The sequence below is a fragment of the Aeromonas rivipollensis genome (genome assembly GCF_037811135.1).
Classification (GTDB): Bacteria; Pseudomonadota; Gammaproteobacteria; order Enterobacterales; family Aeromonadaceae; genus Aeromonas; species Aeromonas rivipollensis.
Map to the genome: position 1 here is coordinate 1,603,405 of NZ_CP149130.1, position 56,587 is coordinate 1,659,991.

The window sequence follows — 56,587 nt, forward strand, 5'->3', positions numbered from 1 at the left end:
CGAGAAGAACAACGCCTTCACCGAGCAGACCTTCAGGACCATGCTCAACAACTTCGGCATCAAGGTGCCGGACAACATCAAGCCCAAGATCAAGGACGTAGCGCCGGTCGCCATCCACGCCGATCTGCCCCCCTTCTCCAAGCCGGGCCAGACCATAGACGTCACCGTCTCCGCCATCGGCGAGGCGAAGAGCCTGCGGGGCGGCACCCTGCTCCAGACCTTCCTCAAGGGATTGGACGGCCGCGTCTATGCGGTGGCCCAGGGCAGTCTGGTGGTCGGTGGTCTCGGGGCCGAGGGGGCGGATGGCTCCAAGGTGGTGGTCAATACCCCGACAGTGGGGCGCATCGCCAACGGGGCGACAGTGGAGCGTGAAGTGCCGAATTCCTTCTCCCAGGGGGACACCATCACCTTCAACCTGAACCGGCCCGACTTCACCACAGCCCGCCGGGTAGCCGACGTGGTCAACGATCTGGTGGGCCCCAACACCGCCCAGGCGCTGGACGCCACCTCCATCAAGGTGTTTGCCCCGCGGGATCCGAGCCAGCGGGTCGCCTACCTCGCGACCATCGAAAACCTGGAAGTGGATCCGGCCACCGAGTCCGCCAAGATCATCGTCAACTCGCGCACCGGCACCATCGTCATCGGCAGCGAGGTCAAGTTGCGGCCCGCCGCCATCAGCCATGGGGGCCTGACGGTCACCATCGCCGAGAACCAGCAGGTCTCCCAGCCCAATCCGCTGGCGGGGGGGCAGACCGCGGTCACCAACAACTCCACCATCAACGTGCAGCAGGATCCGGGGCGCATGTTCAAGCTCGACACGGGGGCGACCCTGGACGACCTGGTGCGGGCGGTGAATCAGGTGGGGATAGCCCCGGGGGATCTGATGGCGATCCTGGAGGCCCTGCAGCAGGCGGGCGCCATTCAGGGACAGCTGGTCATCTTGTAACAGGCTGTCCTGGCGCGTTCTGGGCTGGCGCAGCAGCCAGCCCAGAGAGCCAATAGGTAATACAGTCATTTCTTGAGCGGCAAGAGGTTGCCACGGGCGGCAAAGAGGAAGGTTATGGCAGAGTTCGACACCCAGAGTGGTATCAATCTTGGCATGGTGCAGGACGTTCAGAACCTGGACAAGCTGCGCCAGATGAGCCACAGCAAGGAAGGGAAGCAAGAGGCATTGATGGCGGCGGCCCGCCAGTTCGAGTCCATCTTCACCCAGACCCTGTTCAAGGGGATGCGCCAGGCCAACTCGGTGCTGACCCAGGACAACCCTATGAACAGCAGCTACACCCAGTTCTACGAGGGGATGCTGGATGAGCAGCGGGTCTCCGATATGTCGAGCAAGGGGGGGCTTGGCATCGCCGAGATGGTGGCCAAGCAGTTCTCTCCCGAGAAGACCTTCACCCATAACGACGGCCGGGTTCTCAAGCTGCCCCAGCGCACCGAGCGGGTCTACAAACCCTATGAAGCCCCCAGTGCCTCCAACGATCTGATCGCGGCCTCCAAAGTTGGCAAAGATTTTGCTGATAACGAAATGAAGAGCGAGATGAAGGGTGAGCTGGCTGGGGCCGAGTCTCCGTTGCACCTGCCCAGGCGCCCCCATCGCACCGTGCCTCCCATGGGCAGCAGCCCGCGGGCCTCGGCCCTGGATGAGAGCGCCAAGGTGTTCGACAGTCCGGAGGAGTTCGTCGAGCGCCTGATGCCGCTGGCCAAGAAGGCGGCGGACAAGCTGGGACTGAGTCCGGCGGTGCTGGTGGCCCAGGCCGCCCTTGAGAGCGGCTGGGGCAAGCGGGTGATCAAGGATGGGGAAGGGCAGATGAGCCACAACCTGTTCGGCATCAAGGCCGATCCCCGCTGGGAAGGGCCCAAGGCCGTGGTGAGCACCCTGGAGTACGAGCAAGGGGTGGCGTCGCGCCAGAAGGCCGCGTTCCGCTCCTACGAGTCGTTTGAAGAGAGCTTCAACGACTATGTGGACTTCCTGACCTCGGGGACCCGCTACAAGGGGGCGCTGGCCAAGGTGGACAGCCCGGATGGCTACTTCGAGGCGCTGCAGCAGGCCGGTTATGCCACCGATCCTCAATACGCCAGGAAACTTAAACAAGTGTTGCGCAGTGATGCCATCGCCGGCTACTCGATGCCCGGCAACGCTGCGACCAGGAACACAGAGATGGAGCTGTAAGCTATGGCAAGCGATCTGCTTGGAATCGGGACTTCGGGTGTATTGGCCCAGCAGCGACTGCTGCAGACCACCAGTAACAACATAGTGAACGTCAACAGCCAGGGCTATGTACGTGAACGCACCCTGATCTACACCAATTCCGTCGGATTGGGCACGGGCGACATGGTGAGCGAACGGGTCATCAACGCCTATGCCCAGGCTGAGGTGCGCCGCGATACCTCCGCCTACCATGCCGCAGGCTCGCGCTACGATCAGCTGTTCCAGCTCGACAGCCTGCTGGGGGACGCCAGCAACAGCGTCGGCACCACCATCACCTCCTATTTCAAGGCCTTCCACACCGCCAACGAATCGCCGGCGGAAGTGGGGGGGCGCAAGACCACCCTGAGCGAGCTCAGCGGCATGGTTGATCGCTTCCACACCCTCTCCGCCCAGCTCGACAAGCAGAGCGACACCATCAACTCCACCATAGGGGACGAGACGGACAGGGTGAACAGCCTGCTCAACAGCATCAACGATCTGAACCAGGCCATAGTCCGGACCCAAGGCTCGCCGGAGGAGAACCTGATGCTGTTCGACCAGCGTGACGAGGCGATCCGCCAGCTCTCCGAGAAGATGGAAGTCCGCACCGTGACCCAGCCCAACGGCAGCATGCTGGTCAACATGAGCACGGGGCACTCCCTGGTGCTGGACGGCGGCGTGGCCCAGTTCAAGGTGGTGCCGGGCAGCCCGGACTCCCGGGATGCGAGGCTGCAACTCACCCTGGGGGCCAACCAGGCCAACATCAATGACAAGGATCTGGGGGGCGCCATCGGCGGCCTCTTCACGGCGCGCAACGATCTGGAGCCCGCCAAGCGGGAGCTGGGCCAGCTGGCGGTCGCCATGGCCGATGCCATGAACCAGCAAAACCGCCTCGGCATGGATCTGGACAACGAGCTGGGGGGGGATCTCTTCTCCCTCAAGGGGAGCAAGGGGCTCCCCTATGCCGGCAACCAGGGCAGCGGGGCGGCCAGCGTCAACTTCGTGCCCGGCAAGGGGTCAGAGGTGACCACCTTCGATTACGAAGTGCAGTTCAACAGCGCCACCGGTTATGAGGTCTTCTCCATCGACGGCTCTGGCCAGCGGACCTCGGTGGCGACCGGCACCACCCCCCCCGCCAAGTTCGAGGTGGCGGGGCACGGCATCGAGATCGACCTGTCCGGCACCCCGGTCGGGGGCGACAAGATAGTGCTGCAACCCACCAAGCACGCCGCCGCCGGCATGGATCAGGCCGCCACCAGGCCGGAAGACATTGCCCTGGCATCCCCCATCAAGGCGGACAAGAATTCCCAGAACCTGGGCTCGGGCGAGATCAAGGTGAACAGTGTCTACAACACAGGGACGGGGTCGGGCTTTGGCACCAACACCCTGGATCCGAGCGCTCCCCAGGTCATCAAGATCGACGGCAGCGGCAACTACGAGGTCTATGACAAGAACAACAACCTGCTCGGGGTGGCTCCAGCCTCCAGCAAGGGGCAGAACCTGATGTCCGCCCTCGAGCTGCCGCTGGGGACGCCCATAGTGCCGGCCCTGACCCCGGGCTACGACTTCAGCATCACCGGCAAGGTGGAGGCAAACGACAGCTTCACCCTGAGCTACAACAAGGATGGCTTTGCCGACAACGGCAACGGGCTGGCGCTGGCGGAGCTGCAGAACAAGGAGCTGGTGCGCAAGAACAACAACGCCGCCACCAGCAACGACAAGATGACCTTCAACGACGCCTACAGCGCCCTGGTGACCGGGGTGGGTAACAAGGCCAGCCAGGCCAAGACGCTGCTGCAGGCCAATGAGGCCAAGCTGACCCAGAGCACCGGCATCTTCGAGAGCGTCTCCGGGGTCAACCTGGAGGAGGAAGCGGCCAACCTCATCCGCTTCCAGCAGTCCTATGCCGCCTCGGCCCAGATAGTCAATACCGCCAAGACCATCTTCGATACCCTGTTGTCTTCCGTGAGGTAAGTCATGCGCATCACCACCAACATGATCTATGACCGCAACCTTGCCTCCATGGGCAAGGTCAGCGAGCGCCAGAATACCGCCTATGAGCAGCTGATCTCGGGGGACAAGTTCTCCCGGGCGGGGGAGGATCCCTCCGGCATGAGCCAGAAGTTGGCGCTGACCAAGGAGATCGATCTCTTCAAGCAATACGGCGTCAACGGCAGCCTGCTGGAGAACAGCCTGGGCCACGAGGAGACGGTGCTCACCTCCCTCAACAACGCCATGCTGAGCGCCCAGACCCTGATCCAGAAGGCGAACAGCTCGGCCATGGGCTCGGAGGAGCGCAACGCCATCGCGAGCGAACTGGAGGGGCTGCAGAAGCAGATGTTCGATCTGATGAACAGCAAGAACTCCCAGGGGGAGTTCATCTTCGGCGGCAATCAGAGCAAGACCCAGCCCTTCGTGAAAGATGCCAGCGGCAACTATGTGTTCCAGGGGGACACCGGGCAGCGCAGCATCCAGGTCTCCTCCACGGTGCAGATCCCGGCCAATGACTCCGGCTTCGATCTGTTCGAGATGGTGGCGACCCGGCGCACCGCCAGTGGCACCAGCGCCAACATCAAGGTAGGGGTGGGGGATCAGGGGAATTTCGAGAGCTTCTATCGCAACAATTACGACGCCTCCCTTGCCAGCAACCAGTTCACGGTGAGCACTCAGGTGGGCCCGCCGGACAGGTACGAGATCCGGGACAGCGGCGGTGGCCTGATCCAGGACGGGGACTACAGCGCGGGCAACAAGATCACCTTCAACGGGCTGGAGCTGACCCTGGACCTGCCGGCTGGGGGGGCGGATCAGACCTTCGTGCTGGACAAGCCGAAGAACGACAGCGTGCTCAACGGCATGTCCGATTTCCTCACTGCCCTGCGCGACCCCAGCCTCTCGGCTGACGGCTTCCAGCTGGCGGTGGCGGACGCCACCACCCACATGAACAACGCCAGGACCAAGATAGACAGGGGGCTCGGCGAGCTGGGTGGCCGGATGAACAGCCTGGAGCAGGTGATGGGGTCGAACGATGGCCTCAGCACCCTGAACCAGCAGGCTCGGGCCAAGGTCTCCGAGGCGGACATGTACGAGGTGATTGCGGCGCTCTCCAAGGAGGATGCGGCCATGAGCGCCTCCCAGCTCGCCTTCGGCAAGATAAGCAAGCTGACCCTGTTCGATTACATCCGCTGATGGCTGGCTCCCCCGGACAGGGGGAGTCCGCTCTCCTCCTGCCCCTTTCCCCCTCCAATTTGTAACAACCCGTTGCCAGCAGCCCAATGGCCTTGACTCGGGGAGGCCCCGGACAGATGATGCCGCCCGCACCACCCAGGTGGCGCGCATTTTTCGCAGCATCTCGTTAGGCGAGGCTCCTGCATAAACACAGGCCACTGATCTCACGACGTCCAGAGACGCCCAAGATCAGGACAGTTTTCATCGGATTAAGGTGTCAACCCAAGTGGCTTCCGGCGTGCCGGATACGTTATGCAGTGCTAAAGCTGGTACGTGGGGATGAAGACACGCCGGACGGCGTCATTTCCTGCCTGTTACTCGTCAATCAAATTGCTGTTTTCTTGTCGACAGCGACCGGTGCGTGCCGGTTGCCTTCAGGCCCTGCCTGAAATCACATGAGGATATCTGTGATGAAGAAAACACACACCCTGCTCAACCGTCATCAACTGCTCGATCTCGCCGCCCTGCAGGGCTGGCTCGACCACAACCTGGACCCGGTGCAGCGGGCCGATCAACTGCTGACCCTGCGCCCGGAAGAGCTCAACTGCGTCTTCGATACCCTGCCTGCGCCGCGAGGGGCCGCCCTGCTCGGCGCCCTGTCGGCGGAGAGCGCAGGCCAGCTGCTGCTGCGCCTGCATGGCAGCATAGTGGGCGTGCTGCAGGAGGCCATCCCCCGGCGCGAGATGGTGGCCATCCTGCGCAAGCTGGGTTCTCAGGATCGCACCAGGCTGCTGGCCCGCTTCCCGACCCAGGCGCAGGCCATCTACGATGCCCTGCTCGATTGGCCGAGCGAGTCGGTCGGTGCCAACATGCGCCACGAGTACCTGGCCGTCGACCAGGGGACCACGGTGGAGAGCGCCAAGCGGCGGATCCACGATGCCTGGGACAAGGCCCAGCTGTTTCAGCACCTCTATGTGGTCGACGGCGAGCGGCGCCTGCTTGGCAGCGTCTCCCTCAAGTCCCTGCTGATCGCCGATCCCCTGCGGCCGGTGAGCGAGCTGATGGAGCGGGAGGCGGTGCGGATCAACGCCCGGGCGGATCAGGAGCTGGCCGCCCGCCTGCTGATCGATCGCGACATCTCGACCCTGCCGGTGGAGGATCAGGGGCGCCTGGTGGGGGTCTTCCACGTGGATGACGCCGCCGACATCCTGGAGCTCGAATCCACTGAGGATGCGGAGTTGCAGGGGGGCTCATCTCCCCTGGATACGCCCTATCTGCAGGCCACTCCCTGGCAGCTGTGGCGCAAGCGGGTGGGCTGGCTGCTCATCCTGTTCGTGGCGGAGGCCTACACGGGCACAGTGCTGCGGGCCTTCGAGGAGCAGCTGGAGGCGGCCATCGCCCTGGCTTTCTTCATCCCGCTGCTCATCGGCACCGGCGGCAACAGCGGCACTCAGATCACCACCACGATAGTGCGGGCCATGGCGGTGGGGGAGGTGAGCCTGAAAAACCTCGGCATAGTGCTCAGAAAAGAGCTCTCCACCGGTCTGCTTATCTCGGCCGCCATTGCGGTTGCGGCATGGATCCGGGCCTGGAGCCTGGGGGTCGGCCCCCAGATCGGCATGGTGGTCACCCTGACCATCATCGCCATCGTACTCTGGAGCGCCGCGGTCGCCTCCATCATCCCCATGGTGCTGCGTCGTCTGCGCATCGATCCGGCCGTGGTGTCGGCCCCCTTCATCTCCACCCTGGTGGATGGCACCGGCCTCATCATCTATTTCGAAATCGCCAAGTGGCTGCTGCCCGAGCTGCAGTGACAACGGCAGAAAGCGAAAAGGCAGCCATCGGCTGCCTTTTTTCGTTTGAGGTGAACGATCACCCAAGCTGGAACAGCAGGGGCCAGCCCTGCTCCTGGCAATAGCGGTGCTCCTTCTCCAGGTTCTGGATCAGCAGGCGGTTCTCCTCGCACCAGTCGGTTGGCAGGGTGACCACCAGCTGATCCCCGGCGGCCTGCACCCGCCACTCTGGCAGCAGGTTGTCCTGGCGTCTGTGGTGGGCCGCCACCGCGAGACGCAGGATGCGGATGCAGCGCAGCACCGTCTGCTCGTCGTGGTTGGGCAGGGCGGGCAGCTCGGAGAGCTTGAGCCCCTTGCGCTGGAAGCGCACCAGGGCGGCCAGCAGGGCCTGATCGTCCTGGTTGAAACCGGGCAGATCGGTGTTCTGCAGAATGTAGGCGGAGTGGCGATGGATGCCGCTGTAGTTGATGGCCAGACCGATCTCGTGCAGCCTCGCCGCCCAGCCGAGGATGGCGCGATAGGGCTCGATGGGCATCTCCCAGGGATCGCTCAGGGCATCAAACAGGGCCAGCACGCTCTGCTCCACCCGGGTGGCCTGGCGCTTGTCGATGTGATAGTGGGAGCTGAGGGCCAGCGCAGTGCGCTCGCGAATGTCGTGGTGCTGCAGCCGCTCCTCGAACTCATAGAGCAGCCCCTCGCGCAGTGCGCCGTCGGAGTACTCCATCCGATCGATGGGCAATGAGGTGAAGAGCCCGAGCAGTATGGCCACGGCGGCGGCAAAGACTCCCTGGCGCTCCTCGGTGAGGCCGGCGAGTTTGAGCTGGTCGACCCGCTTGTGCCTGAGCATCTCTTCTTTCAGCCGCTCCAGTCCCGCCAGGGTGATGGCGCCATCCGTCCACTCTTCCCCCTGTAAGACGTCGCGCACTGTGCGAATGGAGCCCGAGCTGCCGAGGCAGCTCTGCCAGCCCAGCTTGCGGTACTGGTTGATGATGGGGGCGAGCTGATGCTGTGCCTCCAGCACGGCGCTGTTGAAGGCCTTCTCGCTCAGCTTGCCATTGGCAAAGAAACTCTGGGTGAAGCTGACGCAGCCCATCTTGCGGCTGGTGAGGGCCTTGTGTTCGAAGCCCTCGCCGATGATGAGTTCGGTGCTGCCGCCGCCGATATCCACCACCAGCACCTGGCCTTCGATGTGCTGGGTATGGGCGACCCCCTGATAGATGAGGCGCGCCTCTTCCTGGCCGCTGATGATTTCGATGGGGTGGTTGAGCACCTCGGCCGCCTCGCGCACGAAGTCGCGGGCGTTGCTGGCGCGGCGCAGGGTGTAGGTGCCGGCGATGCGGATCTGATCCGGCTTGATGTTGGTCAGCCGCTCGGCGAACAGGGCGAGGCAGTCGAGCCCCCGGCTCATGGCCTCCGCCGACATGCGGCGCTGCTCATCCATCCCCTCGGCGAGGCGAACCCGCTCCTTGATGCGATCGACGATCTGCATCCGCCCCTCGTTGAGGCGGGCGATGACCATGTGGAAGCTGTTCGACCCCAGATCGACAGCGGCGTACAGACTATTGTCCATTGTTTGACTCGATACGTTTGAGATAGTCGTAAATCGCAACCTGGGAGCGAACCTTGCGGCGGTTGCCCCGCTTCACGTACTCGTTCTTCTGGTCGGCATCGATGACGCGCGCCTTGCAGGTGTCGCTCAACTGCAGCTCGAGGATGTCCAGGATGCGTTGTTTCAGCCGATCGTCGTAGATGGGGGTGCCCACCTCGATGCGGCCGTCGATGTTGCGGCTCATCCAGTCGGCGCTGGAGATGAACAGCTGGGGGTTGCCCTTGTTGTGGAACACCATCACCCGCGGGTGCTCGAGGAAGCGGTCTATGATGCTGATGACCTGGATGTTGTCACTGAGGCCCGGTACCCCGGGACGCAGGGCGCACATGCCGCGGATGATCATCTGGATGGGCACCCCGGCCTGACCGGCGGCATAGAGGCGGTTGATGAGGTCTCTGTCCACCAGGTTGTTGATCTTGAGCGTGATGCCGCTCGGCTGGCCCGCCTTGGCGTTGGCCAGCTCGTTGTCGATGAGACGATAGAGCTGGCGGCGGCTGTTGATGGGGGAGACCAGCAGGTGGTTGAATTTGTAGCGTTTATAGGGGTATTCGATGTATTCGAACACCCCTTCCACCTCGGCGGTGATGTCCGGGTGGCGGGTCAGCAGGGAGAAGTCGGTGTAGATCTTGGCGGTCTTCTCGTTGAAGTTGCCGGTGCCGATATGGGCGTAGCGCACCGCTTCCCCATGCTCATGCCGGGTGATGAGGCAGAGCTTGGAGTGGATCTTGAGGCTGGGTACCCCAAACACCACCTTGACCCCGGCATCGGTCAGTATGTTGGCCCAGTCGATGTTGGCCGCCTCGTCGAAGCGGGCGCGCAGCTCCACCACCACTGTCACCTTCTTGCCGTTGTTGGCGGCGTCGATGAGGGAGTGGATGATCCGTGACTTCTTGGCGACCCGGTAGATATTGATGCGAATGGCGCTGACCGCCGGATCGAACGCCGCCTGGCGCACCAGCTCGGTGAAGTGGTGGAACTTGTGATAGGGGTAGTAGAGCAGTATGTCCTGCTTGGTGATGGCGTCGAAGGCGTTGACGAAGCCGTCGAAGTCGCGGCAGTCGAGGGCCGGCAGCTTGGGGTTTTCCAGATAGTCCCGGCCCACGTTGGGGAAGCCGATGAAATCCTTGAAGTTGTGATAGCGCCCGCCCGGCATGATGGCGTCGTAGGAGCTGATCTGCAGCTTGAGCTTCAGGAAGCTTATCATGGCCGCGGGCATCTCCCGCTCGTAGACGAAGCGCACCGGCATGGCGGTGAGGCGCTGCTTGAGGCCATCACTCATCTTGTCCACCAGGCTGAGGTCCAACTGGTCGGAGAGATCGTATTCGGCATCCCGGGTCAGCTTCACCGCGTAGGCGGCAATCTCGTCGTAGTCGAAGAAGCCCTTGAAGATCTCGTCGAGGCAGAAGCGGATGACGTTGTCCAGGATGATGATCTGCTTCTTGCGGCGGGTCCCCTCCGGCGGCAGCTGGAAGAAGCGGGGCAGATCGTCGGTCGGCACCTCCACCAGGGCGTACTGGATCACCTGGCCGTTCTTCTTCATCTCGATGGCGAGATAGGTGTGCTCGTCTTTGAGGAACTTGACCGGGTTGACCTCCTTGTTGAGGAGGATGGGGATGATGTGACGCAGCACCTTCTCCTTGAAGAAGACCCGCAGCCACTGCTGGATCGCCTCGGAGAGCTGGCTCTCGTTGACCAGGAAGATGTTGTGGCGGGCCAGGGCGATCAGCAACTCCTTGTAGGTGTTGTCAAACGCCTCGCCGAGCGCCATCACCTTCTGCTGGATGGCGCGCAGCAACACCTTGGCCTCGTCGTCGCCGCCGTGCACCTCGTTGATGAGGATGCGGCGCTTGACGTCCGAGACCCGTACCTTGAAGAACTCATCCTGGTTGGAGGAGAAGATCCCCAGAAAACGGACCCGCTCGATGAGGGGGACCGTCTTGTCCATTGCCTCTTGCAACACCCGTTCATTGAATGAGAGCCAGCTAAGCTCTTTCTCTTCATACTGCTTGTCGGTGCTCATCTGGTGCCTCTGTACTCAGGTTGCGTCTGCGCGGAAGTTATGGCGTCAAACCATGACAAATTTATGACAACCCGCGTTATTCGGTCAGATCGTGATCGATGTCGACCACCAGATCGTCGGAGAGGGACTCCAGCGCCGCGATCAGATCGTCGAGTTCGAGCTGGGGGGGCAGGGCCACCAGGGCATGGGCATAGAAGAGCGGGGCCCCGGAGTGGGGGGCCGGCTCACACCCAGTGGTGAGGTCGGCGACGTTGATGTTGAGCTGGCGCAGTATGCTGGCCACCTCGTGGACTATGCCGGGCCTGTCGTTGCCGGTGACGCTCAACATCAGCTGGTGGGCGGGTTCGGGGCTGAGCTGGCCTTCGGCGAAGCTCACGGTGAGACCCGGCAGCATCACCAGTGCCTCGCACAGGCTGCGGTAGTGTTCATCCGGCACTGCGACGTGCAGGATGCCGGCAAACTGCCCCGCCAGTTCGCTCATGGAGCTGGCCAGCCAGTTGCCCTGTTGCCGGGTGATGGTGTCGGCCAGGCTCTCGACGATGCCGGGCTTGTCTGCGCCGATCACGGTGACGACCAATTGCTTTTGCATCCTGCTCTCCTTGAATGGGACTGCCTGGGGTCGGGTGACGTCTGGCTGCGACTCTGTGCGCCGAAACGTCCATAGGCTCTAGCATTGTGCCTGCTGCGACAGGCCATATGAAGCCCGCTCCACGCAAATTTAGTGAAAAAACGCGAATGCCGGAGCGGCGTTGATTTCAGCTCTGCCTGCCGGGGTTCCCCCGTGGTAGAGTGTTGCCCCTTCGTGTTTGATGAACTGGATATGTCTTGTGAACGGGGTATGTGTTTATGAATAGCCTTGTCGTATCGGGATCCGTGTTGTTGGTGCTGCTCCTGCTGGTGATCCTCTGGCGCAGGAGCAAGAGGGGCAAGGCCGAGCCCTATGAGCTGCAGGAGACCCTGTTCAGCCCGGCGGAGCGCGCCTTTCTCGGGGTGCTGGACTTGGCGGTCGGCGATCAGGCCCGGGTCTTTGCCAAGGTGCGGGTCGCCGACGTGCTGACCCCCCAGGCGCGCCTGGGCAAGGGCAAGTGGCAGCAGGCGTTCGACATGATCAACGCCAAGCGCTTCGACTATCTGCTCTGCCACCCGACGGATCTCTCCTTCCTCTGCGCCGTCGAACTCGATGACAGCGCCCATCGCCACCAGAAGCGCAAGGTGCGGGATCTCTTCCTGAAGTCCGCCTGTGACAGCGCTGGCCTGCCGCTGCTGCAGATCCCGGCCAGCAGCCATTACCAGGTCGAGGAACTGCGCGAGCTGTTGCTGCCCCTGCTGGTCAAGACGAGCCTCCCGGTGGAGGATCTGTTGCCGGGAGAGCGTCGCGAGCCGACCTTCAACCCCTTGCTGCTCGATGGTGTGGACTTGAGTGCATCCCACCATGGGGGGCGCATGCCCAGGGCGCCACAAGCCGAGTCGCCTCAGCATGACGAGCAGGGGCCGGTGCTGATGGACAACCCCTTCATCGGCCCGGACGAGGAAGAGGAGGACGCCTCCGCCTCGGTGCCCCATTGCCCCCGCTGTGCGGCGCCCCTGGTGGCCCGGGAAGCGAAAAAGGGTCCTCATGCCGGCCGTCTGTTCCTCGCCTGCAGCCGTTTCCCCGAGTGCCGTTACGCCGCCCCCCAGGAGCAGGCCAGGCACTGATCCCCGCTCTGGCGCCGGCTGCGGTCGGCGCCCTGCATCTCCTGCACCGCGTTCCGCCCCGGGCGCCTAGCCAACAGAGGCTGTCTGAATGTGATCCCCATCCCGGTCGGACTGCGCTGATCGCGACAAGTTTTGACAAACCGCCAGAATTTTGGCACTTTGTGCCCTCTGCAACACAGTGCATGGCTCATTATTATAAGCACTTTAAAAACAATAACTTGGCGTCAGGTGTAAGGAAGATAAATATGATGGCTATGGGGGTGTTGATCGTTGATGCCGATGAACAGCGGCGTCAGCAACTGGGTACCGTGCTCTCCTTTATGGGGATCCCCTGGCAGGAGGTGGTGGAAACCGATCTCGATGTGGCCATCGAGTCCTCCGGCCCGCTGCAAGGGATACTGACGGGCAAGCTGCTTGAGCGCTCCCTCGGCGAGCTGCTGGCCGCCTTCCCCCGCATCCCCTTCCTCTCCCTGATGCAGGCCGATCACCCCAACAGCAACTTCATCGGCGGCAGCGACGAGCCCTATACCTATGAGTCCCTGACGCGCCATCTGCACTTCTGTCAGGCCTTCATCTCCCTCCATCCGCGCCAGCAGGTGCACGACAAGGGCCAGACCCTGTTGCGACTGCTGGTGGGCAAGGGGCGGGGGATCCAGGAGGTGCGCCGCCTCATCGGCCAGGTAGCACAGACAGACGCCAACGTGCTGATCCTGGGGGAATCCGGGACCGGCAAGGAGGTGGTGGCCCGCGCCATCCACGAGCTTTCTGCCCGCAGCGCCGGCCCCTTCGTGCCCATCAACTGCGGTGCCATTCCGGCGGAGCTCCTGGAGAGCGAGCTGTTCGGCCACGAGAAGGGGGCCTTCACCGGCGCCATCGCCGCCCGTCGCGGCCGCTTCGAGCTGGCCCAGGGGGGTACCTTGTTCCTCGACGAGATCGGTGACATGCCGCTGCCGATGCAGGTCAAGCTGCTGCGGGTGCTGCAGGAGCGACTGTTCGACAGGGTCGGGGGCGGCAAGCCCATCCAGGCCGATGTGCGCATCATAGCGGCGACCCACCGGGATCTGGAGGCGATGATCCGCACCCAGGGTTTTCGCGAGGATCTCTACTATCGCCTCAACGTCTTCCCCATAGAGACGCCGCCCCTGCGCGAGCGCTGCGACGACATCCCCTTGCTGCTGCAGGAGCTGCTCAACCGCCATGCGGAGCAGCACAGGGGGATCATCCGCCTGACCCAGCGGGCCATGGAATCCCTGATGCAGTACCCCTGGCCCGGCAACGTGCGGGAGCTGTCAAACCTCATCGAGCGGTTGCTGATCCTCTACCCGAACCAGATCATCGATGTGGCGGACTTGCCAGGTCGCTACCGTCTGCTGCCAAGCGAGCCCAGGGACGAACGGCTCACTGAGATGGACGAGCGGGATGCCCTGGCCGCCGTGTTCCAGACGCCTCCTGTGCTGGATCCGGGCCTTGCGGCGCCGCTGCCCATGCAGTTGCCCCAGGAGGGGCTCAATCTCAAGGAGATGCTGGCGGATCTCGAGGTGGAGCTGATCCGTCAGGCCCTGGAGTCCCAGGACGGGGTGGTGGCCCGCGCCGCCGACCTGCTGAGCATGCGCCGCACCACCCTGGTGGAGAAGATGAAAAAGTACGGCATGAGCAAGGACAACTGAGGTCAATGCTTTGACGGCTATAGTCAAGGTATTGATATATAACTAGTAATTTACTGGCATGGAAATTGAATAAGCTGACCCAATCGCCAGTTTGAGGTCAGCTTTATGACAATCTCGCAGCAGGACAATCCGCTCCAGTCACACGAAGTGAGTCAGCTTTATGCCATCTTCACGGCACTGCCGACCGGCGTGCTGCTGCTCGATGGGGAGGGGCGGATCACCCGCGCCAACCCGGCCGCCCTGACCCTGCTTGGGGAGCCGCTGGAGGGGCAGGCCTGGCGCCAGATCATCGCCCGCTGTTTCCAGCCCAGGGAAGACGACGGTCACGAGATCTCCCTGCGGGATGGGCGCCGGGTGCAACTCTCCACCCAGCCGCTGCCGGATCAGCCCGGCCAGCTGGTGTTCATCACGGATCTCACCGAGACCCGCCAGTTGCAGGACAGGGTCAACCACATGAAACGGTTGTCTGCCCTTGGCAACATGGCGGCCTCCCTGGCACACCAGATCCGCACCCCCCTTTCCGCCGCCATGCTCTATGCGGCCAACCTCGCGAATCGCACCCTGAAACCGGAATCCCGCACCCAGTTCCAGCAAAAATTGATGGCCAGGCTGCAGGATCTCGAGAAGCAGATCAACGACATACTGCTGTTTGCCCGCAACGGCGACAATCAGGTGGTGGCCCCGGTCTCGGTACAGGGGCTGCTGGCGGAGGTGCAGGCCGGTGCCGAGGCCTTCTGCCAGCAGCAGGGCTGCGCACTGCACATGGAGGCGCCCGAGCCGGATCTCTGCCTGCTCGCCAACAGCAGCGCCCTGGCCGGTGCCATCAACAACCTGATCGCCAATGCCAGGCAGGCCGGGGCCGATTCGCTGCTGGTGAGTGCGGTGCGCAGCGGCAGCCGGGTGGAGATGCGCATCCTCGACAATGGCAAGGGGATGCCTGCCCAGTTGCTCAGCCAGATCTTCGAACCCTTCTTCACCACCCGCTCCCAGGGTACAGGTCTCGGGCTTGCCGTGGTGCAATCCGTGGTGCGTGCCCATCAGGGGGAGGTCAGCGTGGCCTCGGTCCCCGGAGAAGGGACCTGTTTTACCCTGTCGTTCCCTCTGCATCAGCAAGCGGTGCAGCTTGGAGGTGTAGCATGAATCCCATCTTGTCCCTGTGGTGCAAGGCCTGCGGGCCGGTCTTTGGAGGTGTGGCATGACCCAGGCCCGCATTCTGGTGGTGGAAGACGACAACGGTCTGCGCGAGGCGCTGGTGGATACCCTGCTGCTCGGCGGCTACGAGTGCCGCGAGGTGGACAGCGGCGAGCGTGCCCTGCTGGCGCTCTCCCGCCAGCGCTTTGACATGGTGATCTCGGACATCCAGATGGGAGGCATGGACGGCCTCACCCTGCTGGCCAACATTCGCCAGCAATATCCCCAGGTGCCGGTGCTCCTGATGACGGCCTACGCCAACATCGACGGTGCGGTGCGCGCCATGCGGGAAGGGGCCATCGACTATCTGGCCAAGCCGTTTTCGCCCGAGGTGCTGCTCAACCAGGTCAGCCGCTACGTGCCGGCCCAGAAGGTGGAGAAGCGCGCCGTGGTGTACGGGGATCCCAAGACCGCCGAGCTGTTCCAGCTGGCGACCCGGGTCGCCAGAAGCGAGGCCACCGTCATGGTGACAGGCCCGAGCGGGACGGGCAAAGAGGTGCTGGCCCGCTACATTCACGACCACTCCAGCCGGGCCGAGCAGGCCTTCGTCGCCATCAACTGCGCCGCCATCCCGGAAAACATGCTGGAGGCGACCCTGTTCGGCTACGAGAAGGGGGCCTTCACCGGCGCCGTGCAGGGGTGCCCGGGCAAGTTCGAGCAGGCCCAGGGGGGCACCCTGCTGCTCGACGAGATCACCGAGATGGATCTGGGGTTGCAGGCCAAGCTGCTGCGGGTGCTGCAGGAGAAAGAGGTGGAGCGGCTCGGCAGCCGCAAGATGATCCCCCTCGACGTGCGGGTCATCGCCACCAGCAACCGGGATCTCAAGAAGGCGGTGCAGGACGGGCTGTTCCGCGAGGATCTCTACTACCGTCTCAACGTCTTCCCCCTGCGCTGGACCTCCCTCTGGGAGCGGCCCGGCGACATACTGCCGCTGGCGGAGCACCTGCTGGCGCTCCATGCCAGTCAGCAGGGGCTGCCGACGCCGCAGCTGGCCGATGAGGCGCGCGAGCGCCTGCTGGCCCACCCCTGGCCCGGCAACGTGCGCGAGCTGGACAACGTGGTGCAGCGGGCCCTGATCCTCTGCCCCGAGGGGCTTATAGGCTGCGAGCACCTGATCCTGGAGGAGACGGACGAGGAGCTGGTGCGTCCCCTCGAGCGTCTGTCGGGGGAGGGGCTGGGGGGCGAGCTCAAGCAGCAGGAGCACCAGATCATCCTGGACACCTTGCAGGAGTGCAACGGCAGCCGCAAGGAGGTGGCCGACAAGCTCGGCATCAGCCCGCGCACCCTGCGCTACAAGCTGGCCCAGATGCGTGACGCCGGCATAGAGCTGCCCGCCTAGCACCATTGCCGGTGTCATGGTCTTGCCGGCCCGGCTCGATTATCATGGGGCCCTCGGCATCATGAGCCTGGGCCCCGTTGTGACTGCAGACAAGCGCCTGATCGCAGACAAGGGGGAGCAGCGCCTTTACAAGGGACTCCTATGATCTCTCATCGCAAACTGGAAACCGTGCTCAATCACCTGCTCGAGCCTCACGCCATCAAGGACTACTGTCCCAACGGGCTGCAGGTGGAGGGGCGCGAGCGCATTCGCCGGGTGGTCACCGGCGTCACCGCCAGCCAGGCCCTGATCGATGCGGCCGTGGCCCTGGATGCCGATGCCATCCTGGTCCATCACGGCTACTTCTGGAGCGGGGAACCGCCCCAGATCACCGGCATGAAGCAGCGCCGTCTCAAGACCCTGCTGACCCACGACATCAACCTCTTCGCCTACCACCTGCCGCTGGACGTGCACCCCGAGGTGGGCAACAACGCCCAGCTCGCCAAGCTGCTCGGCATCAAGGTGCGCCGCGGTCTGGAGCCCTGGAACAGCAAGAGCGTGGCCATGGTCGGCAAGCTGGAAACCCCCATGAGTGGGCCTGAATTTGCCAGGCTGATTGCCGATCGCCTCGGCCGCGAGCCACTCCACTGCGGCGACAGCGGCCCCGAGCTCATCAGCTCTGTGGCCTGGTGCACCGGTGGTGGCCAGAGTTACATCAATCAGGCGGCCGAGCAGGGCATAGATGCCTTCATCTCGGGGGAAGCCTCGGAGCAGACCATCCACACCGCCCGTGAGATGGGGATGCACTTCTACGCCGCCGGACACCACGCCACCGAGCGTTACGGCGTCAAGGCGCTGGGGGAGTGGCTTGCCACCGTACACGGGCTGGATGTGACCTTTATCGATATCGACAATCCGGTGTAGGGCCGATTAGCCGCGCAGCGGCGTAATCGGACGTGATGACAGCAATTGCGCTGGTCGATAGAAATGACAAGGGAGGCCTAAGCCTCCCTTGTTACATTTTGCATGCAGCGAGTAGCTGTTATTCGCTGGCATAGCCCGCGGGGCCGAGCAGGACGTCGTCCAAGAGGGCTGCGCCCTCCTGCATCTTGAGCCGTCCCTCGCAGAACCACTGCACCACCAGGGGGTAGATGCTGTGTTCCTGCACCTGGACCCGGGCGGCCACCTCGTCGGCACTGTCCCCTTCAAAGATGGGGACGCGGGCCTGCAGGATCACCGGGCCACCGTCCAGCTCTTCGGTGACGAAGTGGACGCTGGCGCCGTGTTCACTGTCACCGGCCTCGATGGCGCGCTGGTGGGTGTGCAGCCCCTGGTATTTCGGCAGCAACGAGGGGTGGATGTTGATCATCCGCCCGGCGAAGTGACGCACCAGATCGGCACTCAGGATCCGCATAAAGCCGGCCAGCACCACCAGATCCGGCTGATAGTCCGCCATCAGCGCCAGCAGGGCGGCGTCATACTCGGCCCGGCTGGCAAACTGCTGCTGGGCCAGGATGGCGGTGGCCACCCCGGCTTCCTGGGCGCGTACCAGCCCGTAGGCATCGGCCCTGTTGCTGATGACGCCGACCACATCACCGGCAATCTTGCCGCTGGCGCAGTGGTCGAGAAGGGTCTGCAGGTTGCTGCCGTTGCCGGAGATCAGCACCAGGATCCGTTTCATAGGGGAGGTCATTTTATGATGACTTGTTCTTCGCCATCGGCAGCCTTGGCGATGTGGCCTATGTGCCAGGCATTCTCGCCTTCAGCCTTGAGCAGGGCCAGCGCCTTGTCCAGCTGATCCGCCGGCAGGGCGATGATCATGCCGACGCCGCAGTTGAAGGTGCGGTACATCTCGTGACGGGTGACGTTGCCGGCCTGCTGCAGCCAGCTGAACACCGCCGGCCACTGCCAGCTCTGCTCGTCGATCACCGCCTGGGTATTGGCGGGCAGCACGCGGGGGATGTTCTCCCAGAAGCCGCCACCTGTGATGTGGGACAGGGCGTGGATCTCGCACTCCTTGATGAGCTTGAGCACCGGCTTGACATAGATGCGGGTCGGCTCCAGCAGGGCGTTGGCCAGGGTAGTCTCACCCAGCGGCTGATGCACGTCGGCCTGGGAGACCTCCAGGATCTTGCGCACCAGGGAGAAACCGTTGGAGTGGGGGCCGCTGGCGGCCAGGGCGATCAGGGCATCCCCTTCGCCGACCTTGCTGCCGTCGATGATTTCGCTCTTCTCCACCACACCGACGCAGAAACCGGCGATGTCGTAGTCTTCCCCTTCATACATGCCTGGCATTTCGGCGGTCTCGCCGCCCACCAGGGCGCAGCCGGACTGCTCGCAGCCAGCACCTATGCCGGTGACCACGGCGGCGGCGGTGTCCACATCCAGCTTGCCGGTGGCATAGTAGTCGAGGAAGAACAGGGGTTCGGCGCCTTGCACGATAAGGTCATTGACGCACATGGCCACCAGATCGATGCCCACTGTGTCGTGCTTCTTCAGGTCGATGGCCAGACGCAGCTTGGTGCCCACACCGTCGGTACCGGATACCAGTACCGGCTCCTTGTAGCCAGCAGGGATTTGACACAGGGCCCCAAAGCCGCCAAGACCACCAAGGACTTCAGGACGACGAGTGCGCTTTGACACGCCCTTGATACGTTCAACCAGTGCATTGCCGGCATCGATATCTACGCCAGCATCCTTGTAGCTCAGTGAGGTTTTGTCAGTCACGCGTATTCCCCGTCATATAGAGAAGTGGAGGGTAAAATTCGGGGCGTATTCTACCAGCGGGTGGGTAAAAGCAGAAAGAAAATCGTTTGCGCGTTTTTACGTGGAAAAGCTCTACAAGCCGTGGCTTTTGTTGTATGATTCCGCGATTTTTTGGCGCCGGTTCGAGGAGATAATAATGAAAGTCGTTGAAGTCAAACACCCCCTGGTCAAGCACAAGATCGGCCTGATGCGCGAAGGCGACATCAGCACCAAGCGTTTCCGTGAACTGGCCAAGGAAGTGGGCAGTCTGTTGACCTACGAAGCGACCTCTGACTTCGAAACCGAGAAAGTTACCATCGATGGTTGGAACGGGCCAGTGGAAGTTGACCAGATCAAGGGCAAGAAGGTCACAGTCGTGCCCATACTGCGCGCCGGTCTTGGCATGATGGATGGCGTGCTCGAGCACATGCCGAGTGCCCGTGTCAGCGTGGTCGGTATCTACCGCGATGAAGAGACCCTGCAGCCGGTCCCCTATTTCGAGAAGATCGTCAGCAACATCGAAGAGCGTCTGGCCCTGGTCATCGACCCCATGCTGGCCACCGGCGGCTCCATGATCGCCACCATCGATCTGCTCAAGAAGAAAGGCTGCCAGTCCATCAAGGTGCTGGTGCTGGTTGCTGCTCCGGAAGGGATCAAAGCGCTGGAAGCCGCTCACCCCGACGTGGAGCTGTTCTGCGCCTCCATCGACCAGGGGCTGAACGAGAAGGGCTACATAGTCCCGGGTCTGGGGGATGCCGGTGACAAGATTTTCGGCACCAAGTAACCCCTGACGTCATAGCCGCTCTCTCTGAGCGCAAACGGAGCCGGCATCTTGCCGGCTCCGTCGTTTATCCCGCCCTCCGGCTTGCTGCCATGCGCGCCTTGCCGCTACCATAAGCAGCATCCTCCATTTCGAGAATCTTCTTTATGCTGAAACGCTTAGCGACTCTCCTCTGCTGTCTGCCTCTCATGGCGTCGGCTGCCCAGGTGACCGATCTCTATCAGGGCAAGGCGCCTACCAGCGGCGACATGACGGCCGCCCAGTCCCAGGCACTGGGGGAGGTGCTCGTCAAGGTGACCGGCAGGCACGACATCCTTACCCAGCCCGAGGTGGTCAAGGCGCTGGCGGCGCCCGGTGACTATGTGCAGCATTACGGCTATCAGGATGTGGGACCGGTCAAGTTTCTCAAGGCCGATTTCAACGTGGCCAAGGTCAATGCCCTGGTAGGCCAGAGCAAGTTCCCCCTGCTGGGGCCCGTTCGTCCGCAAATGGCCATCTGGCTGGTGATAGATGAAGGGGAGCGCCGCATACTGCCGGATCAGTCCAGCGACGGCTGGTCCGCCGCCCTGCGCGGTCAGGCCCAGGCCATGGGATTGCCGGTCAGCATCCCGCTGATGGATCTCGATGACAACATGGCGGTCAGCGCCACCGATGTCTGGGGCCGTTTCGCCGACCCCATCCTCAAGGCGAGCGAGCGCTATGGCGCCGAGATGGTGGTGCTGGGCAAGCTGACGCCGGAAGGGGAGAAGTGGAGCATCGACTGGGGGCTCTATGGCACCAAGCCGGGAGCTCAGGGCGGTGCAGAACTGACCGAGCTGACCAAGGGGGCCGGCTCAGGTACTCAGGCCGAGGTGGCACAGGGCATGGCCGATGCCCTGGCGGGCTGGCTGGTGCAACAGTACGGCACTCGCCTGTCCGGGGTCGTCTCCAGCCAGACCCTGGTGGTGGAGGGGTTGTCCGGCATCGACGCCATGATCCAGATACAGAAGATGCTGCAGGGCATGGCCAGCGTCACCAAGGTGGCGATCGGCAAGCTGGAGGGAGACAAGGTCACCTTCAACCTGTCGCTGCAGGGGGACAAGGCCGAGCTGGTAAGAGGCCTGCGACTGGAGAGCCGCCTGCATCAGGTGGAAGACAACGAGAGTGGCCTGCGTTACCAATGGTCGCAGCCCTGATCCCAGGGGAAGTTCCAGACCGCCCGGCATGACCCGGGCGGTTCTCTATCTGCCGCTCTGGTGATACACTTGCCCGCAAATATCACAGTCAAAGCCCAACGAGTGAAGCAACCGGCCCAACTGTCTTTAGCCGTACAATTACCGGATGATGAAACCTTCGTCAGTTTCTATCCCGGCAACAACGCCCATCTGATCACCGCCCTCAAGAATGCGGCCATCGGTCAGGGCGCTCCTTTCCTCTATTTCTGGGGAGCCAAGGGCTCCGGACGCTCCCACCTGCTGCACGCCACCTGCGCCGAGGTCAATGCCCGCGACGCCGCCGCCGCCTACCTCTCTCTCGATCAGTTCGAACAGCTGGACCCCAGCATGCTCGACGCCCTCGAAAGCCTGCCGCTGGTCTGCCTCGACAGCCTGGAGGCCATCGCCGGCAATGCCGTGTGGGAGCGGGCTTTGTTCGACTTCTACAACCGTTGGAAGGAGAAGGGCGAGGGGACCCTGGTGGTGACCGGCTGCAGCGCGCCGCGCAAGCTGGGGCTGCAACTGCCGGATCTCGCCTCCCGCCTCGACTGGGGAGTGAGTTTCCATCTCGACGAGCTCGATGACGAAGGCAAGCTCAGTGCCCTGCAGCTGCGTGCCGAGCTGCGGGGCTTCAAACTGCCCATCGACGTGGGCCGCTTCCTGCTCAACCGCTTGTCCCGCGACATGCGCACCCTGCTCACCACCCTCAATCAGCTCGACAACGCCTCCTTTCGCGCCAAGCGCAAGCTCACCATTCCCTTTGTCAAAGAGATCCTCGAACTCTGAGCCAATGGTGATTGCCTGTCTGCGCCACATCCTTGAGTGGCGAGCAAAAAGAAACCCCGGCACCAGGCCGGGGTTTTGCTATCTCAATGTCTATCAGTGAAACTGATCTTCTTCGGTGGAGCCGGTCAGGGCGGTCACCGAAGATTGACCACCCTGGATAGCTGGCTGAAGGGGGCACCTTGTCGGCACCACTCCAGCCATCACCTTAGTGGAACTGATCTTCTTCGGTGGAACCCGTTAAAGCGGTCACCGAGGATTGGCCACCCTGAATGACGGTGGTCACCTTGTCGAAGTAACCCGTGCCCACCTCCTGCTGGTGCGCCACGAAGGTGTAGCCACGCTCGGCGGCGGCAAACTCCGGCTGCTGCACCATCTCGACATAGTGTTTCATCCCTTCGCCACGGGCGTACTGGTAGGCCAGCTCGTACATGTGGAACCACATGTTGTGGATGCCCGCGAGGGTGATGAACTGGTACTTGTAGCCCATGTCGGACAGCTCCTGCTGGAAACGGGCGATGGTGGCATCGTCCAGGTTCTTCTTCCAGTTGAAGCTCGGGGAGCAGTTGTAGGCCAGGATCTTGTCCGGGTACTGGGCCTTGATGGCTTCGGCAAACTTGCGCGCCTCGTCCAGATCCGGCTTGGCGGTTTCGCACCACACCATGTCGGCATAAGGGGCGTAGGCCAGGCCACGGGAGATGGCCTGCTCGATACCGGCCTGCACCTTGTAGAAGCCCTCGGCGGTGCGCTCACCGGTCAGGAAGCCTGCATCGTAGGGATCGGCGTCTGTGGTCAGTAGGTCGGCGGCGTTGGCGTCGGTACGGGCGATCACCAGGGTGGTGGTGCCACAGACGTCGGCCGCCAGACGGGCGGCGATCAGTTTTTGCACCGCTTCCTGGCTGGGCACCAGCACCTTGCCACCCATGTGGCCGCACTTCTTGACCGAGGCCAGCTGATCTTCGAAGTGCACGCCGGCGGCGCCCGCTTCAATCATGCCTTTCATCAGCTCGAAGGCGTTCAGCACGCCGCCGAAACCGGCTTCGGCATCCGCCACTATCGGCAGGAAGTAGTCGATGAAGCCGGCATCCTGCGGGCCCACCTTGTTGGCCCACTGGATCTGGTCGGCACGGGCGAAGGAGTTGTTGATGCGCTCCACCACGGACGGGACAGAGTTGGCCGGGTAGAGAGACTGATCCGGGTACATGGTGGAGGACAAGTTGTTGTCCGCCGCCACCTGCCAGCCGGAGAGGTAGATGGCCTCTATGCCCGCCTTGGCCTGCTGCACCGCCTGGCCGCCGGTCAGGGCGCCGAGGCAGTTGACGTAACCCTTCTTGGCGCCGCCGTGGATCAGCTCCCACAGCTTGTCGGCGCCGCGCTGGGCCAGGGTGTGTGCCGGCTGCAGGCTGCCACGCAGGTTCACCACGTCTTCGGCGCTGTAGCCGCGTTTGATCCCTTTCCAGCGGGGGTTTTCTGCCCAGTCTTTCTCGATAGCCTGGATCTGTTGCTCACGGGTCAGTGCCATATCAGTTCCCTCTTTCATTGATTTCACGTTTCCATTGATTTGTTATGGACGAACCCCTCCCGGGGTCCGGGTTCAGAGCCGCTCGTAACCGGGCAGCGTCAGAAAATCGATCAGGGTATCGGCGCAGGTGATCTGCTCCATCAGCTCGCTGGCCTCGGCAAAGCGACCGGCCTGCCAGCGCTCGGCACCCACTTCGGTTTTGACCACCTCCTGCTCCTCGGCCAGCATCTGGCGGAACAGCGCCTTGGTCACCACCTGGCCGTTCGACAGGCTCTTGCCGTGGCGGATCCACTGCCAGATGGAGGTGCGGGAGATCTCGGCGGTGGCGGCATCTTCCATCAGGCCGTAGATGGGCACGCAGCCGTTGCCGTTGATCCAGGCCTCCAGATATTGCAGGGCGACCCGGATGTTGGTGCGCATGCCCGCCTCGGTGCGCTCCCCCTCGCAGGGGGCCAGCAGCTCGGCGGCGGTGATGGGGGCATCCTGCTCGCGCAGTACGCCTATCTGGTTCTTGGCGCCTGCCGGGATGGCGGCGTTGAACACCGCCATGGCGGTATCGGCGAGGCCGGGGTGGGCGACCCAGGTGCCGTCGTGGCCGTTGTTGGCTTCACGTTCCTTGTCCGCTTTCACCTTGGCAAAGACCTCGGCGTTCACTGCCGGATCCTTGGCCGGAATGAAGGCGGCCATGCCGCCCATGGCCAGGGCGCCGCGCTTGTGGCAGGTTTTGATCAGCAGCCGTGAATAAGCCGACAGGAAGGGCTTGTCCATGGTCACCACCTGGCGATCCGGCAGGACGCGATCAGGGTGGTTCTTCAAGGTCTTGATGTAGCTGAAGATGTAGTCCCAGCGGCCGCAGTTGAGGGCGACTATGTGATCCTTCATCTGATAGAGCAGCTCGTCCATCTCGAACACGGCCGGCAGGGTCTCGATGAGGACCGTGGCCTTGATGGTGCCGCGGGGCAGGCCGAACTTGTCTTCGGTCCAGGCGAACACCTCGCTCCACCAGCGTCCTTCCAGATTGCTCTGCAGCTTGGGCAGGTAGAAGTAGGGGCCCGAGCCCTTGGCCAGCAGCGCCTTGTGGTTGTGCAGGAAGTAGAGGGCGAAGTCGAACAGGCCGCCAGGGATGGCGTCGCCATCGAAGGTGACGTGTTTTTCCGGCAGGTGCAGGCCGCGCACCCGGCAGATAAGCACTGCGGGATCGGGATTGAGGGTGTAAGCCTTGCCTTCCGGACTGGTGTAAGAGACGGTGCCGTTGACCGCATCGCGCAGGTTGATCTGACCCTCGATCACCTTGTTCCAGGCGGGGGCCAGTGAATCCTCGAAGTCCGCCATAAACACTTTTACGTTGGCGTTGAGGGCGTTGATGACCATCTTGCGCTCGACCGGGCCGGTGATCTCCACACGGCGGTCTTGCAGATCGGCGGGGATGCCACGCACCGTCCAGCTACCTTCGCGGATGTGGGCGGTTTCGGGCAGGAAGTCCGGCAATTCGCCGCCATCGATGCGGGCCTGGCGAGCCACCCGTTGTTTCAGCAGTTCATTGCGCTGAGGAGCGAAGCGTTCCACCAGTTCGGACACCAGGGCCACCGCATCCGGCGTCAGGATCTGCGCGTAATCGGGAAGCATCTCGCCTTGGATGCGCAGACGGGTGCTGCTGATGGTCTGGGCCGGTGCCGACATAGGTTTCACTCCTTTGAAAGTTACATTTTGAACTTACTAACTACGACTAACGTCTATATCCGTTTCTCTTAAACTCCCCGTAACAGCGGGGTAACACGACTCATAAGGTGCAAAATAATGCTTGGTTCGTCAACTTGATTTTTAAAACAGGTGTTTTTGGTTGGTGTTTAAGTTGATGTTTTTAAAGTGTTTATGTGATTAGCATAAAAGCTCTACGCAGATGGTTATGCTCTCGGCTGGCAAGGTCGTCAGGGGGGATGAAAGAGCCGGGTGCGGCACATCAAAAATGTAATAAATTACGTAATAAAATTACCAATGCAAAAACAAATCCCGACCTTACTCCAGGCTTTGTGAAAACAGCTGTATGAAATGACTGCTGCCAACACAGTCGGCATCTGGAATTTGAAGCCATTGACAGGTGAACTGCTGTTTAAAACCAAATGGTCAAATCTTGCGAAGCGGGGGCACAGGGGAGCGAGTGGTGGAAATGACGAGCAATAACGTAGGTTTGTATCAAGGGGTGGGAGCTGGGGGGAGGGAAATGACGGGGAACGAAGTAGTGAATAACACCAATCCATGGATGTTTATCAGCATTTTATTGTTATTTTCATTGGCGGCTTTTTAGCCGGGTCGGGACGGGGTGCCGGACAGCAAAACCGGCCTTTCATCCGCTGGGTTGGAGAGGTACTGGGCCAGTTACGCCTCAGTAGTCATCATCCGGCGCGGCGAGGTCGATCACGTCGAGATGCACTGTACTGCCGAGGCCGGTGTCGGTGGATTCGAGATCGGAATGGGGCGAGGAGAGAAGGGGCTGATCGGGCTGAGTGTCGACTGCTTGGTTCATGGGTGCTTGCCTCAATGGATTGCAAGCCGGTTGGTGATTCCCTCACCCTGACGCCACCTCCCTGTCTGATGGCCGGCGGAAAAGTTGCGTATCCTAGCGGGACTTTATGAAAGCTTCAAGTGGTTCTGTATAAAATTTATGCCGGCACGGCCTCTGTGCAAGCCATCGGGTGAGATAAGAAGAGGGCGTACAGGGGAGGGACAGAAAACAGGCAAAAAAATAGCCCAGTCGTTTGACTGGGCTATTTTCGGGGAAAATGGTCGGTGTGAGAGGATTCGAACCTCCGACCCTCTACACCCCATGCAGATGCGCTACCTGGCTGCGCTACACACCGACGGAGTCAGCTCGGCTGACGGGAAGGGAGTCTAATAGGATGATCAGAAGGGTGCAACTCCTTTTTTATCAGGGAGATGCCGATTGCTTCTTTATTGCTCAACCAAGATGCGACTTGGGCCTTGGCGGGAGTTTTGGCATAATCGCCGCCCACCTCGCCCGGGGCCGGTGGCCCTGGAACCGGGCCGTCTTTGATGATGAATGCAGATAAATGAGAGGAAGGGGCGTGGAGCCAGCACAGAAGAACGCAGCCGAGATGCAGATCACCCAGGACGAGCGCTGGATGCGTCATGCCATGGCCTTGGCGGCCAGGGCGGAAGGGATAGGCGAAATCCCGGTCGGGGCCGTGCTGGTGCTGGGGGACGAGGTGGTCGGCGAGGGGTGGAACCGCTCCATCAGCGCCCATGACGCCTGCGCCCATGCGGAAATCATGGCGATCCGTGCCGCCGGCATCACGCTGGAGAACTACCGGCTGCTCGACACCACCCTTTATGTGACGCTGGAGCCCTGCTGCATGTGTGCCGGCGCCCTCATCCACAGCCGGGTGAAGCGGGTGGTCTACGGGGCCCGCGATCTCAAGACGGGGGCGGCGGGCTCGGTGTTCGACATTTTGCAGGACCCGCGCCACAACCACAGGGTGGCGCTGACGGGGGGCGTGCTGGCAGAGGCCTGCTCGGCCCAGCTGTCGGACTTCTTCAAACGGCGCCGCGCCGAGAAGAAGGCGGCCAGAGAGGCGCTGAAACAAAGTGGTGGCCCCGCCGACTGAGAACGGCGAAGTCGGCGAGGCCGTCTTCGCGCGTTATACATCCCTGTATCTTCTTATAAAACAGATGGTTGGCACTGCTGCTTGCCCTCAATCTCCTGCCTGTATCCCCCTGAAATAACCTCTTCACAGAGGTGCTTGATGTAACAAAACTGTCATGCAACCGCCATATAATGCCGCCAAGCCTAGCTCACATTGAGGTCTTGCATGTCATCGGAATCGTTAAACCTGGTCATGGCGGGCAGTAGAAAACGCCGGATCAAGGATAAATTGGCCAAATACGGCGTCACCACAGGGGGAGCCCTGGTACTGGTGGCCCTGCTGCTTATCTTCTTTTACCTGCTCTATGTGGTGAAGCCCATCTTCAATGGCGCCAGCGTAGAGGCAACCTCCTCCTTTACCCTGCCGACGCAGGGCAAGACTGCCTGGCTCGGGGTGGAAGAGCAGAACGAGATAGGGTATCGCTTCAACGACCAGGGTCAGGTCAGCTTCTTCGCCGTCAAGGCGGATAGCGGCGTCAAGGTGGGCCAGGTGCTGGGCCAGGCCAGTGTCGGCGGTGACGTCACCGCCGTCGCCGTGCCGGCACCGGGCCAGAAGCTCATCGCCTATGGTTTTGCCGACGGCAAGGCCACTGTGGTGCAGCCCTCTTTCAAGGTCTCCTACCCGAACGACGTGCGCGTCATCGAGCCCAGCCTGCAACATCCCTTCGGCGAAGAGCCTGTGGTGATCGATCCCCAAGGCAAGGCGCTGACCCGCATGGTGTTCGAGGCGACCAAGGACAAGATGGCCACCGCCGCCGTGACCGAGGATGGCCGCGGCGTGATGACGGTGATGAGCGGTGAGGAGAACTTCCTCTCCGGCGAGATTGAGTGGAGCAGCCAGAACTACGCCATTCCTTCCCTGCCTCGTCACGTGGATCAGATGCTGCTGACCCCCAACCTGCGCATCCTGTTCGTGCGTGAAGGCAATCGCCTGTCGGTCTATGACATCCACAACCTGAGCGACATCTCCCTGCGCGACGTCATGGAGATCAATGCCCCCAACGCCAACGTGACCCAGGTCGCGCTGCTCTCCGGCGCCTCCTCTCTGCTGGTGGGCAACGACAATGGCGTCATCTCCCAGTGGTTCGAAGTGGCGAAGGACGGCAAGCGCCAGTTCACCCAGATCCGTGACTTCAAGGGCGACGGCCCGGTCGCGCTGCTGACCCCGGAGCACTTCCGCAAGGGCTTCATCAGCACCGCCAAAGACGGGACCATCAACTTCTTCCACGCCACCGGCGAGGCCAAGCTGCTCGGCGAGACCATAGAAGGCGGCGCCCTGGCGGCCCTGGCCATCTCTCCCCGTCACAACCTGCTGCTGACCCAGCAGGGGAATGACTTCAAGGTCTTTGAGGTGGAGAACGATCACCCCGAGGTGACCTGGTCTGCCCTCTGGCAGCAGGTGTGGTACGAAGGTTATCCCGAGCCTATGTATGTGTGGCAGTCCACCTCTGCCAGCAACGACTTCGAAGCCAAGCTGAGCCTGGTTCCCCTGGTGTTCGGGACCCTCAAGGCCTCCTTCTACGCCATGCTGTTTGCGGTGCCGCTCGGGGTGGCCGGTGCCATCTACACCGCCTACTTCATGTCGGCGGGGCTGCGCAAATACGTCAAGCCGACGGTGGAGATCATGGCGGCGCTGCCGACCGTTATCCTGGGCTTCCTGGCGGGTCTGTGGCTGGCGCCCATCATCGAGGGTGCGCTGCCCGGGGTGATCCTGCTGCTGCTGCTGCTGCCCATGGGCATGTTGCTCACCGCCCTGGTGTGGAACTACCTGCCGGAGCGTGGCCGTTCCTGGCTGCCAGAGGGCTGGCACGCCATCCTGCTCATTCCTGTGCTGCTGCTGATTGGTTGGGGTGCCTTCGCCTTGAGCCCGCTCATCGAGAATGCCTTCATGCACGGCGATTCGCGCATCTGGCTGACCCACGAGATGGGCATCAAGTTTGACCAGCGCAACTCCCTGGTGGTCGGTATCGCCATGGGCTTCGCCGTCATACCCACCATCTTCTCCATCGCCGAAGATGCGGTCTTCTCGGTGCCCAAGCATCTGACCCAGGGGTCACTGGCGCTCGGGGCGACCCCCTGGCAGACCTTGAGCCGGGTGGTGATCCTGACCGCGAGTCCGGGCATCTTCTCGGCGGTGATGATGGGCCTGGGCCGCGCCGTGGGCGAGACCATGATAGTGCTGATGGCGACCGGCAACACCCCCATCATGGACTTCTCCATGTTCCAGGGGCTGCGTACCCTGGCGGCGAACATAGCGGTGGAAATGCCGGAGTCGGAAGTGGGCAGCTCCCACTACCGGGTGCTCTTCCTCGCGGCCTTCGTCCTCTTCGTATTCACCTTTATGTTCAACACCCTGGCCGAGTTCATCCGTCAGCGGTTGCGTGAAAAGTACAGCTCTCTGTAAGAGGCCGTTCTGTATATGGACAAGGAATCAACAATGGGTAAGTGGTTTAAATCGGGGGCCCCCTGGATCTGGATGACGGGGGGCGCCGTCAGCCTGAGTCTGGTTGCCGTACTGGGTCTGCTGTTGCTGATCGGCTGGCGTGGTCTGGTCTACTTCTGGCCGCACCCCATCTATGAGTGGCAGCTTGAAGACGCCAGCGGCAACAAGAGCGTGCTCATCGGCGAGATCAATGACCGCGAGATGGTACCTGTGGAGCGGCTGCGCGCCGCAGGCCAGGCGCTGGAGGGGGAAGAGCGCGAGCTGCTGACCCGTTATCTGGTCAAGACTGGCAACCGTGAGTTTGTCGACCTCGACTTCCGCTGGGTACTGGAGACCGACATCAAGTCCCAGAGCCAGCCGGCCGAGCTCGCCATGGTGGAGCGTGCCACCAACGGCAACTTCTACGGTTACATCACCTCGGTGAAAGAGGATGGCAAGGAGCTGACGGCAGATCTGCATCCTGCCCTGCAGCGGGTGCTGGCACGAGCCAACAGCCTCTCCGAGCAGGCCAACGACCTGCAAAAAAGGGACATCGGCAGTATCAACTATCAACTGGAGCGGCTGCGCCTGAAAGAGCGCAAGGCCGAGCTGGATGACAAGCTGACCGATCAGCTCAAAGCCGAACTGGCCAGCGAGCGTCAGGCCCTCAACGATCGCTATCAGGTGCTGGAAAAAGAGCTCTTCTCCCTGCGTGCCCAGGCAGATCGTGACGCCATCACCGTCAAGGACATGCGCGGCGAGCTGGTGACCATGCCGATGTCCAAGGTGCTGGACGTGGTCTGGCCCAACGACATGAGCCTGCCCGCCAAGGTAGGGCACTGGTTCCACCAGATTGGCAAGTTCGTCTCCGACGATCCCCGTGAGGCCAACACCGAGGGCGGCGTCTTCCCGGCCATCTTCGGCACCGTCTTCATGGTGTTGCTGATGGCCATCATAGTGACCCCCCTTGGGGTGGTGGCAGCTGTCTACCTGCACGAGTACGCGGGCAAGAACAGCCTGACCAAGATCATCCGCATCGCGGTGATCAACCTGGCGGGTGTGCCCTCCATCGTCTACGGTGTCTTCGGTCTGGGTTTCTTCGTCTATACCCTGGGCGGCTCGCTGGACCAGTTGTTCTACCCGGAGGCGCTGCCGAGCCCGACCTTTGGCTCACCCGGCGTCATCTGGTCGGCGCTGACCCTGGCCATCCTGACCCTGCCGGTGGTGATCGTCTCCACCGAAGAGGGGCTGGCACGGATCCCGAGCACCATACGCCAGGGCTCCCTGGCCCTGGGGGCCACCCAGGCCGAGACCCTGTGGCGCATAGTACTGCCCATGGCGAGCCCGGCCATCATGACCGGCCTCATCCTGGCGATAGCCCGGGCCGCCGGTGAAGTGGCACCGCTGATGCTGGTGGGGGTGGTGAAATTGGCGCCGACCCTGCCGATGGATGGCAACTTCCCGTACCTGCATGTGGAGCGTAAGTTCATGCACCTGGGCTTCCACATCTATGACGTCGGCTTCCAGAGCCCGAACGTCGAGGCGGCGCGGCCCCTGGTCTATGCCACCTCCTTCCTGCTGGTGACTGTGATAGTGGGCCTCAACCTGACGGCTATCGGTATCCGCAACCACCTGCGCGAGAAGTTCCGCTCTTTGGAACATTGATGACGATGAGCCTGACGGGCATTCGCAACCACTTGCGCGAGAAATTCCGGTCGCTGGAACATTGATAGGCCAGCCACCACAGAGACGGGCCGGGAACAGGGTTCCCTGCCAGCCAAGCGTTCAGGCCGCGGGCAACGAGAGTGCCCGCCGCCACAAAGAGAATTTGAGGTAACAGATGATCAACGTAACACCGACTTCGACCCAGCATACCGCCCTGGACCTGCTCAACCTGAGCCCGGAGCAGACCGCTCTTGAGGTCAAGGATCTCAACCTGTACTACGGCAACAAGCAGGCGCTGTTCAACGTCAACATGAAGATCCCGAAAGGGCAGGTGACGGCCTTTATCGGCCCGTCCGGCTGTGGCAAGTCGACCCTGCTGCGCTGCATCAACCGGATGAACGATCTGGTGGAGATCTGCCGCATCGAGGGGGAAATCCAGCTGCATGGCCACAACATCTATGACAAGAGCGTGGATGTCTCCGCCCTGCGTCGTCAGGTGGGCATGGTGTTCCAGCGCCCCAACCCCTTCCCCAAGTCCATCTACGAGAACGTGGTCTATGGCCTGCGCCTGCAGGGGATCAACGACAGACGCACCCTGGACGAGGCCGCCGAGCGTTCACTGCGCGGCGCAGCCCTGTGGGAAGAGGTGAAGGATCGGCTGCACGACAATGCGTTCGGCCTCTCAGGTGGTCAGCAGCAGCGTCTGGTGATCGCCCGTGCCATTGCCATCGAGCCGGAAGTGCTGCTGCTCGATGAGCCGACCTCGGCACTCGACCCCATCTCCACCCTCACCATCGAGGAGCTGATCAACGAGCTCAAGAGCCAGTTCACCGTGGTGATAGTGACCCACAACATGCAGCAGGCGGCGCGGGTGTCGGATCAGACCGCCTTCATGTACATGGGTGAGCTTATCGAGTACTCGAACACCAACACCATCTTCACCACTCCGGCCAAGAAGAAGACCGAGGACTATATCACCGGTCGCTACGGCTAAAAGATGAGGATGACTGACATGAACCACAAGAAACAGATTGGCGGTCGGTTCAACGGCTAAGGCATAATCGGAGCAACAAGGATTATTTGTATGGACAATATGAACCTCAATAAACACATCTCCGGTCAGTTCAATGCCGAGCTCGAGAACGTGCGTAACCAGGTGCTGGTGATGGGCGGTCTGGTGGAGCAGCAGCTGACGGACGCCATCTCCGCCATTCACATCCAGGATCTGGATGCGGCGCGCAAGATAGTGGCCAACGACCACAAGGTCAACGCCATGGAAGTGGCCATCGACGAGGAGTGCACCCGCATCATCGCCAAGCGCCAGCCCACCGCGTCCGACCTGCGCCTGGTGATGGCCATCATCAAGACCATCACGGATCTGGAGCGCATTGGCGACGTGGCGGACAAGATAGCCCGCATGCTGACCGATAACGCCAACAAGCCCCAGCCGCCGCTGGTGTCTCTCGAGAACATGGGCCGTCGCACCATCAAGATGCTGCACGACGTGCTCGACGCCTTCGCCCGCATGGATCTGGAGGCGGCCATCGCCGTCTACAAGGAAGATGACAAGGTGGACCGGGAGTACGAGTCCATCATCCGCGAGCTGATGACCTACATGATGGAAGATCCCCGTACCATCCCCCAGGTGCTGAATGTGCTGTGGGCGGCGCGGGCCATCGAGCGGGTCGGCGATCGCTGCCAGCACATCTGCGAATACATCGTCTACTACGTCAAGGGCAAGGACGTACGCCACACCAAGGCGGATGAACTGAGCGACCTGCTCGGCAAGCATTGAATCCACGATGAATAAAAAGGCGCCTTGAGCGCCTTTTTTATTGCATTGGGGGGCGGCTTAAGATAACGCGCCCCACGGGGCGCTTTTCTGCTAGAATATGGCCCCTGTGTGAGTCCCGGATGGAGTCACGGTCCGGTTTCCCGGGCCCAGTTTGCCGTCTTGTGCTAAGGCGGCTGTAGCAATAGGTTAATCATGAGTTTTGCCGATAGTTTGTTCTTTTTGATGCTGCTGGTCGCCGGCAGCGTGTTCTTCTCGCTTTCCGAGATCTCTCTCGCCGCCTCCCGCAAGATCAAGTTGCAGGTGATGGCCGACGAGGGCAATCGCCATGCCGAAAAAGTGCTGGCACTGCAGGCCCAGCCGGGTAACTTCTTTACCGTGGTGCAGATAGGCCTCAACACCGTCGCCATCCTGGGCGGCATCCTGGGCGAATCCGCCCTGAACCCCGCCATCAAGGAGCTTATCTCCGGCTTCTATCAGGGCCCCTGGCTCTCCCAGATAAGCTCGATCACCTCCTTCGTGTTTGTCACCGGTATGTTCATCCTGATAGCGGACTTGATGCCCAAGCGCTTGGCCATGACGATGCCGGAACGGGTTGCGGTGGTGGTGGTGCGTCCCATGCTGCTGTGCGTGACCCTGTTGATGCCGCTGGTGTGGTTCTTCAACGGCCTGGCCAACGCCCTGTTCCGCCTGCTGCGGGTCTCCATGGTACGCAACGACGAGATCACCTCGGACGACATCTATGCGGTGATGGACGCGGGGGCCGAGGCCGGCGTCATCCAGCGCGAGGAGCATCAGCTCATCGAGAACGTGTTCGAGCTGCAGTCCCTCGGCGTCACCTCCGCCATGACGGCGCGGGAGAGCCTCATCTACTTCACCCTGCAGGAGGGGGAGGAGAGCATCAAGGCGAAGATCGCCGAGCACCCCCACAACAAGTTCCTGGTCTGTGACCACAACCTCGACAGCATCAAGGGGTTCGTGGACGCCAAGGAGCTGCTGATCCGTGTCATCAGCGGCCAGAGCATCGATCTCAACAGCGGCTCCCTGGTGCAGAACGTCATCATCATTCCCGACACCCTCAACCTCTACGAGGCGATGGAGTACTTCAAGAACCACAGGGGCGACTTTGCCGTGGTGATGAACGAGTACGCCCTGGTGGTGGGCATAGTCACCATGAATGACCTGATGAGCACCGTCATGGGGGAGTGGGCCACCCACGTGGTGGAAGAGCAGATAGTCCAGCGGGACGAGAACTCCTGGCTGGTGGACGGGGTCACCCCCATCTCGGACGTGATGCGGGCCTTCGACATCGAGGAGTTCCCGGAGAGCCAGAACTACGAGACCATCGCCGGTTTCATCATGTTCATGCTGCGCAAGATCCCCAAGCGCACCGACTCGGTGAAATACGCGGGCTACAAGTTCGAAGTGGTCGACATCGACAGCTACAAGATCGACCAGCTGCTGGTCACCCGGGTGGAGCCTGTGCTGGCCGAGAAACCCGCCCTGGAATCGTGAAAGGAGTTACCAAGGAGTCATGAAGATGCCGTCTTATTCCCGTGCGTTGAGCTGTGTGGCTCTCGCCCTGGCGCTGGGAGCCTGCAGCCAGAGCGCTCCCCGCAAACCCGCCGCCGTCCCCAAGCCAGTGGCTCCCAAGGCTGCCGTGGTGGCGCCGCAGCCGGACCCCGATACCGTGGTGCAAAGCGCAGTGGCAGAGCCGAGCCCGGTGTTCGATGAGGAGTACCATGGTCCTGATCAGGGGTCGCTGGAGTCGGTGACCGCCCTGTTCGCCCGTGGCTACATAGAGTCGGCCATGCGTGAGACCATGCTGGCGGCGGTGCACAGCGATTACCCCTTGCTCGGCATGCGGGACGTGCGCCTGACCGACCCTGTGGCCAAGTTCCTCACCTCGGCCCAGGCCCGTACCACGGCCCACGACTATCTCTATGCCGGGGTGCAGCGCAGGCTGGGCCGCCCCCTGAGTCCGGCCCAGTGGGAGCAGATCTGGCAAGGATTCCCCCAGCAGGGGCGAGTCTCCGACTGGGTCAAGCAGACCAAGCGGGTACTGGCAGGGCGCTGAGTCGTCAGCCCATCCATGCTTCACAAGAGGCCACCCCCAGGGGTGGCCTCTTTTCGTTCAGGCCCTGGGTGGCAAGGACGAGGGGCCTCCCTTTACCGCTATCATCCTGAGCTTGCTCAGATTTGTTCCTAGTTCCCGATTGCCTCTCCCTCAGCTTTGCGCCATGATGCACAGGACTTATAGCCGTCTAGATGTTTTGATGGCTTAATGTTTTTTCACACAATAAACACCCGTCATGACGGGGACACGCAGAGAGACAGAGATGGATACAAAGGATTTGTGGGTACTGGATGGCGGCATGGGGCGTGAGCTGGCACGGCGGGGCGCACCGTTTCGCCAGCCGGAGTGGTCCGCCCTGGCCCTGATGGAGGCACCAGAGACGGTGCGCGAGGTGCATCAGGCCTATGTGGCGAGCGGGGCACGGGTCATCACCACCAACAGCTATGCCCTGGTGCCCTTTCATATCGGTGACGAGCGCTTCGCCGCGGATGGCGAGCGGCTTGCAGCCCTGGCCGGGCAGCTGGCCCGCGACGTGGCCGACGGGCAGGCTGGCGCCGTGCAGGTGGCCGGCTCCCTGCCACCACTGTTTGGCTCCTACCGTGCCGACCTGTTCGAGGCGGACAGGGTGAGCGAGCTGGCGACCCCGCTTATCCGGGGCCTCTCACCTCATGTGGATATCTGGCTGGCGGAGACCATGAGCCTGATCGCCGAGCCGCTGGCCCTCAAGGCCCTGCTGCCAGGCGATGGCAAGCCGTTCTGGGTCTCCTTCACCCTGGAGGACGAGGCGCCGGGGAGCGAACCCAGGCTGCGCTCCGGTGAGCGGGTGGCCGATGCCGTCACTGCACTGGTGCCGGTCGGGGTGAGCGCCATCCTGTTCAACTGCTGCCAGCCCGAGGTGATTGAAGGGGCGCTCAAGGTGGCGAGCGCCCGATTGCAGGCCCTGGGTCGTACTGACATCCGCCTCGGCGCTTATGCCAACGCCTTCCCGCCCCAGCCCAAGGAGGCCACCGCCAATGACGGGCTGGACGAGATCCGCGCCGATCTGGGGCCGCAGGATTACCTCGGCTGGGCCGAGCGCTGGCGCACCGTCGGGGCCTCCTTCATCGGCGGCTGCTGCGGCATAGGCCCGGAGCACATCCAGGCCCTGACCAGCCGGCTGCGCTAAGGAGATCCCATGAAAGAGAGCAAGATAGGCCTCTGGTCCCTCACCGCCCTGGTATTCAGCTCCATGGTGGGGGCGGGCATCTTCAGCCTGCCCCAGAACATGGCCGAGGTGGCGGGGGCCCGCGCCGTGCTGATCGGCTGGGGCGTGACCGGGGTGGGCATTCTGGCGCTCGCCGCGAGCTTCCTCTATCTGTCACGGCTAAGACCCGAGCTAGACGGTGGCATCTACAGCTATGCCCGCGCCGGTTTTGGGGATCTGGTGGGCTTCTTCTCCGCCTGGGGCTATTGGCTCTGCGCCACCATCGGCGTGGTGGGTTATCTGGTGATCGCCTTCGCGGCGCTGGGCAGCTTCGTCGATACGCCGGAACAGGTGTGGTTCGGTGAGGGCAACACCCTGGCCGCCTTCATCGGCGAGTCCTGCATCCTCTGGGCGGTGCACCTGCTGGTGGCCCGCGGCGTGCAGCAGGCGGCCCTGTTCAACCTGGTGGCGACCTTGGCCAAGAGCCTGCCGCTGCTGCTGTTCATCCTGTTCGCCTGCTACTGGTTCGATCCTGTCACCTTCGCGGCCGATCAGGGGGGCAGCACCCTGGCGGTGCCGGTCTCCGAGCAGGTGCGCAACACCATGCTGATCACCCTCTGGGTCTTCACCGGCATCGAGGGGGCGGCGGTGCTCTCGGCCCGGGCGAGAAACAAGCGGGACGTGGGCACGGCCACAGTGCTGGGGGTGGTGCTGGCACTGCTGCTCTATGTGCTCATCTCTGTGCTGGCGCTCGGGATATTAAGTCGCCCCGAGCTCGCGGCCCTGCCCAACCCCTCCATGGCTGGGCTGATGGCCCAGATGACGGGCTCCTGGGGCAAGGTGCTGATAAGCGTCGGTCTCATCGTCTCGGTGCTCGCCTCCTACGTGAGCTGGACCCTGTTCTCGGCCGAGGTGCCCTTCAGCGCGGCGCGCCACGGCGCCTTCCCGGCCATCTTCCGGCGCCAGAACCGCAATGGCACTCCCATAGCCTCGCTCTGGCTCACCAGCCTGACGGTGCAGGGCTGCCTGCTGCTGGTGTGGCTGCTCGGCAAGGGGTACACCAACCTGCTGCTCATCTCCACCTCCATGATACTGGTGCCCTACCTGCTGATCGGCCTCTTCCTGCTCAAGCTTTCCTTGAGCGGGCAGGGCAATGGTCGGGTGCGGGCGGTGGCCTTGGTGTCGAGCGGTTACGGTCTCTGGCTGCTCTATGCCGCCGGGGTGGAGTACCTGCTGCTCTCCTTGCTTCTCTACGGGCCGGGTCTGCTGCTGTTTCTCTACAGCCGCCGCCAGCTCGGGGCGGATCAGCGGCTCAGCGGGCGTGAGCGGCTGCTGGCCGGGGTGACGCTGCTGAGCCTGATCCCCGCCATCTGGTTTTTTGCCCATGTCTGAGCGACCCGATGACCCAATGCAAGAGAGCGCCCTGGTGGCGCTCTCTATTTTGGTGGCGGGTGGCGCGCGACTCAGGCGCCCCCCGGGCCCGCCGGTTTGCCAAACAGCACCTTGAGCTTCTCTGACCAGGGCAGGCCGCGGGCGTCCTGCACCATGTCGCGCCACTCGTGGAAGGTGAGGGTGAGGGGATTGAAGCTGTGGATTGGCTTGGTGATGCCGAAGCGGCAGGGCTCGCTCAAGTCTTCTTCCACGAAGGTGCCAAACAGCCTGTCCCAGATAATGAGCACCCCGGCGAAGTTGCGATCTATGTATTTGGGGTTGCTGGCGTGGTGCACCCTGTGGTGGGAGGGGGTGTTGAAGATCCACTCCAGCCGGCCCAGCTTGCCCACCACCTGGGTGTGGACGAAGAACTGAAAGCCCAGGCTCAGCAGCACTGTGGCAACCACCGCCTCGGGTGGGAAGCCGATGAGGATCATGGGGATCCAGAACAGCCACATGCCGGAGACAGGGTACATCAGGCTCTGGCGAAAGGCGGTGGAGAGATTGAGCCGCTCCGAGCTGTGGTGCACCACGTGGGAGGCCCAGAGCCAGCGCACATGGTGGCTGGCAAAGTGGAACAGCCAGTAGCAGAGATCCTGCAGCAGGAACAGCAGCAAGATGCTCCAGAGGTTCAGCTCTATGTCGAACAGTCGCCAGCCCCACAGACCCTCATAGAGGTAGGCGATGGCGATGGCCGCCAGGGCATCGCCCCCCTGGTGCATCAATGCCAGGGCGGCGTTGGCGAGCAGGTCCCGCCACTGGTAGGTGGCGGTGGGAAAGGCTGCCCCGTGTTTGCGCAGATAGAGCATCTCCCAGCCGACGAAGGCCAGAAAGAGGGGGGAGAGGTAGAGCAGCAGCAGTTGCACATCCATGTGAGGCATCCGGTTGGACCAGTTGAGTTCCAGCATACCGAATGGATTTAAAAATTCATTAACATTTGATGACCCAGCTGTGCCTGCCGCTACCGGGAGCGAGTTCCAATGGCTTGTTTTTGCTGACAAAGCCTGGCCGTTGGCGAGAAGTCCCGGATGAGTCAGCTCTGGGCGGCACCCCTCGTCCGGTGGGGCCTCGCATACACTGGGAGAATAAGGTTGCCAGGGGCGGCAGGTGTCGCCAGTGGAGGGGAGAATGAGAGCGGTTCATCTGTATGTCATGTTCGGCCTGCTGAGCGCGAGTGCGCAGGCCAATGACAGCTTCAACAGCGAGCTGAGCCATTTCGCCGGGGGCGCTGCCATGGGGGCAGGCTTCACGGCAGTGGCCGATCACTACGGCTATAGGGAGCACAGAGGCTGGATAGGGTTCGGGATCTCCACCGGGATCGGGGTGGTGGGGGAGCTGGCGTCGAGAAATGGCGACTTCTCTGCCCTGGACGCGGGTGTGAATGCGCTGGGGGCGGCGCTTGGTGCCTTTGCCACCGATCGCTGGATCCTGGTCCCCTTAGTGTTGCCCGAACAACACTACGCCGGGCTGATGACAGGTTATCGCTTCTGAGGCGTACCCATCAGCCTCAACAACAGAGGGAGCCCTGGGCTCCCTCTGTTGTATCTCTTTCCCTTGCAGCACCTGACGCAGGCGCTATGGGTTGTCGAAGCCTGTTGTCACAGCACCTGACTCAGGAACTGGCGCAGGCGCGGTGAGGGGGGGTTGTCGAAGAAGTCGGTGGGCTTCTCATCCACCAGCAGCTCGCCGCTCTCCATAAACAGCACCCTGTCCGCCACTTCCCGGGCAAAGCCCATCTCGTGGGTCACCACCACCATGGTCATGCCTTCCCGGGCCAGGCCCTTCATGACGTCCAGCACCTCACCCACCATCTCGGGGTCCAGGGCGCTGGTGGGCTCGTCAAACAGCATGATGCGCGGCTGCATGGCGAGCGCCCGGGCGATGGCCACCCGCTGCTGCTGGCCGCCGGAGAGCTGGGAAGGGTAGCTCTGGGCCTTGTTGGAGAGCCCCACTTTCAGCAGCAGGGCCTTGGCTCTGTCCTCGGCATCCTTGCGGGACAACCCACGCACCTTCTGGGGGGCGAGGCTGATGTTGTCCAGCACGTTCAAGTGGGGGAAGAGGTTGAAGGACTGGAACACCATGCCCACCTCTTCCCGCAGCTTGTTGACGTCACCCGGCTCGGTCAGGCTGATGCCATCGACCTCGATATGGCCATCGTTGATGGTCTCGAGCTGGTTGAGGGTGCGCAGGAAGGTGGATTTGCCAGAGCCGCTCGGGCCTACTATCACCACCACTTCCCCTTCGGCCACCTGGGTACTGACGTTCTTGAGGGCGTGCACCTCGGTGCCGTAAAACTTCTCGACCCCGGTCGCCTTGATGATGGGATCAGTTGCTGCGCGCATATTTCACCTCCAGACGACGTACCGGGAAGGCGCGGGGCGTGCCGGTGATGGCTGCACTTCTCGACTCCTGTTGAGCCTTGATAACGGGATCAGTTGCTGCGCGCATATTTCACCTCCAGACGACGCACCAGGAAGGAGAGGGTGCCGGTGAGCACCAGGTAGAGCAGGGCCACGGTGAACCACACCTCGAACGGGCTGAAGGTGGAGCTGACCACCTCGCGTCCGGCCTTGGTGAGATCCGTGATGGAGATGACCGAGACCAGGGAGGAGTCCTTGATGAGGTTGATGAACTGGCCCGCCAGGGGTGGCAAAACCCGCTTGAACGCCTGGGGCAGGATCACGTAGCGCATGGTCTGGGCTGAGGTGAGCCCCAAGCTGCGGCCCGCCTCCATCTGCCCCTTGTGGATGGAGCTGATGCCGGCGCGCACGATTTCGGCCACATAGGCGCCGGTGAAGACGGCCAGCGCTGCCACCCCCGCGGTGAATCTGTCGAGGTTGAGCACTGTGCCGATAAAGAAATAGACGATGAAGATCTGCACCAGCAGCGGGGTGCCGCGAATGAGCTCCACATAGGTGACCGCCAGGTTGCGCAGAGCGGGATTGGGGGAGAGGCGGGCGAGGCCGGCCAGGGTACCCAGCAGTATGGCGAAGACGCCCGCGACCAGGGAAAGCTTGACCGTGACCCAGACGCCCCAGGCGATGGGGCCGGCGGTCCAGCTCAGTTGCACATCCAGGGTGTCGCCGAGGAAGACGGTATCCCCTTCGGCAACCTGGGAGCCTGTGCTGGCGATGGCCTGGCGACGGTTGGGGTCGAGATCGTCTTGCAGGAAGAGCTGCCCCTTCTCCGCGGCAGTGGTGCCGGCCACGACAGTGCCGTCAAATTCTGCGTACTGTTTCTGTTCGGCCTGGTAGGCGATGTACTGGGGAATGCGCTCCCAGCGCCAGGTGTAATCTACCGCCTGCACGGCCTTGTAGATGCCAAAGATGGCGGCCAGCAGCATCAGCAGGAAGACGCCGTGCCAGAGCAGCAGGTTGGGCTGTTTTTCCATCTGTCTTGTGATTTTGGGGTTGATCACTGTCACAACCTCTCTTGTCGTTATTGTGTGGGTCTGCGTGAAGGGGCGGCGAACCGCCCCTTGAGAGGTCATTTGAGCTGGTTGAGCCAGGCGTTGGATTCAAACCACTTCTTGTAGAGACGGTCGTAGCTGCCGTCACCCTTGATCTGGCGCAGGTAGTTGTTCAGCCAGTTGAGGGTGTCCTGATCCCCCTTGCGGATGGCCCAGGCCAGCGGCTCGAAGGTGAAGGGCTTGTCCAGGTGCACCACGGCGCCGGTGTTCTGGGAGGCGAAGATGGCGTTGTAGGGCAGGTCGTAGACGAAGGCATCCACCTTGCCGTTGATCACTTCCAGCTTGGCGTCGTCCTGGGTTTCAAACTGCAGCAGGGTTGCCTTGGGGATCATGCGCTTGACCGCCTGCTCGCCAGTGGTGCCGAGCTTGACCGCGATCTTGTACTTGGGATCGTTCAGATCGCTGAAGGACTTGATCTCCCCCGCCTTGTCCTTGCGCAGGACGATGGTCTGGCCCACGACGATATAGGGATCGGCAAAGTTGACGCGCAGGTTGCGCTGGGGGGTGACTGTCATGCCGCCCATGATGACGTCGAACTTGTCGGTCAGCAGGGCCGGGATGATGCCGTCCCAGGCGGTGTTGACGAACTCCACCTTCACGCCCATCTCCTTGGCGACCATCTTGGCCAGATCCACGTCGAAGCCGATGTACTGGCCCTGCTTGTTGGTCATCTCGAAGGGTTGATAGCCGGCGTCGAAGCCGACCCGCAGCACACCGCGCTCCAGCACGGCGTCCAGAGTTGAACTAGGGGCAGAGCTGGGGGCAGCATTGGCGAGCCCGCACAGCAGCAGGGTAGAGAGAATGAGTTTTTTGATCATAAGTGACGTCTCTGTCGTAAGTGTGTTCGGCCTTGAACCTGATCCCGTGCGACTCCGTGGCACAAGAGACTGCTGCATCCGGCAACAGGGCAAGACAGGATTATTGTCTTGATTGAGGCAAAAGCCCCATATGAGATTCTATTCCCCGTTCGTTGAGTGAAAAATGTACCAAAATCCGATTGTGTCAGACGACTCAATAGGTTAGTGGCGTTTTTTCCTCGCGGCACGGCTCATAAAACCACATGAAAACAACATATCTATCTAATGGCGCGGGTTCAAGTGCAAAAATAGTTGGCAGGCATTTTGCTGTGTGGTCGGTGGGGGATCTGGGTCCGAACGAACCTTGAGCGCCTGACACCGGGCCAGCTGGCTGGGTGCCAGGGGGCCAGGCGGGTGTCCTGAAAATATTTCATTGCGCCAGAAGGCTCCCTCTGTGTCTTGTCATGGGCTTCCCATATACTCAGCCATCCCCATTGGAAGGCTCGGGAATGGATACCTCAATTCTGCTCAATCTGGATGTTTTCACGCTGATGCTCATGGCCCTCGGGGGCTACAGCCTGGGATTCATCACCCTCTCCATCATCTGGTCGACCCACAGGGAGATCCCCGGGCTCGGGCTCTGGTGGTGGTCCAGCCTCTGTGCCCTGGCGGCCCAGTCGCTGTTCTTTATGCAGGCGTTCTCCCCCCACATCGCGGGGATCTGGCTGGCCAACCTGCTCATCACCCTCTGCATAGCGCTGATGCCGCTGGCCCTGCAGCGCTTCTTTGGCGAGCCGCCGAACTGGCGGGCCTTCTCGCTCTTCATGCTGGTCTACCTGCTGATCCTCTGCTGGAGTGTGCTGTTCAACGACGAGATGGCGCCCCGGGTGCTGCTGGCCTGCCTGAGCTACATGGTGTTGGGGGCAGTGGTGGTGGTGCTCATCTGGCGTCATGGCTATCCGGCCTACCTGCCGGCCGTGCTGGTGTTTACCGTGGTCAATATCCTGCTCTACGGTTTCAACCTAGTGCGCATGGGGGCCCTGCTCAGCGGCGAGGTGCGGGTGCTGATGGATCAGCACGTGGTCAATGTGCTGCCCTTCCTCTCCATGTTGATGGGCAACTACCTCTCCACCTTCGGGGTGTTGCTGCTCTGTACCCAGTACCGGGCCTTGGCCTTGCGCCGGCAGGCGAGTCAGGATCCCCTGACGGGCCTGCTCAACCGGCGTGGCTTTATGGAGCGCTGCACGCAGGCGCCGAAGGAGGGAGCGCTGGTGGTGCTGGATCTCGATGACTTCAAGCAGATCAACGATCGCCACGGCCACGAGGCGGGGGACAGGGTGCTGGCGGCGGTGGGCGCCTATCTGGCCGGCCAGGGGGATCTGGTGGCCAGTCGCTTCGGCGGTGAGGAGTTCGTGCTGCTGCTGCCCGAGGGGGATGCCCTGGCCCAGCAGGCCCGTTGCGAGCAGATCCGCCAGGGCATAGCGGCATTGCCCCTGGACGGCATCCAGGTCACCGCCAGCCTGGGGCTGGTGCCCTACGCCCGGGGCTGGCATCTCGATACCCTGTTCGGGCAGGCGGATCGCGCCCTCTATCAGGCCAAGCGCAGTGGCAAGAACCGGGTCTGCCTGCCGGCCTGAGCCGTGATGGTCAGCCCGTTTCGGCTGCGAGGGGCCGCGGCGCCTGGGCTTTCAGGAAGGGGAGCAGCAACAGGGCCGAGACCCCTGCCGCCACCGAGATGACCACGAAGAAGCCGTTCCAGTGCCAGATCTCCATCACCTTGGCCAGCGGATACCCCGACAGCGCCGCCCCCATGTAGGCAAAGAGCCCGACGAAGCCGGTGGCTGCCCCGGCGCAATCCTTGTGGGAGCACTCGGCGGCCGCCATGCCGATCAGCATCTGGGGACCGAACACGAAGAAGCCGATGGTGAAGAAGCAAGCCGCCTGCATCACGTAGCTGAAGAAGGGCATCAGCCAGAGTGACCCTACCGAGAGCAGTATCCCCATGGCGAAGATGAGGTTCATCGGCCCCCGGTTGCCGTTGAACAGCTTGTCCGAGCCCCAGCCCGCCACCAGGGCGCCGATAAAGCCCCCCACCTCGAACATCGAGATGGCCGAGTTGGCGCTCATCAGGTTGAAGCCGCGCTGCTCCGTCATGTAGAGATTGCCCCAGTCGTTGATGGCGGTGCGCACCACGTAGACCAGCACATAGCAGCAGGCCAGCAGCCAGATGTAGGGGTTGCCGAGCACGTATTTGCGCAGGATCTGGCGCGGGTTCAGGCCGACATCCTGGGTCTGCTGTGCCATCTCCAGGGCGTCCTGGCGCCATTGCCCGACCGTGGGCAGCCCCAGGGTGCTCGGGGTGTCACGCAGTCGCCAGCACAGCAGCAGCCCGGCCAGTATGGCGATGAGGCCGGGCACTATCATGCCGTAGCGCCAGCCGTGCTGCAGGGCTATGGTGCTGACGATGAGGGGGATCAGGGCCCCGCCCACGTTGTGTGCCGTGTTCCAGGCCGACCACCAGAAGCCGCGCTCGGTCCTCGAGTACCAGCTGGTGAGCAGCTTGGAGCAGGGGGGCCAGCCCCAGCCCTGGAAGAAGGCGTTGGCAATCCAGAGTGCCACAAACATCCAGAGGGCCGATGAGAGGCCGAACAGTATGTTGATGACCCCGGTCGCCATTAGCCCCAGCCCCATGAAGTAACGGGGGTTGGCTCTATCGCTGATGATGCCGGAGACGAACTTGGAGCAGCCATAGGTGAGGTAGAACAGGGTCCACATCATGCCGATGTCGGCCTTGTCCAGGATGCCGCTCGCCAGCATGTCCGGCATGGCGAAGTTGAAGCTCTTGCGGGTGAAGTAGAAGACCGCATAGCCCAGGTACATGGTCAGCAGTATGTGGAGGCGCCAGTAGCGATAGCTGGCATCGATCTCGGCCTGATCCCGCACCAGAGGGGCCGCCGGGCGGCTCTTCATAAAGTTCAGCATGGGGTGCCCTGCCTTCTGGATCCTGGATCAGTCATGGGACTCCTCCCGTTTGCGGCTGGGGAGGTTGACAGTCAGCTGGGTCCCCTGGACGCAGGAGAGGCGCAGCGTCCCCCCCAGCGCCTGCACCCGCTCGCGAATGCCGAGCAGGCCATAGCCCTGGGGCGTCTGCTCGGGCAGGCCGCAGCCGTCGTCGTCCAGTTGCAGCAGCACCCGATCGGCCTGCTGGCGGGCCAGTATGGTGACAGCGCTGGCATTGGCGTGTTTGACCACGTTGTTGAGCCCCTCCTGACAGACCCGAAACAGGGTGACCCGCTGGGCGTCCGAGAGATCCTCATCCGCGAGCCCCCACTCCAGGCGGGTGACTATGCCGCGCCGCTCCAGCTCCAGCTCCCGCAGCAGGCCGCGCACCGCCTGCTCCAGGCTCATGTCGTCGAGCTGGCGCGGGCGCAGGCGACCGAGCAGACCGCGCACCGCATCGTAGATCCCGAGCGACAGGGTCTCGATGAGGGCGCTGCTCTGGCCGACATGGGGGTTGTCCGGCGCGAGGCGACGCACTATGCCCGCCTGGGTGCGGATGGCGGTGATGGTCTGGCCTATGTCGTCGTGCAGCTCCCGGGCCACCTCCTTGCGAATGCTCTCCTCGGTCTCCAGCAGCCGCTCGGTGAGCTGGCGGTTGTGGGCGAGCTGGCGGGTCAGCGCCTGGTTGAGCTCGCGCTGGCGCTGGATGCCGGCCCCCAGCAGCAGGCCGGTCAGGCTCTGGGCCAGCAGGGAGAGCAGCAGATCCAGGGGATGTTCGTGCCAGGCCTGGCCCGCCATCAGGGCCACCGTATTCATCAGGGTGGCGAGCAGGGCCCCCTGCCAGCCGTAGCGCCAGGCCATGGCCATGATGGGAATGGCGAGGCAAAAGGGGGTGAAGCGCACCAAAGAGTCCGGCAGGCCGAGCTGCAGCCCCAGGCTCAGCACGAACAGCAGCAGGTACCAGACCAGATGGCGAAAGCGCCAGTCCACCGGCTGATCCACCAGCGCAGGGCCGAGCGGCACCCAGGTGGCGCGGGTCAGATAGTGCCAGATCAGCATGCAGGTGGAGGTGAGGGTCAGGCCGCCGGTCAAGGTGAGCAGCAGGGCGGTGAGGCCATCTTCCCCCGCCAGATGCCAGAGCAGGGATTGCAGGGCCGCCGCCACAGTGACGGTGGCGAGCAGCACCAGCAGTTGCTGCCAGTCGTCTCGCACCCGCTGGCGGCGGGCGATGAGCAGCGGCAGCAGGGTGAGCAGGCTGCCAGCCAGGATGAGGGGCCACAGGGGCATGCCCACCTCCCGATCGAGCCAGTGGAGCAGCAGGGCTTCACAGAGCAGCAGGGGCGGCCAGTAGGGGAGGGGGCTCTGCAGCAGCAGACCCAGTCGCAGCCCGAAGGGGAACAGCAACACCGCCAGCACCGGGCTCTCCACCAGGTGCAGGCCGATGCTCCAGAGGCAGAACCAGCCGGCGGCGAAGATGAAGCAGGCCGCCAGCGAGATGGCGACATAGCTGGCAAGGCGGGAGATCACCAGCTGTCCAGCATGCGGTGGGCCAGCTCCACGTTGTTGCTGACGTTGAGCTTGTCCATCAGGTTGGCGCGGTGCACGTGCACCGTCTTGGGGGAGAGGCCGAGGCGCTCGGCGATGGCCTTCACCTCCATGCCGCCGGCCAGCAGCTGCGCCACCTCCCGCTCCCTGTTGGTGAGGGGATCTCTGTGGCTGCTGGCGAGCTTGTAGGCTATGTCAGGGGTGAGGTAGCAGCCACCCTGGGCGGCGGTGCGCACCGCGGCGATCAGCTCCTCCGGGCTGCAGCGCTTGGAGAGAAACCCCTTGGCGCCGGCCTGCAGGGCCTGCTCGATGAGGGCCGGGCTGTCGTGCACCGACAGCATCACCACGGCGAGGCCGGCGGGCAGCTGCCTGAGCAGGTCCAGCCCGGATTGATCCGGCATGGAGATGTCGCACACGCACAGCTGGACGCCGCTGCCCGGCAAGCCGGCGAGGGCGTCGGCGGCGCTGCCGAATTCGGCGACGACCCGCAGATCGGGTTCGAGATTGAGCAATTGGGCAAAGCCGGAGCGGACTATCTGGTGATCGTCGATGAGGGCAATTTTTATCATGGTGTCAGCCTGAAATCTGCGGCCAGGGAGCTGGCGCGGCCAACAAGATACTCCCGCTCGCCCCCTGGCTCAAGGGGGAGGAGAGCCCCGGCGCAGGAGAGGCGGCGATGGGTGTTTCACCTGAGTGTGTGATTCAGGGCGGCAATATAAGGAGTGGCACGCTCTGCTCGCCGGGGCGGCAGAGCGTGCCCGGCCCTGTCAGCGGTGCAGCTCGCCCGCCCGCTCCGGCTGATAGACCACTTCCAGTATCTCCACCTGTATGGTGCGCCCGGCCGGGCCGGGCCAGGCGATGCTGTCACCTACCTTCAAGCCCAGCAGGGCGCTGCCCACCGGTGCCAGCACGGAGATCTTCGACTCGTCCCCCTGCACGTCCTTCGGGTAGACCAGGGTCAGACAGAAGTCGTTGCCGCTGTTTTGCATCTTGAAGCGCACAGTGCTGTTCATGGTCACCACGTCCGGCGGCATATCGGCGGGGTCGCGGATCTCGGCGCGGTTCAGCTCCTCCTGCAGGGCCAGGTGTTGCGGGTGGTTGCCGAGCAGTTGCTCGATGCGATCCAGATCCAGATTGGAGATGACGAGATGTGGCTGTTGCATGGGGTATTCCTTATCAATGGCTGAAAGGACCAGGATGACGGACAAGCTGGTCGAAAAAGGGTTCGGATTGTGAGAATAGATCGCAAGCGCGATGCCCCCGAGCGACTCGCTGTCAGGGGCGAGGGCGGGGGCTCAACGGGGTGTGAGCAGACTGGAAAAAATCATGAGCGCTTTCATGGGGATACCATAACCATTCTGAATGGCTTTGGCAAATGCCCGGCCGGGGATCAGGGCGCCTGATAATCGTACTGCCGCAGGATGCGCGCCAGGCTGCCATCCTCGCGCATCTCCTCAATCGCCTTGCGCCAGCGCAGCGCCTCGGCCGCAGGAAACTGCGGGCTGGCGGCCAGGTAGAGGGCGCTCTCTTGCAAGGTGTCGCCGCGCACCAGATCCGCCAGGGGCAAGCCGGCCCGCTGCTGGTTGTAGCGGGCCGTGTTCCAGGCCACCGCCCAGCCCTGTATGCGGCCCAGCGCCAGCTTGCTGGCATTGTTGACCTCCTCGGTGACCAGCTCCCGGGTCACGCCTTTGAAGGGCTGGATCAGGCTTTGACCATGAGAGCCGCGCATCGCCCCCAGGATCAGGCCGGACAGCGCCTTGATCGAGAGGGGGGTCGGGTGGTGCTGGCGGTGGCTGACCAGCACGAAGGCCTCCTCCAGCAGGGGGGCAATCCAGAGGAACAGGGGCTCGCGCTGGGGACTCCTGGCCGGTGGCAGCAGCAGGACGTCCGCCCGATGGCGGGTCTGGCTGAGGGCGCGGGCGAGCGGCATCAGCTCTATCTCAAGCGGCTCCCGAAGGCGGCGGGCCGCCTCTTCCAGCACCTCGATTGCCATGCCGCTCGGGGCCCCCTGCTGGGAGCGAATGACATAAGGGGGAACGTCTGCGGCCAGGACCACCACGGCGTGGGCGCCGGGGCCTGGGAAGAGGAGGGCGCAGCAGAATAGAAGCAATAGGGGAAGACGCATAGAAGACCGGGTCAGGGATGAGTACACAGAGTGTAACATCCCGTAACCCCAAGTCAGTCAACCCATTGGGGGGAGCGGGCCGTCAGTCGAAGAAGTCCCGCAGATCCAGGGTCTGGTAGCCATCGAGCTGCTGCCAGGGCAGTTGCCTTGGCAGGGGTTTGAGGGTCACCTCCATCCGGTAGCTGCGATAGCCGTCCAGGCTCGCGGACTCCACCACCAGGGGCAACTGCCATTGGCTAGACCAGAGGATGCGGGTGCGTTGCTTGCCCTCGCGTTTTTCGTACCAGCGGGCCTGCTCGGGGGCCGCCTCGTCCAGGGGGGTCATGCCCTGCAGCAGGGCCGGATCCACGAGATGGCGAAGGCGTGCCCAGTCCGCAGTGAAGGCCACCTGGCCATACTCCTCCGGCGGCACCTCCACCAGCTGGTTGTGCCAGGCGTCGGCGTAGCGCAGTTGCAGCTCCCCCTCATCGCTGCGGCTGACCCAGCGGGCCGCCATCTGGTGGGTGAAGTGCTTGTGGCCCGGATTGGCATCGTGGCTGGCGTGATAGGCGCGGGCGAGCGGCAGGGGGATGAGCCGCTGGCTCCACACCTGGTTGCCGGCCCGGATCCATTTCTCCTGCCAGTGGTTCTCCCGGGCTATGCCGTCGCTGCCGGTGATCCTGTCCTGATAGCGGATGCGGGCGGCCAGATCGGGCGCCTCGTCGGCCAGCAGGGGGAAGCTGAGGGTGCTGCCAAGGAGCCATAACGGAAGTAACAATCGCATCATGGGTGATCGCTCGAAAGAAGGGGGCCCGGCGTGACACCGGGCCCGCTCCTTACAGGCCGAGCGCCTCCCTGAGCTTGCCGAACACCAGGGTGTTGTCCAGGGTGCCCTTGAAGCGGCCGCTGCCGGCGCCGCCCGCGAACAGCATGACGTCGCCGCCACCGTGGGTCTCCGATCCCAGCTTGACCCCTGTCTCCTGCAGGTAGTCGTCCCCCATCACCTGGTTGCTGGTGAGGGTGGGGCGCTGATCCTGACGATTGGGGCCGTTGCCGAACACCAGGGTGGTGAAGGGCTTGCCATCGGCGTCGTTCTGGGTGGAGCCGTCGGCGTTCTTGACCAGATCCAGCACCTTGTTGCCCTTGGCGGAGTAACCGTTGATGGTCATGGTGTGATCGTGATCGGCGGTGACCACTATCAGGGTATCGCTCAAGTCCACCTTGCCGAGCGCCGTCTTGACCGCCTCATCCAGCGCCACCGCGTCGGTGAGGGATCGTTTGGCGTTGGTGGCGTGCAGGGCGTGGTCGATGCGCCCCCCTTCCACCATCAGGAAGTAACCCTGGCTGTTCTGACTCAAGAGATCGATCGCCTTGGCGGTCATCTCGGAGAGGGACGGCTGGGTGCTGGCCGCCCCCTTGGCGACGCGGTCCAGCTCGTAGTCGAGGTGGGACTTGGCACTGAACAGACCCAGCACCTTGCCGCTCTCTATCTTGGCGAGATCGCTCTGGGTGGTGACGTACTGATAGCCCTGGGCACTCAGTTCGGCGGTGAGATCCCGGCCATCGGCCCGGCCCCCCTTGTTGCTGGCGCCGTAGGGGGTCCAGTGGTTGGCTCCGCCCCCCATCAGCACGTCCACCCCGTCTCCGAGCGCGGCGTTGAAGCCGGCGCCTCCCGGTACCGCCTGCTCGGCAATGGCGTAGGCGGCATCCCGGTGGCAGATGTGGGAGTAGGTGGCCGCCGGGGTGGCATGGGTCAGCTCCGTGGTGGTGACGGCCCCCACCGATTTGCCCGCCGCCTTGGCCAGCTCGAGTATGGTCGGCACCGGGGTGCCGTTGTCGCCGGTGCAGTTGTTGATACCCTTGTTGCCGTTGGCATCCTTGGACGGTGCCACGGCCTGGGTGTCGCTGCTCATGGCGATCACCTCGTTGTTCATCTTGACGCCGGTGGTGTAGGCCGCCATCGAGGGAGCCGAATCCGTGGTCTGGGCATCGTGGGAGAAGGTCTTGATGCGGGCGCTTTGGGGCAGCTTCATCATCTCGAGATCCCCCTCTTCCCCTACCTTGAACAGGCGGGTGGCGGTGAGCACGCTGGGGCCCATGCCGTCGCCGATAAAGAGGATGACGTTCTTGGCGTCGCTGGCCTGGGCCTGGGACAGGCCGCCGAGGGCGGCGAACAGGGTGGTGCACACCAGGGTTTTGTTCATGGTTTTTCTCACGGTAATGATCCTCACAGCTTGGCCGCAGCCTTGACCTTGCCGAAGACGGCGGTGTTATCGAGGGAGCCGTGGAAGCTGTCAGCCCCCTGGCCGATGGCGCCGAGGAAGACGTCGGTGCCGCCATGGGTCTCGCTGCCAATCTCGCCCACCTTGACCACCACCTCCTGGTGATAGTCGTCGGCCGAGACGGTGGCATCGTCGAGCGGTGCCACGCCGCTGCGCGGGCCATCCACCCGGTTGTAGCCGTTGCCAAAGCCGATGATGGTGTAGGGCATGCCGTCGCTGTCCTTGCTCGGCTCGCCTGTCTCGTAGTTCTTCACCAGCCCGAGCACGCCGGGGTTACCAGCCGTGGTCTTGCCGGTGCGCTTGGCGTAACCATTCAGGACTAGCGTATGGTCATGGTCGGCGGTGACCACTATCAGGGTGTTTTTCAGCTCGGGGTCGGTCTTCTTCACCTCGTCGATGGTGGCCTTGATGGCGTCGTCGAAGGCGAGGGTATCTTGCAGGGCGCGCTTGGCGTTGGTGTCGTGCAGGGCGTGGTCGATGCGGCCCCCTTCCACCATCAGGAAGTAACCCTTCTCCTTGTCCTTGAGCTGTTTGATGGCGGCCAGGGTCATCTGGGCAAGGGAGGGCTCGCTGGCGGGCCTGTCCAGGTCATATTTCATGTGGCTGGCGCCAAACAGCCCCAGCAGCGGCTTGCCCGCCTCGGCCTGGTTAAGCTCGTCCAGGTTGCTGGCAAACTGGTAGCCCTTGGCCTGCATCTCGCTGATGAGGTTGCGGCCATCCTCCCGCTTGCCCTTGTCGGCGGTGGGCAGGAAGAAGCTGCTGCCGCCACCGAGCACCACGTCCAGCCCCTCTTTCAGGGCGCCGTTGTAACCGGCGCCGCCCGGCACCAGCTGGGCGGCGATGTCGGCTTCCAGATCCCGGTTGCAGATGTGGGCATAGGTGGCGGCCGGAGTGGCGTGGGTCACCCGGGTGCTGGTGACCACGCCGGTGCCGCGGCCGTCGGCCTTGGCCAGCTCCAGCAAGGTGGTGACCGGCTTGCCGGCGCTCTGGCTGCAGTCGCTCTCATAGGTGGCGTCGCTGTCCATGCTGATGACGCCGTTGTTGCTCTTGACCCCTGTCATGTAGGCCGCCATGGAGGGGGCCGAGTCGGTGACCTGGGCGTCGTGGGAGAAGGTCTTGATGAAGGCCGTCTCCGGAAGTGTGTCTATGGTGAGGCTTCCCTCTTCCCCCACGCCGTAGATGCGGGCGGCGGTCAGGGTGTTGAGGCCCATGCCGTCGCCGAGGAAGAAGATGACGTTTTTGGCGCTGGGCTCCGGGGTGCTGCTGTCATTGTTGGAGTTGCAGCCGGCGACCAGGGTGGCGCCTATCATCACTGCAAGTCCTGCCATGTTTCTCATTGGGGTTCGCTCCTTGTAAAACCTGAGCGCAGCCTAGAGGGGGCAGATGACACTTTTAGTGAGTCTGGATGACAATACGGTGAAGGCACCGTATAAATGTTATGTTGTATCAACTACTTATTGATAGCTGTCTGCCCTTCTGCCCCAGGCCGCCGTGGTGGCGCCGGCGCCGCTGCGGTGCATGTTTGTGGTCACAATGGCCTGTCAAATCGGGGCCGCAGCAGGTAAAATGCGCCCCCTTGCGATGAGTGCCAGCGGTTTGGCGCATCACCAGGCGCTCGCAGCCCCCAGCGGGAGCCCGCATCCCCAATGAGAGAGTAACGGATATGTCCATCAACTGGTTCCCCGGCCACATGCACAAGGCCCGCAAAGAAATTGCCGAGGTCATGCCCCAGGTCGATGTCATCATCGAGATGCTCGATGCCCGCATCCCCTTCTCCAGCGAGAACCCCCTGGTGCCCGAGCTGCGTGGGGATACTCCTGTCATCAAGGTGCTGAACAAGGCGGATCTCGCCGATCCGGCGATCACCGAGCTGTGGGTGGCGCACATGGAACAAGAGAAGGGGATCAAGGCGTTGCCCCTGACCCAGCAGGAGCCGGAGAAGATCAAGGCGCTGCTGACCCTGTGCCACGAGATGCTGCCGGAGCGCAACTTCGACCTGCGCGGGGTGCGGGCCATGATCATGGGCATCCCCAACGTGGGCAAGTCCACCCTGATCAACACACTGGCGGGGCGCATCATAGCCCGGACCGGCAACGAGGCGGGGGTGACCAAGTCCCAGCAGCGGATCAAGCTGGACAACAACGTCATCCTGACCGATACCCCGGGCTTCCTCTGGCCCAAGCTGAACCCGCCCTCCTGCGGCTACCGGCTGGCCATCACCGCGGCCATCAAGGACACCGTTTTTGACTACGCCGACATCGCCATGTTCGCCGCCGATTACTTCATCAAGGCCTACCCAGAGCGGATCAAGGCCCGCTACCAGATAACCGATCTGCCCGAGACCGAGATCGAGCTGCTGGAGATGATCGCCCGTCAGCGCGCCTTCGTGCGCAAGGGGGGCCTGGCCGACCTGCACAAGGCCTCCGAGATCCTGGTCAACGAGTTCCGCTCAGGCATGTTGGGGCGCATCTCCCTGGAGACCCCGGAAATGGTGAGTGCCGAGATCATACTGGCGGCAGAAGAGGCCGAACAGAAGGCCAAGGAGAAGGCGGAGCGGGAAGAGGAGCGCCAGGCGCGGGCCCGTCGCAAGTACGCCAAAAAGCGTCAGAAATAGCCGGCATTGTGCCCGGTATAAAGAAGAGGCGGCCCAGGGCCGCCTCTTCTTGTTATGGCGTTCTGATCTGGGCGAGGCAAAGAGGCCGATATTCAACCGCTCATCTCTTCGCCATCACGGCCGACCATCCCCTCACTCAACGGAACAAGCCCGATGCAGGGCAGGGGTGGCAGGGGGTCTGACAATGACGCAGCGGCTGCGCGCAGAAAAACCTTGGCGTCGCTTGTTCGGTGCCGATTGACAATGGCATTGGCGGTGGCATGATGCGCTCGCATTTTGCATCTCCCCAGGGTTTTATCCATGACCACATACTCCCGTCCGGTGCTGCTCCTGCTCTGTGGCCTGCTGCTGCTGACCCTGGCCATCGCAGTGTTGAATACCCTGGTGCCGCTCTGGCTCGCCCATGACAAGCTGCCGACCTGGCAGGTGGGCATGGTCGGCTCCGCCTATTTTTGCGGCAACCTGCTGGGGACCCTGCTGGCGGGAACCTTGATCAAGCGTTTCGGGTTCAACCGCAGCTACTACCTGGCCTCCGCGCTCTTTGCCGCAGCCTGTGTCGGGCTTGGGCTCACCCTGGGCTTCTGGAGCTGGCTAACCTGGCGATTCATCGCCGGCATCGGCTGCGCCATGATCTGGGTGGTGGTTGAGAGTGCGCTGATGTGCAGCGGCAACGCGGGCAACCGGGGGCGCCTGCTCGCCGCCTACATGATGGTCTATTACCTGGGGACTGTGCTCGGGCAACTGCTGGTCAGCACGCTGCCGACCGCGCTGATGGATGTACTGCCCTGGGTCACTGGCCTGGTACTGGCCGCCATCCTGCCGCTGCTGTTTACCCGCATTGTCAACGAGCAGGGCGAGCAGCAGGGGGCAACCCGGGTGTGGCCCATGCTGCGCCTGCGTCAGGCGCGCCTTGGGGTGAATGGCTGCATCATCTCCGGCATAGTGTTGGGGTCGCTCTATGGCCTGATGCCGCTTTACCTGAACCACCAGGGGGTGAGTGATGCCGGTATCGGTTACTGGATGGCGGTAATGGTGAGCGCCGGCATCCTGGGGCAGTGGCCTGCCGGCCGCCTGGCGGACAGGTTCGGTCGCTTGCCGGTACTGCGGATGCAGGTGCTGGTGGTCATCCTGGGCGCTCTGGCGATGCTCGGCAACCTGGCGATGGGCCCGGCGCTCTTCATCCTGGGCGCCGCCGGTTTTACCCTCTATCCGGTGGCCATGGCCTGGGCCTGCGAGAAGGTCGAGCAGCATCAGCTGGTGGCGATGAATCAGGCGCTGCTGCTGAGCTACACCATCGGCAGCCTGCTCGGCCCGGCCTATACCTCGCTCTTGATGCAGCACTACTCGGACAAGCTGCTGTTTATCATGATCGCCAGCGTGTCCTTCATCTATCTGCTGATGTTGCTGCGCCCCGTGGGTGAGCATCCGACGCCGGTGGCACATGCCTGATGGCGAGTGTCTGATGGAAAGAGCGCCGAGGGCCATGCATGACGCCATGCCCTGTCTCTGGTGACAGGCGCTGCAAAACGCAGCTGTGCCCTATATAAGAAGAGGCGGCCCCGGGGCCGCCTTGTTGTTATCAGGGGTTGGCGAGGGGGGAAGGGGCGCTAGCCATAGCGCTTTTTCGCCTCTTCGAACAGGGAGAGGTGCAGCGGGATCAACTGCCGCCAGTCGCGCCGATAACCGCCTCCCGGTACGGCGGCGATGGGCAGGCCATGGCTTATCGCACAGTCAAACACCATGGCGTCCCGCTGGCGCACCCCGGCGTCGCTCAGGGAGAGATAACCGAGCTCATCGGCCTGGTGCACGTCGACCCCGGCCTGGTAGAGGATGAGGTCGGGGCGGTAGAGGCGCAGCGCCAGTGACAGCGCCTGGGTCAGAGTCTCGAGGTAGGCGTCGTCCTGCATGCCGGTGGGCAGCGGGAAGTCGAGGTGAGAGGCTGGCTTGTGGTGGGGGAAGTTGTGCTCCCCATGCAGGGAGAGGGTGATGATGTCCCGGCTCCCCGTGCACAGGGCGGCGCTGCCATCCCCTTGATGGACATCGAGATCCACGATGAGCACCTGTTCGCAGCGCCCCTCGTCGAGGCAGGCCCGGGCCGCTATCACCAGATCGTTGAACAGGCAGAAGCCGCTGCCAAAGTCCCGGTGGGCGTGATGATAGCCGCCGGAGACCTGCAGGCCGCAGCCCTGCTCGAGGGCATGGCGGCTGGCGGCTATGGTGGCACCGACCGAGCGCAGGGTGCGCTCAATCAGCATGGGCGACCAGGGAAAGCCGAGTCGGCGGATGGCGCCGTCATCCAGGGTGCCGGCAAGGGCCGCCGCCACATAGTCGGCGTCGTGGACCCGTGCTATCTGCTGGTGGCTCGCGGCGGGCGCCTCTGCCAGCGGATAGCCCAGTGCTGCCAGCATCTGGTAGATCGCCTGGTACTTGGCCAGGGGAAAGCGGTGACGCTCGGGCAGCGTCAGGGAGGAGTAGTGGGGGTGATAGAAGATGCGCAGGGACATGGCAATCGGCCTGAACGGATATGAAAAAGGGGAGCCAGGCTCCCCTCTGTGCATAAAGCGACGCGGCTGCGCCCTTATTGCTGCTGGATCACCCATATCTGGAAGGCTTTGCGGGTCTCCGCATCGGCCTTGTTGTACCAGTTTTGCAGCTGGGTCAGGGCTTCCGGATTGCTCTGGGCCTTGCTCGGCGCCACTTCCACCGGCGCGCTGGCGGCGGCCATCACGGCAGCGCTTGAGACGGCAACGGTCTTGGGCTGGTTGAAGGCCTTGCCCATCTTCAGCAGCTCCTGCTGGTAGTCGCGGGTCAGCTGGAAGCCACCCACTTTCGGCATGACGAACTGCTCGCTGGCCAGGGCCTGACCGCTGAC

At 62.9% G+C, this 56,587-nt stretch carries 50 protein-coding genes, 1 tRNA gene and 1 riboswitch (2 of these 52 running past the window's edge); of the genes, 26 read left to right on the top strand and 25 right to left on the bottom strand.

Annotation, left to right across the window (positions count from 1 at the left end; genetic code table 11):
• The 5 genes from WIR04_RS07355 to mgtE form a co-directional block, all read left to right on the top strand.
• On the top strand, nucleotides 1–946 hold the 3' portion of the coding sequence (locus WIR04_RS07355) for a flagellar basal body P-ring protein FlgI (RefSeq protein WP_025327534.1). The gene continues 152 nt to the left of window position 1, outside the view; the window shows 946 of its 1,098 coding nt (coding positions 153–1,098); its start codon lies beyond the left edge, outside the window; it ends in the stop codon at nucleotides 944–946.
• 114 nt (nucleotides 947–1,060) lie between these two features.
• Complete coding sequence (gene flgJ / locus WIR04_RS07360) at nucleotides 1,061–2,173, top strand: flagellar assembly peptidoglycan hydrolase FlgJ (protein WP_025327533.1); 1,113 nt, start codon at nucleotides 1,061–1,063, stop codon at nucleotides 2,171–2,173.
• A 3-nt stretch (nucleotides 2,174–2,176) separates the two neighbouring features.
• A complete protein-coding gene (locus tag WIR04_RS07365; RefSeq protein WP_307764366.1) occupies nucleotides 2,177–4,165 on the top strand; it encodes a FlgK family flagellar hook-associated protein in 1,989 nt (662 codons plus the stop codon).
• Nucleotides 4,166–4,168: 3 nt separating this feature from the next.
• Nucleotides 4,169–5,377: a flagellar hook-associated protein FlgL gene (gene flgL / locus WIR04_RS07370; RefSeq protein WP_307764367.1), complete on the top strand. Its 1,209-nt coding sequence runs from the start codon at nucleotides 4,169–4,171 to the stop codon at nucleotides 5,375–5,377.
• A 155-nt stretch (nucleotides 5,378–5,532) separates the two neighbouring features.
• A riboswitch (M-box (ykoK) riboswitch) is annotated at nucleotides 5,533–5,702 on the top strand.
• A gap of 124 nt (nucleotides 5,703–5,826) precedes the next feature.
• Nucleotides 5,827–7,170 carry a magnesium transporter gene (gene mgtE / locus WIR04_RS07375; protein ID WP_338891597.1) on the top strand — a complete coding sequence of 448 codons (1,344 nt, stop codon included), beginning with the start codon at nucleotides 5,827–5,829 and terminating at the stop codon, nucleotides 7,168–7,170.
• 58 nt (nucleotides 7,171–7,228) lie between these two features.
• Here mgtE and ppx read toward each other — a convergent pair whose 3' ends face one another.
• From ppx to WIR04_RS07390, 3 genes are all read right to left on the bottom strand, one after another.
• Nucleotides 7,229–8,719, bottom strand: coding sequence for an exopolyphosphatase (gene ppx, locus WIR04_RS07380; protein ID WP_307764369.1), 1,491 nt, complete (start codon nucleotides 8,717–8,719; stop codon nucleotides 7,229–7,231).
• Complete coding sequence (gene ppk1 / locus WIR04_RS07385; RefSeq protein WP_025327528.1) at nucleotides 8,709–10,778, bottom strand: polyphosphate kinase 1; 2,070 nt, start codon at nucleotides 10,776–10,778, stop codon at nucleotides 8,709–8,711. Before ppk1 ends, ppx begins: the two co-directional genes overlap by 11 nt.
• 76 nt (nucleotides 10,779–10,854) lie before the next feature.
• Complete coding sequence (locus WIR04_RS07390; RefSeq protein WP_025327527.1) at nucleotides 10,855–11,367, bottom strand: glycine cleavage system protein R; 513 nt, start codon at nucleotides 11,365–11,367, stop codon at nucleotides 10,855–10,857.
• A 257-nt stretch (nucleotides 11,368–11,624) separates the two neighbouring features.
• On the opposite strand from WIR04_RS07390, the gene WIR04_RS07395 reads away from it, so the two are divergent.
• The 5 genes from WIR04_RS07395 (at nucleotide 11,625) to WIR04_RS07415 (ending at nucleotide 17,573) form a co-directional block, all read left to right on the top strand.
• Entirely contained in the window at nucleotides 11,625–12,473 is an 849-nt protein-coding gene (locus WIR04_RS07395) for a DUF2726 domain-containing protein (protein ID WP_338891600.1), read from the top strand.
• A 245-nt stretch (nucleotides 12,474–12,718) separates the two neighbouring features.
• Entirely contained in the window at nucleotides 12,719–14,140 is a 1,422-nt protein-coding gene (locus WIR04_RS07400) for a sigma-54 dependent transcriptional regulator (protein WP_025327525.1), read from the top strand.
• Between the two features lie 105 nt (nucleotides 14,141–14,245).
• Nucleotides 14,246–15,280, top strand: a complete 1,035-nt coding sequence (locus WIR04_RS07405; RefSeq protein WP_307764371.1) for a sensor histidine kinase — start codon at nucleotides 14,246–14,248, stop codon at nucleotides 15,278–15,280.
• A gap of 55 nt (nucleotides 15,281–15,335) precedes the next feature.
• Nucleotides 15,336–16,670 (top strand): sigma-54-dependent transcriptional regulator, encoded by a 1,335-nt coding sequence (locus WIR04_RS07410; protein ID WP_025327523.1) that lies wholly within the window; start codon nucleotides 15,336–15,338, stop codon nucleotides 16,668–16,670.
• A gap of 141 nt (nucleotides 16,671–16,811) precedes the next feature.
• On the top strand, nucleotides 16,812–17,573 hold the full coding sequence (locus tag WIR04_RS07415) for a Nif3-like dinuclear metal center hexameric protein (protein ID WP_420883449.1): 762 nt from the start codon (nucleotides 16,812–16,814) through the stop codon (nucleotides 17,571–17,573).
• Between the two features lie 118 nt (nucleotides 17,574–17,691).
• Here the strand turns inward: WIR04_RS07415 and purN are convergent, their stop codons facing one another.
• Nucleotides 17,692–18,330 (bottom strand): phosphoribosylglycinamide formyltransferase, encoded by a 639-nt coding sequence (purN, locus tag WIR04_RS07420; protein WP_338891603.1) that lies wholly within the window; start codon nucleotides 18,328–18,330, stop codon nucleotides 17,692–17,694.
• A gap of 8 nt (nucleotides 18,331–18,338) precedes the next feature.
• The gene (gene purM, locus WIR04_RS07425; protein WP_106886372.1) at nucleotides 18,339–19,376 is read right to left on the bottom strand and encodes a phosphoribosylformylglycinamidine cyclo-ligase; all 1,038 of its coding nucleotides are present in this window, start codon (nucleotides 19,374–19,376) and stop codon (nucleotides 18,339–18,341) included.
• Nucleotides 19,377–19,551: 175 nt separating this feature from the next.
• Between purM and upp the strand changes: the two genes are divergently transcribed.
• The 3 genes from upp to hda all read left to right on the top strand — a co-directional run bounded on the left by upp (nucleotide 19,552) and on the right by hda (nucleotide 22,154).
• Nucleotides 19,552–20,178, top strand: coding sequence for a uracil phosphoribosyltransferase (gene upp / locus WIR04_RS07430; protein ID WP_005302745.1), 627 nt, complete (start codon nucleotides 19,552–19,554; stop codon nucleotides 20,176–20,178).
• A gap of 143 nt (nucleotides 20,179–20,321) precedes the next feature.
• Nucleotides 20,322–21,350: a DUF2066 domain-containing protein gene (locus WIR04_RS07435; protein WP_338891605.1), complete on the top strand. Its 1,029-nt coding sequence runs from the start codon at nucleotides 20,322–20,324 to the stop codon at nucleotides 21,348–21,350.
• Between the two features lie 102 nt (nucleotides 21,351–21,452).
• Nucleotides 21,453–22,154 (top strand): DnaA inactivator Hda, encoded by a 702-nt coding sequence (gene hda / locus WIR04_RS07440; RefSeq protein WP_025327518.1) that lies wholly within the window; start codon nucleotides 21,453–21,455, stop codon nucleotides 22,152–22,154.
• Between the two features lie 205 nt (nucleotides 22,155–22,359).
• On the opposite strand, the gene aceA is transcribed toward hda, so the two are convergent.
• From aceA to WIR04_RS07460, 4 genes are all read right to left on the bottom strand, one after another.
• Entirely contained in the window at nucleotides 22,360–23,673 is a 1,314-nt protein-coding gene (gene aceA, locus WIR04_RS07445) for an isocitrate lyase (protein WP_025327517.1), read from the bottom strand.
• Nucleotides 23,674–23,745: 72 nt separating this feature from the next.
• Nucleotides 23,746–25,353: a malate synthase A gene (aceB, locus tag WIR04_RS07450; protein ID WP_338891609.1), complete on the bottom strand. Its 1,608-nt coding sequence runs from the start codon at nucleotides 25,351–25,353 to the stop codon at nucleotides 23,746–23,748.
• Between the two features lie 703 nt (nucleotides 25,354–26,056).
• On the bottom strand, nucleotides 26,057–26,197 hold the full coding sequence (locus WIR04_RS07455; protein WP_193353977.1) for a hypothetical protein: 141 nt from the start codon (nucleotides 26,195–26,197) through the stop codon (nucleotides 26,057–26,059).
• A 257-nt stretch (nucleotides 26,198–26,454) separates the two neighbouring features.
• Nucleotides 26,455–26,531: transfer RNA gene (locus WIR04_RS07460), tRNA-Pro, on the bottom strand.
• A gap of 282 nt (nucleotides 26,532–26,813) precedes the next feature.
• On the opposite strand from WIR04_RS07460, the gene tadA reads away from it, so the two are divergent.
• The 9 genes from tadA to WIR04_RS07505 all read left to right on the top strand — a co-directional run bounded on the left by tadA (nucleotide 26,814) and on the right by WIR04_RS07505 (nucleotide 37,865).
• A complete protein-coding gene (tadA, locus tag WIR04_RS07465) occupies nucleotides 26,814–27,296 on the top strand; it encodes a tRNA adenosine(34) deaminase TadA (RefSeq protein WP_338892492.1) in 483 nt (160 codons plus the stop codon).
• 204 nt (nucleotides 27,297–27,500) lie between these two features.
• On the top strand, nucleotides 27,501–29,738 hold the full coding sequence (locus tag WIR04_RS07470) for a phosphate ABC transporter permease (RefSeq protein WP_338891611.1): 2,238 nt from the start codon (nucleotides 27,501–27,503) through the stop codon (nucleotides 29,736–29,738).
• Nucleotides 29,739–29,771: 33 nt separating this feature from the next.
• On the top strand, nucleotides 29,772–31,421 hold the full coding sequence (gene pstA, locus WIR04_RS07475; protein ID WP_338891613.1) for a phosphate ABC transporter permease PstA: 1,650 nt from the start codon (nucleotides 29,772–29,774) through the stop codon (nucleotides 31,419–31,421).
• 175 nt (nucleotides 31,422–31,596) lie between these two features.
• On the top strand, nucleotides 31,597–32,415 hold the full coding sequence (gene pstB, locus WIR04_RS07480) for a phosphate ABC transporter ATP-binding protein PstB (RefSeq protein WP_005328825.1): 819 nt from the start codon (nucleotides 31,597–31,599) through the stop codon (nucleotides 32,413–32,415).
• Nucleotides 32,416–32,505: 90 nt separating this feature from the next.
• Nucleotides 32,506–33,216, top strand: coding sequence for a phosphate signaling complex protein PhoU (gene phoU, locus WIR04_RS07485; protein WP_025327511.1), 711 nt, complete (start codon nucleotides 32,506–32,508; stop codon nucleotides 33,214–33,216).
• Nucleotides 33,217–33,408: 192 nt separating this feature from the next.
• Entirely contained in the window at nucleotides 33,409–34,728 is a 1,320-nt protein-coding gene (locus WIR04_RS07490) for a hemolysin family protein (protein WP_025327510.1), read from the top strand.
• A gap of 19 nt (nucleotides 34,729–34,747) precedes the next feature.
• Nucleotides 34,748–35,290, top strand: a complete 543-nt coding sequence (locus tag WIR04_RS07495; RefSeq protein ID WP_338891618.1) for a hypothetical protein — start codon at nucleotides 34,748–34,750, stop codon at nucleotides 35,288–35,290.
• 262 nt (nucleotides 35,291–35,552) lie between these two features.
• Nucleotides 35,553–36,455, top strand: a complete 903-nt coding sequence (locus WIR04_RS07500; protein WP_338891620.1) for a homocysteine S-methyltransferase family protein — start codon at nucleotides 35,553–35,555, stop codon at nucleotides 36,453–36,455.
• A 9-nt stretch (nucleotides 36,456–36,464) separates the two neighbouring features.
• Nucleotides 36,465–37,865, top strand: coding sequence for a basic amino acid/polyamine antiporter (locus WIR04_RS07505; protein WP_338891622.1), 1,401 nt, complete (start codon nucleotides 36,465–36,467; stop codon nucleotides 37,863–37,865).
• Between the two features lie 71 nt (nucleotides 37,866–37,936).
• On the opposite strand, the gene WIR04_RS07510 is transcribed toward WIR04_RS07505, so the two are convergent.
• Nucleotides 37,937–38,776, bottom strand: coding sequence for a sterol desaturase family protein (locus WIR04_RS07510; protein WP_338891624.1), 840 nt, complete (start codon nucleotides 38,774–38,776; stop codon nucleotides 37,937–37,939).
• Between the two features lie 256 nt (nucleotides 38,777–39,032).
• Between WIR04_RS07510 and WIR04_RS07515 the strand changes: the two genes are divergently transcribed.
• Nucleotides 39,033–39,395 (top strand): hypothetical protein, encoded by a 363-nt coding sequence (locus tag WIR04_RS07515; protein ID WP_338891626.1) that lies wholly within the window; start codon nucleotides 39,033–39,035, stop codon nucleotides 39,393–39,395.
• 107 nt (nucleotides 39,396–39,502) lie between these two features.
• On the opposite strand, the gene WIR04_RS07520 is transcribed toward WIR04_RS07515, so the two are convergent.
• The 4 genes from WIR04_RS07520 to WIR04_RS07535 all read right to left on the bottom strand — a co-directional run bounded on the left by WIR04_RS07520 (nucleotide 39,503) and on the right by WIR04_RS07535 (nucleotide 42,191).
• Nucleotides 39,503–40,246, bottom strand: coding sequence for an amino acid ABC transporter ATP-binding protein (locus WIR04_RS07520; protein WP_338891628.1), 744 nt, complete (start codon nucleotides 40,244–40,246; stop codon nucleotides 39,503–39,505).
• Nucleotides 40,230–40,352, bottom strand: a complete 123-nt coding sequence (locus WIR04_RS07525) for a hypothetical protein (RefSeq protein ID WP_264358396.1) — start codon at nucleotides 40,350–40,352, stop codon at nucleotides 40,230–40,232. The genes WIR04_RS07520 and WIR04_RS07525 overlap by 17 nt, the downstream gene beginning before the upstream one ends.
• Complete coding sequence (locus tag WIR04_RS07530; protein WP_338891631.1) at nucleotides 40,336–41,295, bottom strand: amino acid ABC transporter permease; 960 nt, start codon at nucleotides 41,293–41,295, stop codon at nucleotides 40,336–40,338. Before WIR04_RS07530 ends, WIR04_RS07525 begins: the two co-directional genes overlap by 17 nt.
• A 95-nt stretch (nucleotides 41,296–41,390) precedes the next feature.
• The gene (locus tag WIR04_RS07535) at nucleotides 41,391–42,191 is read right to left on the bottom strand and encodes a transporter substrate-binding domain-containing protein (protein ID WP_025327502.1); all 801 of its coding nucleotides are present in this window, start codon (nucleotides 42,189–42,191) and stop codon (nucleotides 41,391–41,393) included.
• Nucleotides 42,192–42,679: 488 nt separating this feature from the next.
• On the opposite strand from WIR04_RS07535, the gene WIR04_RS07540 reads away from it, so the two are divergent.
• The gene (locus WIR04_RS07540; RefSeq protein WP_338891633.1) at nucleotides 42,680–43,807 is read left to right on the top strand and encodes a GGDEF domain-containing protein; all 1,128 of its coding nucleotides are present in this window, start codon (nucleotides 42,680–42,682) and stop codon (nucleotides 43,805–43,807) included.
• A gap of 10 nt (nucleotides 43,808–43,817) precedes the next feature.
• Here the strand turns inward: WIR04_RS07540 and WIR04_RS07545 are convergent, their stop codons facing one another.
• The 8 genes from WIR04_RS07545 to WIR04_RS07580 form a co-directional block, all read right to left on the bottom strand.
• The gene (locus tag WIR04_RS07545; RefSeq protein WP_338891634.1) at nucleotides 43,818–45,152 is read right to left on the bottom strand and encodes an MFS transporter; all 1,335 of its coding nucleotides are present in this window, start codon (nucleotides 45,150–45,152) and stop codon (nucleotides 43,818–43,820) included.
• A gap of 27 nt (nucleotides 45,153–45,179) precedes the next feature.
• Complete coding sequence (gene uhpB / locus WIR04_RS07550; RefSeq protein WP_338891636.1) at nucleotides 45,180–46,697, bottom strand: signal transduction histidine-protein kinase/phosphatase UhpB; 1,518 nt, start codon at nucleotides 46,695–46,697, stop codon at nucleotides 45,180–45,182.
• Nucleotides 46,694–47,284: a transcriptional regulator UhpA gene (gene uhpA, locus WIR04_RS07555; protein WP_338891638.1), complete on the bottom strand. Its 591-nt coding sequence runs from the start codon at nucleotides 47,282–47,284 to the stop codon at nucleotides 46,694–46,696. The genes uhpB and uhpA overlap by 4 nt, the downstream gene beginning before the upstream one ends.
• Before the next feature lie 198 nt (nucleotides 47,285–47,482).
• Nucleotides 47,483–47,878 carry a nucleoside diphosphate kinase regulator gene (rnk, locus tag WIR04_RS07560; RefSeq protein ID WP_025327497.1) on the bottom strand — a complete coding sequence of 132 codons (396 nt, stop codon included), beginning with the start codon at nucleotides 47,876–47,878 and terminating at the stop codon, nucleotides 47,483–47,485.
• A 227-nt stretch (nucleotides 47,879–48,105) separates the two neighbouring features.
• Nucleotides 48,106–48,840: a substrate-binding periplasmic protein gene (locus WIR04_RS07565; RefSeq protein ID WP_338891640.1), complete on the bottom strand. Its 735-nt coding sequence runs from the start codon at nucleotides 48,838–48,840 to the stop codon at nucleotides 48,106–48,108.
• An 82-nt stretch (nucleotides 48,841–48,922) separates the two neighbouring features.
• Complete coding sequence (locus WIR04_RS07570; protein ID WP_338891642.1) at nucleotides 48,923–49,606, bottom strand: hypothetical protein; 684 nt, start codon at nucleotides 49,604–49,606, stop codon at nucleotides 48,923–48,925.
• A 49-nt stretch (nucleotides 49,607–49,655) separates the two neighbouring features.
• Nucleotides 49,656–51,023 carry an alkaline phosphatase gene (locus WIR04_RS07575; protein ID WP_338891644.1) on the bottom strand — a complete coding sequence of 456 codons (1,368 nt, stop codon included), beginning with the start codon at nucleotides 51,021–51,023 and terminating at the stop codon, nucleotides 49,656–49,658.
• Nucleotides 51,024–51,046: 23 nt separating this feature from the next.
• Nucleotides 51,047–52,438, bottom strand: a complete 1,392-nt coding sequence (locus WIR04_RS07580) for an alkaline phosphatase (RefSeq protein WP_338891646.1) — start codon at nucleotides 52,436–52,438, stop codon at nucleotides 51,047–51,049.
• Between the two features lie 326 nt (nucleotides 52,439–52,764).
• Here WIR04_RS07580 and ylqF point away from each other — a divergent pair, with 326 nt between their 5' ends.
• The gene (gene ylqF / locus WIR04_RS07585) at nucleotides 52,765–53,715 is read left to right on the top strand and encodes a ribosome biogenesis GTPase YlqF (RefSeq protein ID WP_161507024.1); all 951 of its coding nucleotides are present in this window, start codon (nucleotides 52,765–52,767) and stop codon (nucleotides 53,713–53,715) included.
• Between the two features lie 92 nt (nucleotides 53,716–53,807).
• Here ylqF and WIR04_RS07590 read toward each other — a convergent pair whose 3' ends face one another.
• A complete protein-coding gene (locus tag WIR04_RS07590; RefSeq protein WP_338891650.1) occupies nucleotides 53,808–54,017 on the bottom strand; it encodes a hypothetical protein in 210 nt (69 codons plus the stop codon).
• Here WIR04_RS07590 and WIR04_RS07595 point away from each other — a divergent pair.
• The gene (locus WIR04_RS07595) at nucleotides 54,016–55,164 is read left to right on the top strand and encodes an MFS transporter (protein WP_338891652.1); all 1,149 of its coding nucleotides are present in this window, start codon (nucleotides 54,016–54,018) and stop codon (nucleotides 55,162–55,164) included. The two genes, WIR04_RS07590 and WIR04_RS07595, sit on opposite strands and share 2 nt — an antisense overlap.
• 158 nt (nucleotides 55,165–55,322) lie before the next feature.
• Here the strand turns inward: WIR04_RS07595 and WIR04_RS07600 are convergent, their stop codons facing one another.
• Together WIR04_RS07600 and WIR04_RS07605 are read right to left on the bottom strand one after the other, a co-directional pair.
• Nucleotides 55,323–56,219: a histone deacetylase gene (locus WIR04_RS07600; protein WP_338891654.1), complete on the bottom strand. Its 897-nt coding sequence runs from the start codon at nucleotides 56,217–56,219 to the stop codon at nucleotides 55,323–55,325.
• 74 nt (nucleotides 56,220–56,293) lie between these two features.
• A protein-coding gene (locus WIR04_RS07605) for a DUF2057 family protein (RefSeq protein WP_307764394.1) crosses the window boundary here: on the bottom strand, nucleotides 56,294–56,587 show its final stretch. The gene runs 366 nt beyond the window's last position; only the last 294 of its 660 coding nucleotides appear in the window; the start codon falls outside the window, past its right edge — the gene reads right to left on this strand; its stop codon occupies nucleotides 56,294–56,296.

Coding starts and splice junctions, on each gene's coding strand:
- flgJ (WP_025327533.1), top strand. CDS start 1,061: ATGGCAGAGTTCGACACCCAGAGTGGTATCAATCTTGGCATGGTGCAG.
- WIR04_RS07365 (WP_307764366.1), top strand. CDS start 2,177: ATGGCAAGCGATCTGCTTGGAATCGGGACTTCGGGTGTATTGGCCCAG.
- flgL (WP_307764367.1), top strand. CDS start 4,169: ATGCGCATCACCACCAACATGATCTATGACCGCAACCTTGCCTCCATG.
- mgtE (WP_338891597.1), top strand. CDS start 5,827: ATGAAGAAAACACACACCCTGCTCAACCGTCATCAACTGCTCGATCTC.
- ppx (WP_307764369.1), bottom strand. CDS start 8,719: ATGGACAATAGTCTGTACGCCGCTGTCGATCTGGGGTCGAACAGCTTC.
- ppk1 (WP_025327528.1), bottom strand. CDS start 10,778: ATGAGCACCGACAAGCAGTATGAAGAGAAAGAGCTTAGCTGGCTCTCA.
- WIR04_RS07390 (WP_025327527.1), bottom strand. CDS start 11,367: ATGCAAAAGCAATTGGTCGTCACCGTGATCGGCGCAGACAAGCCCGGC.
- WIR04_RS07395 (WP_338891600.1), top strand. CDS start 11,625: ATGAATAGCCTTGTCGTATCGGGATCCGTGTTGTTGGTGCTGCTCCTG.
- WIR04_RS07400 (WP_025327525.1), top strand. CDS start 12,719: ATGATGGCTATGGGGGTGTTGATCGTTGATGCCGATGAACAGCGGCGT.
- WIR04_RS07405 (WP_307764371.1), top strand. CDS start 14,246: ATGACAATCTCGCAGCAGGACAATCCGCTCCAGTCACACGAAGTGAGT.
- WIR04_RS07410 (WP_025327523.1), top strand. CDS start 15,336: ATGACCCAGGCCCGCATTCTGGTGGTGGAAGACGACAACGGTCTGCGC.
- WIR04_RS07415 (WP_420883449.1), top strand. CDS start 16,812: ATGATCTCTCATCGCAAACTGGAAACCGTGCTCAATCACCTGCTCGAG.
- purN (WP_338891603.1), bottom strand. CDS start 18,330: ATGAAACGGATCCTGGTGCTGATCTCCGGCAACGGCAGCAACCTGCAG.
- upp (WP_005302745.1), top strand. CDS start 19,552: ATGAAAGTCGTTGAAGTCAAACACCCCCTGGTCAAGCACAAGATCGGC.
- WIR04_RS07435 (WP_338891605.1), top strand. CDS start 20,322: ATGCTGAAACGCTTAGCGACTCTCCTCTGCTGTCTGCCTCTCATGGCG.
- aceA (WP_025327517.1), bottom strand. CDS start 23,673: ATGGCACTGACCCGTGAGCAACAGATCCAGGCTATCGAGAAAGACTGG.
- aceB (WP_338891609.1), bottom strand. CDS start 25,353: ATGTCGGCACCGGCCCAGACCATCAGCAGCACCCGTCTGCGCATCCAA.
- WIR04_RS07455 (WP_193353977.1), bottom strand. CDS start 26,197: ATGAACCAAGCAGTCGACACTCAGCCCGATCAGCCCCTTCTCTCCTCG.
- tadA (WP_338892492.1), top strand. CDS start 26,814: ATGCGTCATGCCATGGCCTTGGCGGCCAGGGCGGAAGGGATAGGCGAA.
- WIR04_RS07470 (WP_338891611.1), top strand. CDS start 27,501: ATGTCATCGGAATCGTTAAACCTGGTCATGGCGGGCAGTAGAAAACGC.
- pstA (WP_338891613.1), top strand. CDS start 29,772: ATGGGTAAGTGGTTTAAATCGGGGGCCCCCTGGATCTGGATGACGGGG.
- pstB (WP_005328825.1), top strand. CDS start 31,597: ATGATCAACGTAACACCGACTTCGACCCAGCATACCGCCCTGGACCTG.
- phoU (WP_025327511.1), top strand. CDS start 32,506: ATGGACAATATGAACCTCAATAAACACATCTCCGGTCAGTTCAATGCC.
- WIR04_RS07490 (WP_025327510.1), top strand. CDS start 33,409: ATGAGTTTTGCCGATAGTTTGTTCTTTTTGATGCTGCTGGTCGCCGGC.
- WIR04_RS07495 (WP_338891618.1), top strand. CDS start 34,748: ATGAAGATGCCGTCTTATTCCCGTGCGTTGAGCTGTGTGGCTCTCGCC.
- WIR04_RS07500 (WP_338891620.1), top strand. CDS start 35,553: ATGGATACAAAGGATTTGTGGGTACTGGATGGCGGCATGGGGCGTGAG.
- WIR04_RS07505 (WP_338891622.1), top strand. CDS start 36,465: ATGAAAGAGAGCAAGATAGGCCTCTGGTCCCTCACCGCCCTGGTATTC.
- WIR04_RS07510 (WP_338891624.1), bottom strand. CDS start 38,776: ATGGATGTGCAACTGCTGCTGCTCTACCTCTCCCCCCTCTTTCTGGCC.
- WIR04_RS07515 (WP_338891626.1), top strand. CDS start 39,033: ATGAGAGCGGTTCATCTGTATGTCATGTTCGGCCTGCTGAGCGCGAGT.
- WIR04_RS07520 (WP_338891628.1), bottom strand. CDS start 40,246: ATGCGCGCAGCAACTGATCCCATCATCAAGGCGACCGGGGTCGAGAAG.
- WIR04_RS07525 (WP_264358396.1), bottom strand. CDS start 40,352: ATGCGCGCAGCAACTGATCCCGTTATCAAGGCTCAACAGGAGTCGAGA.
- WIR04_RS07530 (WP_338891631.1), bottom strand. CDS start 41,295: ATGGAAAAACAGCCCAACCTGCTGCTCTGGCACGGCGTCTTCCTGCTG.
- WIR04_RS07535 (WP_025327502.1), bottom strand. CDS start 42,191: ATGATCAAAAAACTCATTCTCTCTACCCTGCTGCTGTGCGGGCTCGCC.
- WIR04_RS07540 (WP_338891633.1), top strand. CDS start 42,680: ATGGATACCTCAATTCTGCTCAATCTGGATGTTTTCACGCTGATGCTC.
- WIR04_RS07545 (WP_338891634.1), bottom strand. CDS start 45,152: ATGCTGAACTTTATGAAGAGCCGCCCGGCGGCCCCTCTGGTGCGGGAT.
- uhpA (WP_338891638.1), bottom strand. CDS start 47,284: ATGATAAAAATTGCCCTCATCGACGATCACCAGATAGTCCGCTCCGGC.
- rnk (WP_025327497.1), bottom strand. CDS start 47,878: ATGCAACAGCCACATCTCGTCATCTCCAATCTGGATCTGGATCGCATC.
- WIR04_RS07565 (WP_338891640.1), bottom strand. CDS start 48,840: ATGCGTCTTCCCCTATTGCTTCTATTCTGCTGCGCCCTCCTCTTCCCA.
- WIR04_RS07570 (WP_338891642.1), bottom strand. CDS start 49,606: ATGATGCGATTGTTACTTCCGTTATGGCTCCTTGGCAGCACCCTCAGC.
- WIR04_RS07575 (WP_338891644.1), bottom strand. CDS start 51,023: ATGAACAAAACCCTGGTGTGCACCACCCTGTTCGCCGCCCTCGGCGGC.
- WIR04_RS07580 (WP_338891646.1), bottom strand. CDS start 52,438: ATGAGAAACATGGCAGGACTTGCAGTGATGATAGGCGCCACCCTGGTC.
- ylqF (WP_161507024.1), top strand. CDS start 52,765: ATGTCCATCAACTGGTTCCCCGGCCACATGCACAAGGCCCGCAAAGAA.
- WIR04_RS07595 (WP_338891652.1), top strand. CDS start 54,016: ATGACCACATACTCCCGTCCGGTGCTGCTCCTGCTCTGTGGCCTGCTG.
- WIR04_RS07590 (WP_338891650.1), bottom strand. CDS start 54,017: ATGGATAAAACCCTGGGGAGATGCAAAATGCGAGCGCATCATGCCACC.
- WIR04_RS07600 (WP_338891654.1), bottom strand. CDS start 56,219: ATGTCCCTGCGCATCTTCTATCACCCCCACTACTCCTCCCTGACGCTG.